General features: G+C 50.6%; 51 protein-coding genes (1 of these 51 only partly in view). 29 read left to right on the top strand and 22 right to left on the bottom strand.

The annotated features are described in order from the left end of the window. Positions 1 to 2,630: the 5' portion of a TonB-dependent receptor gene (locus ACTS3T_RS15060; protein WP_377966167.1), read on the bottom strand. The gene continues 1,138 nt to the left of window position 1, outside the view; only the first 2,630 of its 3,768 coding nucleotides appear in the window; the start codon lies at positions 2,628 to 2,630; its stop codon lies beyond the left edge, outside the window. Next, a complete protein-coding gene (locus ACTS3T_RS15055; RefSeq protein ID WP_377966169.1) occupies positions 2,630 to 4,114 on the bottom strand; it encodes a DUF11 domain-containing protein in 1,485 nt (494 codons plus the stop codon). The genes ACTS3T_RS15060 and ACTS3T_RS15055 overlap by 1 nt, the downstream gene beginning before the upstream one ends. A gap of 113 nt (positions 4,115 to 4,227) precedes the next feature. On the opposite strand from ACTS3T_RS15055, the gene ACTS3T_RS15050 reads away from it, so the two are divergent. After that, positions 4,228 to 4,380, top strand: a complete 153-nt coding sequence (locus ACTS3T_RS15050) for a hypothetical protein (RefSeq protein ID WP_377966171.1) — start codon at positions 4,228 to 4,230, stop codon at positions 4,378 to 4,380. Between the two features lie 48 nt (positions 4,381 to 4,428). On the opposite strand, the gene ACTS3T_RS15045 is transcribed toward ACTS3T_RS15050, so the two are convergent. Both ACTS3T_RS15045 and ACTS3T_RS15040 read right to left on the bottom strand, forming a co-directional pair. After that, positions 4,429 to 4,989, bottom strand: a complete 561-nt coding sequence (locus tag ACTS3T_RS15045; RefSeq protein ID WP_377966173.1) for a hypothetical protein — start codon at positions 4,987 to 4,989, stop codon at positions 4,429 to 4,431. 102 nt (positions 4,990 to 5,091) lie between these two features. Next, positions 5,092 to 7,605 (bottom strand): DUF7925 domain-containing protein, encoded by a 2,514-nt coding sequence (locus ACTS3T_RS15040; protein ID WP_377966175.1) that lies wholly within the window; start codon positions 7,603 to 7,605, stop codon positions 5,092 to 5,094. Positions 7,606 to 8,581: 976 nt separating this feature from the next. On the opposite strand from ACTS3T_RS15040, the gene ACTS3T_RS15035 reads away from it, so the two are divergent. From ACTS3T_RS15035 to ACTS3T_RS15020, 4 genes are all read left to right on the top strand, one after another. Then, the gene (locus tag ACTS3T_RS15035; RefSeq protein WP_377966177.1) at positions 8,582 to 9,013 is read left to right on the top strand and encodes a tetratricopeptide repeat protein; all 432 of its coding nucleotides are present in this window, start codon (positions 8,582 to 8,584) and stop codon (positions 9,011 to 9,013) included. A 6-nt stretch (positions 9,014 to 9,019) separates the two neighbouring features. Then, positions 9,020 to 9,841, top strand: coding sequence for a TlyA family RNA methyltransferase (locus ACTS3T_RS15030; RefSeq protein ID WP_377966179.1), 822 nt, complete (start codon positions 9,020 to 9,022; stop codon positions 9,839 to 9,841). A gap of 70 nt (positions 9,842 to 9,911) precedes the next feature. Continuing rightward, positions 9,912 to 10,334 (top strand): CU044_2847 family protein, encoded by a 423-nt coding sequence (locus ACTS3T_RS15025; protein ID WP_377966180.1) that lies wholly within the window; start codon positions 9,912 to 9,914, stop codon positions 10,332 to 10,334. A gap of 68 nt (positions 10,335 to 10,402) precedes the next feature. Beyond that, on the top strand, positions 10,403 to 11,308 hold the full coding sequence (locus ACTS3T_RS15020) for an alpha/beta fold hydrolase (RefSeq protein WP_377966182.1): 906 nt from the start codon (positions 10,403 to 10,405) through the stop codon (positions 11,306 to 11,308). A gap of 129 nt (positions 11,309 to 11,437) precedes the next feature. Here ACTS3T_RS15020 and ACTS3T_RS15015 read toward each other — a convergent pair whose 3' ends face one another. Both ACTS3T_RS15015 and ACTS3T_RS15010 read right to left on the bottom strand, forming a co-directional pair. Next, positions 11,438 to 11,878, bottom strand: coding sequence for a hypothetical protein (locus ACTS3T_RS15015; protein WP_377966184.1), 441 nt, complete (start codon positions 11,876 to 11,878; stop codon positions 11,438 to 11,440). After that, positions 11,875 to 12,279 (bottom strand): NIL domain-containing protein, encoded by a 405-nt coding sequence (locus tag ACTS3T_RS15010; protein ID WP_377966186.1) that lies wholly within the window; start codon positions 12,277 to 12,279, stop codon positions 11,875 to 11,877. The genes ACTS3T_RS15015 and ACTS3T_RS15010 overlap by 4 nt, the downstream gene beginning before the upstream one ends. A 59-nt stretch (positions 12,280 to 12,338) precedes the next feature. Between ACTS3T_RS15010 and ACTS3T_RS15005 the strand changes: the two genes are divergently transcribed. Next, positions 12,339 to 12,935 carry a thioredoxin family protein gene (locus ACTS3T_RS15005; protein WP_377966188.1) on the top strand — a complete coding sequence of 199 codons (597 nt, stop codon included), beginning with the start codon at positions 12,339 to 12,341 and terminating at the stop codon, positions 12,933 to 12,935. A gap of 28 nt (positions 12,936 to 12,963) precedes the next feature. Here the strand turns inward: ACTS3T_RS15005 and murG are convergent, their stop codons facing one another. Continuing rightward, complete coding sequence (murG, locus tag ACTS3T_RS15000; protein ID WP_377966190.1) at positions 12,964 to 14,052, bottom strand: undecaprenyldiphospho-muramoylpentapeptide beta-N-acetylglucosaminyltransferase; 1,089 nt, start codon at positions 14,050 to 14,052, stop codon at positions 12,964 to 12,966. A 176-nt stretch (positions 14,053 to 14,228) separates the two neighbouring features. Here murG and ACTS3T_RS14995 point away from each other — a divergent pair, with 176 nt between their 5' ends. Beyond that, positions 14,229 to 15,002 (top strand): Cif family virulence factor, encoded by a 774-nt coding sequence (locus ACTS3T_RS14995; protein WP_377966192.1) that lies wholly within the window; start codon positions 14,229 to 14,231, stop codon positions 15,000 to 15,002. On the opposite strand, the gene ACTS3T_RS14990 is transcribed toward ACTS3T_RS14995, so the two are convergent. Beyond that, the gene (locus ACTS3T_RS14990) at positions 14,977 to 15,402 is read right to left on the bottom strand and encodes a pentapeptide repeat-containing protein (protein WP_377966194.1); all 426 of its coding nucleotides are present in this window, start codon (positions 15,400 to 15,402) and stop codon (positions 14,977 to 14,979) included. The genes ACTS3T_RS14995 and ACTS3T_RS14990 overlap by 26 nt on opposite strands. A 193-nt stretch (positions 15,403 to 15,595) precedes the next feature. Beyond that, positions 15,596 to 16,042, bottom strand: coding sequence for a peptidoglycan-binding domain-containing protein (locus ACTS3T_RS14985; RefSeq protein WP_377966196.1), 447 nt, complete (start codon positions 16,040 to 16,042; stop codon positions 15,596 to 15,598). Positions 16,043 to 16,379: 337 nt separating this feature from the next. On the opposite strand from ACTS3T_RS14985, the gene ACTS3T_RS14980 reads away from it, so the two are divergent. Further along, positions 16,380 to 16,967, top strand: coding sequence for an RNA polymerase sigma factor (locus ACTS3T_RS14980; protein WP_377966198.1), 588 nt, complete (start codon positions 16,380 to 16,382; stop codon positions 16,965 to 16,967). Between the two features lie 41 nt (positions 16,968 to 17,008). On the opposite strand, the gene ACTS3T_RS14975 is transcribed toward ACTS3T_RS14980, so the two are convergent. The 3 genes from ACTS3T_RS14975 to ACTS3T_RS14965 all read right to left on the bottom strand — a co-directional run bounded on the left by ACTS3T_RS14975 (position 17,009) and on the right by ACTS3T_RS14965 (position 19,109). Further along, positions 17,009 to 17,626, bottom strand: a complete 618-nt coding sequence (locus tag ACTS3T_RS14975; RefSeq protein ID WP_377966200.1) for a J domain-containing protein — start codon at positions 17,624 to 17,626, stop codon at positions 17,009 to 17,011. Positions 17,627 to 17,716: 90 nt separating this feature from the next. Further along, positions 17,717 to 18,334: an ATP-dependent Clp protease proteolytic subunit gene (locus ACTS3T_RS14970; protein WP_377966202.1), complete on the bottom strand. Its 618-nt coding sequence runs from the start codon at positions 18,332 to 18,334 to the stop codon at positions 17,717 to 17,719. A gap of 94 nt (positions 18,335 to 18,428) precedes the next feature. Further along, complete coding sequence (locus ACTS3T_RS14965) at positions 18,429 to 19,109, bottom strand: ATP-dependent Clp protease proteolytic subunit (protein ID WP_377966204.1); 681 nt, start codon at positions 19,107 to 19,109, stop codon at positions 18,429 to 18,431. 343 nt (positions 19,110 to 19,452) lie between these two features. Here ACTS3T_RS14965 and ACTS3T_RS14960 point away from each other — a divergent pair, with 343 nt between their 5' ends. From ACTS3T_RS14960 to menD, 9 genes are all read left to right on the top strand, one after another. Further along, entirely contained in the window at positions 19,453 to 20,691 is a 1,239-nt protein-coding gene (locus tag ACTS3T_RS14960; protein ID WP_377966206.1) for a vWA domain-containing protein, read from the top strand. A gap of 250 nt (positions 20,692 to 20,941) precedes the next feature. Then, on the top strand, positions 20,942 to 23,485 hold the full coding sequence (locus tag ACTS3T_RS14955) for a glycogen/starch/alpha-glucan phosphorylase (RefSeq protein WP_377966208.1): 2,544 nt from the start codon (positions 20,942 to 20,944) through the stop codon (positions 23,483 to 23,485). A 324-nt stretch (positions 23,486 to 23,809) separates the two neighbouring features. Continuing rightward, positions 23,810 to 24,505, top strand: coding sequence for a Uma2 family endonuclease (locus ACTS3T_RS14950; protein ID WP_377966210.1), 696 nt, complete (start codon positions 23,810 to 23,812; stop codon positions 24,503 to 24,505). 184 nt (positions 24,506 to 24,689) lie between these two features. Beyond that, on the top strand, positions 24,690 to 25,811 hold the full coding sequence (locus ACTS3T_RS14945) for a D-alanine--D-alanine ligase family protein (protein WP_377966212.1): 1,122 nt from the start codon (positions 24,690 to 24,692) through the stop codon (positions 25,809 to 25,811). A 114-nt stretch (positions 25,812 to 25,925) separates the two neighbouring features. Then, positions 25,926 to 27,563, top strand: coding sequence for a dipeptide ABC transporter ATP-binding protein (locus ACTS3T_RS14940; protein WP_377966214.1), 1,638 nt, complete (start codon positions 25,926 to 25,928; stop codon positions 27,561 to 27,563). A gap of 119 nt (positions 27,564 to 27,682) precedes the next feature. Continuing rightward, on the top strand, positions 27,683 to 29,410 hold the full coding sequence (locus ACTS3T_RS14935; protein WP_377966216.1) for a diflavin flavoprotein: 1,728 nt from the start codon (positions 27,683 to 27,685) through the stop codon (positions 29,408 to 29,410). Positions 29,411 to 29,510: 100 nt separating this feature from the next. Further along, positions 29,511 to 31,262 carry a diflavin flavoprotein gene (locus ACTS3T_RS14930; RefSeq protein WP_377966218.1) on the top strand — a complete coding sequence of 584 codons (1,752 nt, stop codon included), beginning with the start codon at positions 29,511 to 29,513 and terminating at the stop codon, positions 31,260 to 31,262. 204 nt (positions 31,263 to 31,466) lie between these two features. Then, entirely contained in the window at positions 31,467 to 32,918 is a 1,452-nt protein-coding gene (locus tag ACTS3T_RS14925; RefSeq protein ID WP_377966909.1) for an isochorismate synthase, read from the top strand. Between the two features lie 7 nt (positions 32,919 to 32,925). Beyond that, positions 32,926 to 34,668 carry a 2-succinyl-5-enolpyruvyl-6-hydroxy-3-cyclohexene-1-carboxylic-acid synthase gene (gene menD / locus ACTS3T_RS14920; RefSeq protein WP_462935240.1) on the top strand — a complete coding sequence of 581 codons (1,743 nt, stop codon included), beginning with the start codon at positions 32,926 to 32,928 and terminating at the stop codon, positions 34,666 to 34,668. A gap of 36 nt (positions 34,669 to 34,704) precedes the next feature. On the opposite strand, the gene msrA is transcribed toward menD, so the two are convergent. Further along, entirely contained in the window at positions 34,705 to 35,184 is a 480-nt protein-coding gene (msrA, locus tag ACTS3T_RS14915; RefSeq protein WP_377966906.1) for a peptide-methionine (S)-S-oxide reductase MsrA, read from the bottom strand. Positions 35,185 to 35,638: 454 nt separating this feature from the next. Between msrA and ACTS3T_RS14910 the strand changes: the two genes are divergently transcribed. The 4 genes from ACTS3T_RS14910 (at position 35,639) to ACTS3T_RS14895 (ending at position 38,378) form a co-directional block, all read left to right on the top strand. Then, positions 35,639 to 36,175 carry a GAF domain-containing protein gene (locus tag ACTS3T_RS14910; RefSeq protein ID WP_462935239.1) on the top strand — a complete coding sequence of 179 codons (537 nt, stop codon included), beginning with the start codon at positions 35,639 to 35,641 and terminating at the stop codon, positions 36,173 to 36,175. Continuing rightward, on the top strand, positions 36,166 to 36,981 hold the full coding sequence (locus ACTS3T_RS14905; protein ID WP_377966901.1) for a 3'-5' exonuclease: 816 nt from the start codon (positions 36,166 to 36,168) through the stop codon (positions 36,979 to 36,981). The genes ACTS3T_RS14910 and ACTS3T_RS14905 overlap by 10 nt, the downstream gene beginning before the upstream one ends. 86 nt (positions 36,982 to 37,067) lie before the next feature. Beyond that, a complete protein-coding gene (locus ACTS3T_RS14900; protein WP_377966899.1) occupies positions 37,068 to 37,907 on the top strand; it encodes a TIGR02587 family membrane protein in 840 nt (279 codons plus the stop codon). Positions 37,908 to 37,919: 12 nt separating this feature from the next. Beyond that, the gene (locus ACTS3T_RS14895; RefSeq protein ID WP_377966897.1) at positions 37,920 to 38,378 is read left to right on the top strand and encodes a TIGR02588 family protein; all 459 of its coding nucleotides are present in this window, start codon (positions 37,920 to 37,922) and stop codon (positions 38,376 to 38,378) included. 80 nt (positions 38,379 to 38,458) lie between these two features. Here the strand turns inward: ACTS3T_RS14895 and leuD are convergent, their stop codons facing one another. After that, entirely contained in the window at positions 38,459 to 39,058 is a 600-nt protein-coding gene (gene leuD, locus ACTS3T_RS14890) for a 3-isopropylmalate dehydratase small subunit (RefSeq protein ID WP_377966895.1), read from the bottom strand. Positions 39,059 to 39,308: 250 nt separating this feature from the next. Here leuD and ACTS3T_RS14885 point away from each other — a divergent pair, with 250 nt between their 5' ends. Next, positions 39,309 to 39,869, top strand: coding sequence for a pyridoxamine 5'-phosphate oxidase family protein (locus ACTS3T_RS14885; RefSeq protein ID WP_377966893.1), 561 nt, complete (start codon positions 39,309 to 39,311; stop codon positions 39,867 to 39,869). Here ACTS3T_RS14885 and ACTS3T_RS14880 read toward each other — a convergent pair. The 4 genes from ACTS3T_RS14880 to ACTS3T_RS14865 form a co-directional block, all read right to left on the bottom strand. Beyond that, complete coding sequence (locus ACTS3T_RS14880; RefSeq protein ID WP_377966891.1) at positions 39,857 to 41,644, bottom strand: sugar phosphorylase; 1,788 nt, start codon at positions 41,642 to 41,644, stop codon at positions 39,857 to 39,859. The two genes, ACTS3T_RS14885 and ACTS3T_RS14880, sit on opposite strands and share 13 nt — an antisense overlap. A 456-nt stretch (positions 41,645 to 42,100) precedes the next feature. Next, positions 42,101 to 42,748: a Crp/Fnr family transcriptional regulator gene (locus ACTS3T_RS14875; RefSeq protein WP_377966889.1), complete on the bottom strand. Its 648-nt coding sequence runs from the start codon at positions 42,746 to 42,748 to the stop codon at positions 42,101 to 42,103. A 181-nt stretch (positions 42,749 to 42,929) separates the two neighbouring features. After that, positions 42,930 to 43,499: a hypothetical protein gene (locus ACTS3T_RS14870; RefSeq protein WP_462935238.1), complete on the bottom strand. Its 570-nt coding sequence runs from the start codon at positions 43,497 to 43,499 to the stop codon at positions 42,930 to 42,932. A 94-nt stretch (positions 43,500 to 43,593) separates the two neighbouring features. Further along, positions 43,594 to 46,089 carry a beta strand repeat-containing protein gene (locus ACTS3T_RS14865; protein WP_377966885.1) on the bottom strand — a complete coding sequence of 832 codons (2,496 nt, stop codon included), beginning with the start codon at positions 46,087 to 46,089 and terminating at the stop codon, positions 43,594 to 43,596. 756 nt (positions 46,090 to 46,845) lie between these two features. Between ACTS3T_RS14865 and ACTS3T_RS14860 the strand changes: the two genes are divergently transcribed. Next, positions 46,846 to 47,715 (top strand): SDH family Clp fold serine proteinase, encoded by an 870-nt coding sequence (locus tag ACTS3T_RS14860; RefSeq protein ID WP_377966883.1) that lies wholly within the window; start codon positions 46,846 to 46,848, stop codon positions 47,713 to 47,715. Between the two features lie 125 nt (positions 47,716 to 47,840). Here the strand turns inward: ACTS3T_RS14860 and ACTS3T_RS14855 are convergent, their stop codons facing one another. Continuing rightward, positions 47,841 to 48,074, bottom strand: a complete 234-nt coding sequence (locus ACTS3T_RS14855) for a nucleotidyltransferase domain-containing protein (RefSeq protein WP_377966881.1) — start codon at positions 48,072 to 48,074, stop codon at positions 47,841 to 47,843. A 217-nt stretch (positions 48,075 to 48,291) separates the two neighbouring features. Between ACTS3T_RS14855 and ACTS3T_RS14850 the strand changes: the two genes are divergently transcribed. Continuing rightward, positions 48,292 to 48,651, top strand: a complete 360-nt coding sequence (locus ACTS3T_RS14850) for a hypothetical protein (RefSeq protein WP_377966879.1) — start codon at positions 48,292 to 48,294, stop codon at positions 48,649 to 48,651. Further along, positions 48,648 to 49,061, top strand: a complete 414-nt coding sequence (locus ACTS3T_RS14845; RefSeq protein ID WP_377966877.1) for an HNH endonuclease — start codon at positions 48,648 to 48,650, stop codon at positions 49,059 to 49,061. Before ACTS3T_RS14850 ends, ACTS3T_RS14845 begins: the two co-directional genes overlap by 4 nt. A 323-nt stretch (positions 49,062 to 49,384) precedes the next feature. Here the strand turns inward: ACTS3T_RS14845 and ACTS3T_RS14840 are convergent, their stop codons facing one another. Next, entirely contained in the window at positions 49,385 to 49,669 is a 285-nt protein-coding gene (locus ACTS3T_RS14840; RefSeq protein ID WP_377966875.1) for a hypothetical protein, read from the bottom strand. A gap of 320 nt (positions 49,670 to 49,989) precedes the next feature. Here ACTS3T_RS14840 and ACTS3T_RS14835 point away from each other — a divergent pair, with 320 nt between their 5' ends. The 3 genes from ACTS3T_RS14835 (at position 49,990) to ACTS3T_RS14825 (ending at position 53,815) form a co-directional block, all read left to right on the top strand. Then, on the top strand, positions 49,990 to 51,099 hold the full coding sequence (locus ACTS3T_RS14835; protein WP_377966873.1) for a hypothetical protein: 1,110 nt from the start codon (positions 49,990 to 49,992) through the stop codon (positions 51,097 to 51,099). A 266-nt stretch (positions 51,100 to 51,365) separates the two neighbouring features. Next, positions 51,366 to 52,205 carry a metallophosphoesterase family protein gene (locus ACTS3T_RS14830; protein ID WP_377966871.1) on the top strand — a complete coding sequence of 280 codons (840 nt, stop codon included), beginning with the start codon at positions 51,366 to 51,368 and terminating at the stop codon, positions 52,203 to 52,205. Between the two features lie 179 nt (positions 52,206 to 52,384). Next, positions 52,385 to 53,815: a Na+/proline symporter gene (locus ACTS3T_RS14825; protein WP_377966869.1), complete on the top strand. Its 1,431-nt coding sequence runs from the start codon at positions 52,385 to 52,387 to the stop codon at positions 53,813 to 53,815. A gap of 50 nt (positions 53,816 to 53,865) precedes the next feature. On the opposite strand, the gene ACTS3T_RS14820 is transcribed toward ACTS3T_RS14825, so the two are convergent. Continuing rightward, complete coding sequence (locus tag ACTS3T_RS14820; RefSeq protein WP_377966915.1) at positions 53,866 to 54,789, bottom strand: lysophospholipid acyltransferase family protein; 924 nt, start codon at positions 54,787 to 54,789, stop codon at positions 53,866 to 53,868. Positions 54,790 to 54,944: 155 nt separating this feature from the next. Beyond that, the gene (gene hemC / locus ACTS3T_RS14815; RefSeq protein ID WP_377966867.1) at positions 54,945 to 55,913 is read right to left on the bottom strand and encodes a hydroxymethylbilane synthase; all 969 of its coding nucleotides are present in this window, start codon (positions 55,911 to 55,913) and stop codon (positions 54,945 to 54,947) included. A gap of 214 nt (positions 55,914 to 56,127) precedes the next feature. On the opposite strand from hemC, the gene ACTS3T_RS14810 reads away from it, so the two are divergent. Next, positions 56,128 to 57,417: a tetratricopeptide repeat protein gene (locus ACTS3T_RS14810; RefSeq protein WP_377966865.1), complete on the top strand. Its 1,290-nt coding sequence runs from the start codon at positions 56,128 to 56,130 to the stop codon at positions 57,415 to 57,417. The last annotated feature ends 30 nt before the right edge of the window (positions 57,418 to 57,447 follow it).

The following is a 57,447-nucleotide window of genomic DNA, read 5'->3' as shown; positions in this document are numbered from 1 at the left end:
TGCCAGTTCATACCAAATAGAGTGCGGTTAGGATAAAGGGGGTCACTCTCTGAAGAAAGGTTGAGTTCGTTTTGGGCATAAACAGTAGTGTTGTTGCCCAGATTAGTCGAAAGACGAGTGCGAATTTGATCTGAATTAGCAGTTAGGCGATCGATGGCAGCACGATCGATGCGATCGCGGTGAATCCAGTCTAGTTCTAAGTTGCTGTCACCCAGCCGTTGAGATAAACCAACCGAATAAGTTGTCAGAGAGTTGTCTACCCGGCTACCCGGTAAGGGAGAACTACCAGGTGTAAGCAAGTCTGCTAGCGTGAGTAGCGGTCGGGGAGCGGTACCTTCATTATTTTCTTGATCGAACTGTAGCCGCAGCGCAGTGTCATCTGCAATCCGGGCGTTGATTTGCGCTCCATAGCGAGTTTGCCCCGGTGTAAAGCTGGTTGTAGCCTGATTATTAAAGCCAGGGTCGGTATGGCGATAGTAAGCCCGACCTTGTAGCCAGTCAGAAACTGAGCCATCTAGTTCAACGCGATAAGCCGAACCACTGATTGGCCCCGACAAGTCAAAGTCGCTAGACGAGTAAGCATATTCGGCAATCAGTCTGGTGGTGTCGCCAAAGGAAATTTGGGCATCGGCACCCATGAGTTCAAACTCGCGGTTGCCCTGATTTTCTTGTAGATAGCTCGCACCAATCCAGCTAGATTGGTTGAGCGTGCGATCGAGGTTGTATTGTATTCTGCCGCCAATAATATTAGTGCTTTCGCCTTGGCTTTCATACTGATAGGTTGCAACGATGCGGCGTACCAAAACTTGACCAAAATCATCTACAGCCGTACGCAAGATGGCGTCGCGAAAGAGAACTGTACCGCGATCGTAGTCAATTTCGTAGTCACTACCGCGAAACACTTGCTGTCGTTCAACCACAGTGCCGGGGCGATCGAGTTCTTCAAATTCAATAAAAATGCTTTCGCTACCAGGAACAATCAGGCGGCGGGAGAGAAAGTAGTTGCCGCTGGTTCCGTCAGGGGCGATCGTGTCTCGCTGAAAGCCTTCAATATTGTTTCCGTAAAAGCCCGTCAGCGCCAAATCGCCCAGGTTGTAGTTGAACTTGAAGCCATGAAGTTGACGATTGGTAGCGGTGAAAAGCTGAGAGGCGTTGGAGAACTCTTCAGTGCTGTAGTCTCCCCACATGACGTAGTCACTGCCAGCACCTAATACGGGAGACGTTCGCTCTAATCGTAAGTAAAGGTTGTCAATAGAAGGGGCGATTACATCCCGTTGGGAATCGTCACCATAGACTGGATATTTGTTATCGCAGTTGCTGTCTTGCCGAAATAGCGAAACATTGCCCGCACAGTCTTCATTGAGGGGGCGATCGCTGTTATAAGCTCCAGTAAAGAGCCACTCCCCAATACTGCCTGTTGCGAATACAGCAGCGTCGAGATCAAGTTCATAACGATTGTCACCATCAGCAGGCAAAAAGTCGCGATAGCTGCTGTAGAAATTCGTGCCACGAGCCCCAAAACTCAGATCGACAACCCCACTCACCAAAGTAGGGCGTTGTTGCGTCACAAACTGCACCTGACCAAAAGCTATCAGGGTATTGCTGACGGCCTGTAGCTGAACCAAATGAGCTTCCAGAGAAGACTTTAACTCTGCGGTGAAATACCCATTCTGAGCTTGTACCTGAAATCCAGGCGTATCCGGTGAATAGTCAGCACTTACAAACTCTCCATCACTGGCGGTAAGGGTAACCACCGCATCCCAGGTAGAACGATTGCCGTTTTCGTCAAGGAGTTCACCCTGCACCGTAACGGTTGATCGGCCATCGGCAGCGACTTCTGCTTGCCGTGTCCCAACTGTCAACTCCGTAGGGGCACCCCGTACCTGTACCTCAACCGCAGTCAGGGGAGTGCTATCTCCTTGGGCCGTCACTGTAATTTGGTTGACACCCGATTTTAGTGACACTCCGTACCAAGTTTCAGTCACCAGTCCGGTTTCGGCGTTGGTTTCCGTACGACCAATTAACTCTGTATTCACCACCGAGTCATTGACCCGTAGCTGCACAGTTGCCCCACTGGGGTACTGCAAAATTACTGTGGCTGCGGGTACATCCAAAATGCTGCCAACAGTTGGTGTTAGAATTTGCACCTGACTGGCATTAAAGCGAGATGCAGGAGATACTTCAGACGCTTCATCTGCGGTGGATGGTGTGGTTTCTACCCTTTCAACCAAATTGAGTTCATCAGCACGGCCTTGGGAAACCGTCGCTTCGTTAGCAAAGCGGCCAGCGCTGGCATCAGCCTCAACTGCGATCGCAGCTTGTGATCCAAGGTTAGTGGCAGTGGCTGCCGTGGTTTCCTCTCGGATTTCTGAGAACTGATTAGTTTGAGAGTTACTAAACTGCACACCCGTTTCACCGCCAAGGGTGGTAGTAACGCTGTTACCCGGTAAGGTCACTTGTCCCGCATCGGCAGTGAGTTGCGCATTGTTTTGCTGGGCTTCTTGTTGAGGAGTAGCCTCCAGCGCCTCGGCAAAAGCGGGTTGGAGCGAAGTGAACATGCCAACGCCGCCTGTGACGGTTGCCATTAGGCCAGCACCCAGCCGAGCATGTTTGTTTTGCTGGCGTGACATTATTGAGCCTCCTGTTGAGCAGCGGGTGTAACCGCGAAATTCATGCGCACCATGCCACCCGGAGCCAAATTGACCAGGCGTGACTGGCTATTGCGCTCCCGAACATACAGGTTGGGAGCCAGTGTGTATCCAGGCAAACTGCTAAGGTCAAGCGTTCCAGAACGCCGACCTGGCAGCATATTGGCTACAGAGAACAGTCCGTTAGCATCGGTTACAATGCGGTTGCCATCATCCAAAAAAACCACCGCATTGGGCAGACCTGGTTCACCCGGTTGTTGTTCGCCGTCAAAGTTTTTGTCTACAAATACGCGGCCAATCAGCGTACCGCAGTCAGAAAGAATCCCCGCTTCAAGTCGCATCAAATGGCTAACGGGGCCATCTTGCAAAACAAAATCATTGTCAGTGCGTGCGGCATTGGCGATCGCTGAATTTCGACCTGTCCCCCGTCGAGCATCTGGCGTAATTTGCAAAGCGTAGACAAGGTTGAGAACGCCGTTTGTCGGAAGCTGAACTGGAGTAGAAAAGACTACGGTGTGTCCGTCTCTACTGGCAGTTGCTTCAATGGGCACTATTTGGCCATTGATTTCGCCGCGCACTGATTCTGGCAGAAAGCGAAAGCCGAAAGGAAGCTGGTCTGAAGCACTAACAGCATCAAGCGGCACCTCTGACAAGTTGCGCAGCGTCAAGCGATAAACAGCAGTATCTCCAGGTTGAGCTGCAGCGCGATCGGCGGTTTTGGTGATCTCTAGCTGATTGTTTTTGCACAGCATCACCCCCAAAGCCAGAGAGAAAAGATTCAGCCCCTGCGTTTCGGCGTTAAGCACTTCGACAACCGTGTCTGTCACCTGAATGCCACCCGTTGCAGAGAGAGGTTGACCATCCAAGGCAGTAGCTCGATAGCGGACAATGCTGTTGTTGACCCCACCAGTACTGTTAAGAATTTCCAGAAGCACACGCCGCTCTGGCAAGCCAGAATCACTGGGCGATCGCACCACCAGAATGTATTGGGCACCCACACTGGTTTGCTGCAATCCAGCATTAACAGGGCTGATTAAATTCGCATCGGGGTCGAAGAGAAAGTTGTATTGACCGGCATCCGCGTTTGTTAAAGAGAAGGGGTTGACGTTATCGACGTTAGGCGCTTTGCCACCAGCCACGCCGTTACCCGTTATGTCAGGAAACTCAGTAGGCGTGAGAGTCAGCAAGTTACCCAACTCAATGCCTGAGGCATCAGGCTCATAAAGAGCGATAGAGAATCCCGCATAGTTAGGTAATGGATTACCATCACATCCCAAAATCTGGCCTAGCGGATCTACCAGGGCAGTAGACGTTAGCGCCGTACCACCTGAAACGCCTGTGAATGTATAACCATTGGCTGGATCGCGATAGCTGTAAGCTGCTTGGTTTTGAATGGGTTCGGTAACTGGACTGAGCTGGGCTAGGCTGGTCGTAGACCCGTGGAGTAAGCTGCCAACTATGGCCATAGCAGCTAAGCTTCGCAGCCAAAGGCGTTTATGTCGCTTGGAGTAATGTTTTGGGCGTTTCATGTATGATTCGGATTCTCCGCAGATTCCCTTAGGCCAAACAAAGGAAAAGCATGTGGGCACAAAAATCCCCTGAGGCGACTGCCTCAGGGGTAAGTCAGCCAGAGATCAAAAATGATTGGGAATTAATTGACAAGCTTGAGATTAAAGCTTGGGCAGATGCGGCAGGTGCGATTTGGAGCGTTATGCATCATGCTCAGTGTTGATGAGCACCAGGTTGGGCAAATTAGTTACCCAACCTGATGACAACAGCCTTAGTCCACGGTGACTTCGTAAGTAACCTTGACCGTTTCAGCAGCAGTGAGGGAATCAGCAAAATCCCATTTGACATGGGTGTAGGCTTCAGCTGGGGCGGGCTGCAACTCTACCGTGCCATCGGCTAAGGTCACTTCAACCATGGGCTCTGCCACAAAAGTTTGACCATTATCAATGCTATAGGTCAGTTCAGCCCCATTGTTGCCAGCAGCGGAATCTAAAATGTAGGTCGTTTGCGTGGGAACAGGCTGGGTAATCACTAGATTGGTAGCTTCTAGATCGCCTGAATTAGCGCCATCTACGGTGTAACGGAGAACGTCACCGGGCTGAACTTTGACCTGACCTTCTAGCTGTTCCCAGCTGATTTTTTCTTGACCGTTTGCATCTAGCTCAAGCACTTGCTTTTCAGCACTTAAAGTTAGACGCACTTCAGGACGACGAATAGCTTCTACAATTGCATCCGTCACTTCTGCAATTTGGGCACGAACTGGTTCGCTGCTAACAAAGGGGATAACGCCTGCAACAGCAAGAGCACTTAGACCAACAATCCAACGTTTCATAGTCATGGTTTTCCGAATTGAGTCAACAAGTATTGGGAGAAAGGTGTGACAAACTAAGCGTGTTGTATGGGGTGACAAATCACCCCACTTCACGGTTTGGGTTTAGTTCAGGCGGCGCTGGAAGGTGAAGTTGCCTGACTGTTGAGGCCCAACGACTCCTGAAATAGTGTCTACATACTTCGTGATGTCAGATGTCTGCGTTGTGCCTGACTGATCGGCTGCTGCCGTAGAGCCGCTAGCTCCACTAAAGAAGCCAATGCCACCGCCTCTAGAATCGTTCGCAGTGTTGACAACGTTGCTAGTATCGATAACACCATTTGCGTCTTGGTCGAGTGCCCAGTTGTTACCGTTGGCCCCGGTGCCATCCTCAGTGATGATGACGTTATCAGCTGTAAGAACAACGTTGCCGCTACCCGACTGCTGTTCAGAGATATTGGTATAGGTAATGCGATACTCGATGATGTTGCCGGGTTGCGGTGTCCGAGGTACATCCGCAACAGCAGAATTCGGGTCAATGGCAGGCAATGGGCCAGCACCATCTGGATCAACGGCAGGCGTTGAGTCGAAGCTGCCCTGACCAGCACCGACAGCAGGGCCATCTCCCTGCAGAATGCGAGATAGCTTCACCAGTTGCAAGAAGCCAGTGTAAACGCGATCGATGGTGGTGTTGCTGGCAGAGCCACCGGCGTTGGTGAGTGTCGCTGTGATCGGTACTGGGAACCCACGCTCGATATCAGTAGAAAGCGGCGTGTTGGCGGGGAGATCAACCTCAACACCATAGTCAACCTCTTGTCCTGCCGGAACGTTAACGACGGTGATAGGAGCTGGAGCTGGGCCACCCCCCAGACCTGTAAATACTCCATTGGCCTGATCCCATTCATAGGTGGCTGTGCTGCCGTTGGGGCCAACGATAGTGACTTGGGTGCCATCCGGTAGGTCAGTGGCCGTTGCGGGCGGCGTTGGTACTAAGGTAATGTCGCCAGGATCAGTACCGTTGTTTTGAACCGAGTTGCTAAAGTTAACCGGGCTGGGGTTATAGGTACTGCCAGGAACAGAGCTAGCAGAGGGTACGAAGGCGGATTTGTTGGTGAAGTCGTCTTCGTCACTAGTTGGGCCAATAGCATCAGGCTCATCTAGCGGGCCGTTCAGAAGACTGGCTTGCACAGGATCGTTAAATTGTAGAACGATCGCTTCACCACCATCACCACTACCCGTATTGTTTTTGCCAGTATCTTCACCTGTGTTGGTGAGGTCGGTAGCGTCGTCAATATAACCATCACTCGGTGGGTCAAAATCGGTGGGTTCAACCCCGTCTTCGCCATCCTTTAAGTTGCTGGGCTGTTGGTCACCAGATTCATCCGCTACAACTTTGTTCGGATCAACCGGATCACCAGGGTTAGCAGCTTCGGAATAACCAAAGACTTGAGCCAAGTTAGCAACGTTGTCGCCACTTGTTACTCCGCTGGTAACCACGGTGAAACGGAAGGGTTGAACCGTCGTGCCGGGAGCAATGGAAGCAACTTGTCTGACGAAACCGATGCGAGTAATGTTGGCTGTTGCCCCAGTGCCAGACAAGGCTGCTGCTGGCGTGGTGTACCATCTGGCGCTGCTAGCCAAGGTGGAGGTTGCTTCAGCCGTGTAAACAACCTGCCAGCCAGCCGGTGCAGCAGGTGTTCCTGTCAGAGCGGTACCAGCCGGTACGGCATCAGAAACTAACACGTAATTGGCTGTACCGCCATCTACGCTGAGGGGTAAGGAGTAAAGGGGCCCCGGTGAAACTGGACTACCTATTGGTGCTGTGTCTTGAACTTCAAAAGACAGCTCATAGGTAACCTGGTCGTCAGTAATGATACTTGGATCGCCAGGAATCTGCTCAGAGATTGCTTTCTCTAATTTCACTAATGGGACGGTGAGGGAAGCGTTGCCTACCGTAATTTGTTGGGCATCACTGGCTTCGCGAACACCGTTGGCTGGCGCACCATCTACTTCGCCTGCAGTGCCGTTGGCTAAATCGACGGTATAAACGTCGCCACCATCGGTGTTGAAAAGTTGGTTTTGACCGTTACCAGGGGTATTACCGAGCTGTACGGTAATGATGTCGTTGGGGTTAGCGTTGGAGTCAACTGTGACAGGAACACGTACTTGAACAGTTCCACCGGGAGGTACTGCACCTGTATCGAGAGATCCACCGGAAATAGCGGTAAAGCCTCCGCCTTGATCTACCTCAACTGGGCCGCTAATAACGCCTGGGCCAGTGATATCAGCACTATTAGGGATGCGGAAGCTGGTGGTGTCGTTACCGACGTTGGTAATGACGTAGTTGTAGTAGAGGACATCACCTCTATCAACCGTGTTACCGTTGACATCGTCAACACCTGCGGCTTGAACAGTGATACCCGCAACTTCAGCAACTTCAACCGTTACGGTGTTGGAGGTAGTGGTTAGAGTTGACCCTGGATCGTTAGGGTCGTTGTAAGTAGCCGTGGCTGTGTTGCTAATGGAGGTTCCAGCGGCTGTACCATCTGCCAGTACCGCACCCACCATTTGTAGAGTACCGCCAATTGCAAGAGCAGTGGCAATCAGTGGGCGATACTTTTTCCAACGAGTTTTAGTCATTTTTGACTCTCTTTGTGTGTCTTGAAAACGATAAGTGGAAGAAAGAAGCGAGAAAGAATTAGGCTTCTTTGATGTAGTCAGCAAGCTTTGACTAGAGATTTAGACCAAGACAGATCGCCTTGAATGCCTGCTTTTGAGGGTAATGGAGTCATCTACAGGAAACTATCTGATGGAAAAACCGAAATAATTAGAAATTCTTTCTGAAGCTTATTTTTGAATTTTTGGTTCAAACAAAAGTCAGTTTTAATTTCTGAAAACTCTCGATTTCCACGAACTTAGTATGGTGATTAGCAATTAAAAAATATCTCGTACTTTATGCTGAATTTTTGTTGCTTTTAACCCAGTCAATTAAGCGATTTACACTTAAGTATTTATTGACGTACTTACGCAGCTTACTGATACAAATAAGTGAAGTCGCCGGAAATTGATGCTGTAGACTCAACGCTTTAAGGCCGAACGAAAACTGATATCCGTTAATTAGCAGAATAAATTTCAGCTTTTTGGCTCTGGCCAAAAGCTAAAGAATGCAGACTTTTCTTTAATAGAACTTATGCTTCAGCAGCAGCAGGGTCACTCAAACAGACTGCAGTTGAGGCTTTCAAAGGTTGAAAGCCCTGCTAGCGGCTATTTTTTAGTCCGTCGATAATACTGAAAAAGCTATGACGGGATTTGCTTACGTGTTATCCACAAGCTGTTCAGAATGAATACGGAGAAAGATCGGCGATCGCCTTATGAGATCCATTAGGTATACCGATAAAGGGTCTTACCCCTCAGCAAGATCAGATGAAGCTAATTTAGGTGGCGGGCTTGCTAGAGACCATCATTTTTTGCAATTTGCTTCTCTAATGCGGTCTTTAGACAGGGGTTGCTCACAGGCACGCTCAATGATGTGTGCCTCAAGCAGCCTCCATCAAACTCAAAGTTTTGCTAGCCCCGTATCATAATCGGAGAGGTAGCTAACTGAGTAATTGTCAGCATGACAGATATTTTGGTTTCCACAGAGTTTTGGGTTTGGCTAGGGCTGGTCACCGCTATTTTGGGTTTCGGCGCAACTGCTATGATCAACGCTTACGCTCGGCCTAAGCTTGATGCAGTCCTGGCTTTAACAGCGATCGCAAAGCCCTCTACACCGCTGAACTCTGATGCGATCGCTTGGTTTGATCAAGGTTGCAACGTCTATAACCATAGTCAATATCGAGAATCTAGCGAGCTATTTAGCCAGGTAATTCAACAAGAACCGACCTGTGCAGAAGCGTTTCACAATCGAGGATTAGCTCAGGCTAATTTGGGCAATTACAATCTGGCGGTGGCAGATTTGCTCAAAGCAAGTGAGCTTTATGATCGACAGGAGACTAAAGTCGGCATTGATCGGGTTAAACAAGATTTAGAAGTTTTAGCTCAACGGTAGTGATTGGTGGCAAAACAACGGTTAGATACACTTTTGGTTGACTTAGGGCTTTGTGATTCGCGACAGCAGGCTCAGCGCTGTATTCGAGCAGGTGAGGTTAAAGTCCATCAACAAATAATTGATAAACCCGGTACGTTGATTGATGCAGCAGACGAGATTGAACTCAAGCAGAAGTCTCCTTTTGTTTCTAGGGGAGGAGAAAAGTTAGCCAAAGCGTTAATAGAGTTTTCGCTGGCAGTCAGCGATCGCGTCTGCCTAGACGGCGGTATCTCAACGGGGGGCTTTACCGATTGTTTGCTACAGGCAGGCGCGAAACAAGTGTATGGCGTAGATGTAGGGTATGGCCAGGTTGCCTGGACGTTACGCCAAGACCCACGGGTAGTGCTGCGCGAACGTACCAATATTCGCTACCTAAAACCGGAAGATTTATATACAGATGGCAGTGATTATCCTGACTTAGGGGTCATGGATGTCTCTTTTATCTCTTTGACCAAAGTATTGCCTGCTTTTTGGCAGCTTTTAAAATCTCCGCGAGAGGCGGTACTGCTTGTGAAGCCACAGTTTGAGGTAGGGCGAGACAAAATTGGTAAAAAAGGTGTTGTCCGGGACTTTAAAGACCAGGCGGCGGCTATTTGGCAGGTTGTGGCAGCAGCAAGAGCTATAGGTTGGAGCGATTGTGGCTTGACTTGGTCGCCTTTGGTAGGGCCAGCAGGCAACATTGAATATTTACTCTGGTTGATGCAAACAGCAGAAGCCTCAAATAGCCCTTTGACCTTTGAACAGACTTTGGCGATCGCGCAGCAGGCTCGACAAGGAGGCGCGAGTTAGCCTTGTAAATGGGCATTTTAAGGATGCTGCTCAGCGGCAACTACTTATCTTTGTCCAGGTGTGTACTACGATGACAACTCAATTAGCTCCCATCCAGCTAGACGATGGTACCGTTATTTACGTTCAGGCGACCGATGCTATCGTGCCACCGCTCCCAGCACCGACGGCGGTTCCGGTAGAGCAAACGCGATCGCAAATGGGACGAGGTGACAAAGGCGTTTTGCAAGATACCATGCGAGCTGCGCGTGGATTAGTAAGCGAGATCGACCCGAAAACAACTGCTGTGCAAAGCTTTCAAGCGATTGAAGGTACTATCAAAGCTTATACATACCACACGCTGAATGCATTTAAGCAGGTAGCCGGAGCCAATGTAGACAAAGTCACTTTAGAGTTTGGCATTGAAGTGGGCGGCGAGGTCGGCGTTCCTTATGTCACTAAAGGCACGGCTGACTGCAACTTGAAAATTACGGTTGAGTGTACCTTACCGAAATAAGTACAGATTTCCGGCAATTTTGGGGCGGCATTGTAAACTTATATTAAAGTAGCTCTGCCAATCGCCCCATGACCTCAGCTTTCCTGAATTCTCCTCAAATTAAAACTTGGCAGTGGCAGGCGTTTCCTATCCGCTATCAGCAAGCGGGTACAGCAGGAGCGCCTGTTTTGTTAATTCATGGATTTGGCGCTTCTAGCGATCACTGGCGCAAAAACATTCCAACCTTAGCTGCAGCTTGCCGGGTTTATGCGATTGATTTAATTGGCTTTGGTGGATCTGCCAAACCTACCCCTAATCAACCTATTGCCTACACGTTTGAGACTTGGGGTGAGCAGATTCTGAGCTTTTGTCGAGAAGTCATTGGCGAATCAGCTTTTTTAGTGGGTAATTCAATTGGCTGTATTGTGGCGTTGCAAGCCGCCGCGATCGCGCCTGATCAGGTCTGCGGTGTTGCTATGCTTGATTGTTCTTTACGGCTTTTGCACGATCGCAAGCGCCTCACCTTACCCTGGCATCGCCGCTGGAGCGCTCCTGTTTTACAGAAATTGTTGGCTTATCGAAGCTTGGGGCACTTTTTCTTTGCTCGTCTGGCACAGCCTAAAGTCATTCGCCGTATTTTGAGTCAGGCTTACGGTCGTCCTGAAGCGGTTACCGATGAGCTGGTTAACTATCTCATTCGGCCTGCCACCGATCCAGGTGCGGCTGACGTGTTCTTAGCTTTTATTCGCTACTCTCAAGGCCCTTTAGCTGAAGACCTTTTACCTCAAGTTAAAAGCCCAGTTCTTTGCATTTGGGGGGAAGCTGATCCTTGGGAACCTGTTGAACTAGGCCGCCAATTAACGCAGTTTTCTGCGGTTGAAGACTTTATCACCCTGCCCGGCGTTGGCCATTGTCCGCAAGACGAAGCTCCTGAGTTAGTGAATCCGATTCTGCTTGACTGGCTAGCTAAACATCAGCCGCTTTCACAATCATGAAAAAACCCCGTGACACGGCCGACACGGGGCACAACAGTTAAACGCTTGTTGAATTCCTTAGTCATCAGCATCGCTTGCAACCGCAATTTTGCCACGCAGACTGTGACGGTTTTCAAAATGGCCTACCCCCTATCCCCAAATTCTGCTTTCTACCGCAAAGGGTAGCCAACTTGCTGCTAGCGCCAGCATTGGAATCAATAGCAGGGCGACAAAAGCAATTGCATCGTCAATCGAGCGCGTTAGCAAATCGACTCGCACCAGCAGCCCTGCCGCAATCATCATCAAAATATAGACAAAAACTTGCAGCCACACCAAAGCAGCTACAAACAGCGAAGCTAAGACCAGCACCATAATGAAATAGCCCATGTCAGACTGAAATCCTAGCAGCACAAATTCACGGGTCGGCTTCCAAAAAACGGTTAAAATGCCTGCCTTGGCTATCAAAAAAACAACGGTTAGCGCCCAGCTAAGCTGTGAAGCTTGCCAAACATGCAAAAACCAGCCAAACGTGGCATAAATCAAAAACAGCAGCAAAAATGAAAGCCAGAACCGCTGAGTTAGCTTAGTCATAGGTCAGTAGAAATTGCCTGAACCGGACAAGTTGGAATGCACTGTTCACAAACGATACAGCGCGATCGCATAAAGGTTAGCTTAAAAGTTTCTGGGTCAAGTGTTAGCGCTTGAGTAGGGCACACTCCCGTACAAAGACCGCAATCGACACAAATCGCTTCGTCAATCAAAATTTCGCGATTTGATAGAGAAACGCCAATCCCTTGTACCTGTAGCCACTCAATAGCTTCATTGAGCTGATCGATATCGCCGGATAGCTCAACTACCAGCTTACCGATCTGATTGGGAGCCACTTGGGCGCGGATAATGTTGGCGGCTACGTTAAAGTCTTTTGCCAATCGATAGGTGATTGGCATATGGACTGAGCGCTTGGGAAAGGTGAGTGTCACACGTTTTTTCACAACTGAAGGAGGAGAGTTGGTTAAACTAAATAGAGCAGACCTGTTTATATTTTTAGTTTATGGCGGCTGACTCTTCTGATTCCGCAAAACAATTGCAAGCGGCGGCTTCTTGGGGGCAACAATTGCGCAATCTGGTCATTGTGGTAACCGCCACTATGCTAACGGTTGCTGTTGTTCTGGGCTTTCAGACCCGCACACCTTCAGCTTCACTCAGCGAAATGGCAGAGGCTACTATTCCTCTAGAAACGGCGCTAACCAATCAAAAGCCTACCTTTATGGAGTTTTATGCCAACTGGTGTACAAGCTGTCAGGCAATGGCAGAAGATTTGCAGACGCTGAAGAATGAGTATGGCGATCGCGTTAACTTTGTCATGTTGAATGTAGACAACAGCAAATGGTTGCCAGAAATGCTGCATTACCGGGTTGATGGTATTCCTCACTTTGTCTACTTAGACAGCGCTGGCGAAAGCTTAGGTAGCGCTATTGGCGAACAGCCACGGCTGATTATTGCTGAAAACTTAGAAGCCCTTTTGAATCATCAAGTTTTACCCCATGCTCGTACCAGCGGGCGCATATCGGAATTAGACAAGCCTGCATTCAGCCCTACCGTTGGGCAAGAAGATCCCCGTAGTCATGGCGCTCAGGTCGTCAATTAGCTAGCTACCGTCATCACCAGCAGACCAGTTAATTGCTTTTGGTTGAGTGAATTTGAACAACTTCTCGCACCAGCTTGGCTAAGCGCTCAGCACTATCAGTAATAGCTAAATCCCCAGCCGCCTGCGCCATCTGCGCCAAGCGCTCTCGATCGTTGAGTAAAGTCAATACGCGATCGCGTAAATCTGTAACCGTCAGATCAGATTGACGACTGACCAGCGCAGCACCAGCCGCCGCAAATACAGCCGCGTTATAGGTTTGATGATCTTCAGCAGCAAACGGATAAGGAATCAAAATTGCGGGTGTGCGGGTAACGGCGAGTTCCGTTAGGGTACCTGCTCCAGCTCGACTAATGGCAAAATCGGCTCGCTGCAACAGCGCCGCCATATTGTCATAAAAAGGACGATGGATATAGTGCGGGTGGGAGAGTTGATCAACTTCTGGGTCGTTATCACCGGTCAAATGCACCAGCCAAGCCCCTGCGTCTAACCAGGCGGGCGCTGCCTGCCGCACTAGCTGGTTGACCGCGACCGCACCTTGACTACCCCCCATCACGACGACTAACGGAGCCTCTTGAGGAATAGCCAACTCCTGTAAGTCTGATGCGGCTTGTAAAAATTGCGATCGCACTGGCGTTCCCACGCAAATACTATCAGTGCGAGGCAAGAGGCTAGAAGCGGTATCAAAACCCAACGCCACAGTCGTACACCAGGGACTCAGCCAGCGGGTCACCTTACCCGGTAGCGCATTCGACTCATGCAAAATGGTGGGCAGACCTAAGCTACGAGCCGCAATAATGGCTGGAGCAGAAATGTAGCCACCCGTCGTAAAAACACCTTGAAATTTGCCCTGCTGGAGGATTTGTCGCACCTGGAACACGGCTCGCATGAGCTGAGTCATCAAGCGCACGCTGCCTAAGCCTAAGCGACCTTGAAATCCACCGACGCGAATGGTGTGTAGCAGATATTTTTGGGGAACTAGCTGAGTTTCCAAGCGATCGGGTACGCCTAGCCACTCGATCTGATAGTCGCTGAGCTGCTCAGCGGTCGCGATCGCCGGAAACAGATGGCCACCAGTGCCACTTGCTGCCACCAGTAGTCGAGTGGAAGATAAAGCCAAAACAGTACCCTCAATGCGGTGTTGCGGACGAGAATCGTCCCTATTCGAGTTCTGCTTCTGATCCTATCGAGCTACGGTCAATTTCAGCCGAGAAATTTACGGCAAACTCTGAATTTGAGTTACCTTGGTTCTACACCCTGTGCCATAGACCGCCAGCCAGTTGTGAGGAAGACTTTATGATTCGCCGCATGGGACAAACCCTCTCAGTTCTGTTATTGGGGTTTACCCTAGGAAGTGCGCCAGCCCTCAAGGCAGTCGCCGCCCCTCCTGAGACGGCTCCCCCTGAGTTGACGACCGTTTTAGAGCAAATTGAAACCGCTGCTAACGCGCAAGACTTAGACGAGCTGATAGAGTTTTATAGCCCAGAGTTTACTAACACAGATGGGTTTGACCGTGAACAACTTGCAGAAGCTTTAGAACAGCTTTGGCAGCAGTATCCGCAGCTGACTTATCGCTTAGAATTGCAGTCTTGGGAACAGTCTGGAGCCACGCTGACGGCTGAAACAATTACCTATATCGAAGGCACGGGTATTAATTACGGGCGGACGCTGACGTTAGCAGCAGTTGTGCGATCGCGGCAGCAGCTTACCAGAGGCCAGGTTGTTTCTCAAGAAATTCTGTCAGAGCGCAACCAGCTTAGCAGCGGTGACAACCCACCTGATGTCACCATTATGTTGCCAGAGCAAGCAGCCGTCGCCGCCCCCTTTAACTTTGATGCCATTGTGCAAGAGCCGCTAGGCGATCGCCTGTTGTTAGGAGCAGCTCTAGATGAAGGTACCACGGCGGAAGACTTCTTTTTAGCGCGGCCACTCAACCTAGAGCTACTTTCAGCCGGGGGGCTATTCAAAATTGGCACAACCCCTGAACAAGCAGACGATCGCTGGATTTCTGCGGTTTTAATTCGGGAAGACGGTACCACAGTCATTAGCCAGCGGCTGCGAGTGCGCTAGCAAAGCCTGCAAGCATATCAAAAGAAACGGTGCCACCATCAGGAGCGATCGCCCCCCACAGGTCAGCCTCGATTAAACGGCTGCCATTGAGATGGGCGCCAAATAAGTTTGCTGCTCGTAAATCGGCAGCATACAGGTTGGCATTGGTCAAGTCCGCATGGCACAAGCTACTGCGCCGCAAATTGCTGTATTCACAACTGGCATTTGTCAGGTTGGCTCCCCGTAGTTTTGTCCAGCGCAAATCAGCTCGCCCCAGGTTTGTACCTGAGAGATTGGCATAGCTAAAGTCAGCCGAAACCAAGTGTATACCCTGTAAATTCAGGCCGCTGAGGTCAACACCCCGAAAATTACGTTCCCCACTTTTGTATAAACTTTGCAACTGGTGGACATTCGTAATCATCGCTTTCATCCTCCGGTTCACTTATTCGTTAGTGAAATTTGGATGAAATTTGTGACGCTCAGTTTAAGGCATTTGCTAAGTAGCAGGCTGAGTACGGCTGAGCGTCTGCCTATGAAATTTTTCATATTTATTCTTTTTTTGTCGTCATTGCTGAGCTGCTTTGAGCTTAGCTAGGCAATGTTGCCCCTTGCAGTCAATCAAAAAGCAAATCGCCCCCTTCCTGGCAGGTTAAAGCTTTCAGCGCTGCTTGCATTTGAGGGCCACAAACGCCGTCAATAGCACCAGCGTAAACGCCTTGAGCCTGTAAGTACTGCTGGAGAGCCGCTTTTTCTGAGCGAGAGGTTGCTTGCATATCCTGTAGCAGTTGATCAAGCCATTGATTTTCTAGCCTTGCGTATAGCTGCTGCTGTTGCCAGCGAATGCGGCTTTCGTCAATTAAGTTGTGTTTGTGTGCTAGGAGGTGATCAGCTTCATCGAGCAAAAGGCTTAGGGCTGAATCTGTCTGAGCCTGCTGTAGGATGGCGGTTAGTTGATCGGCTTCGGTTTCGCTAAGGTCTGACTGAACCGCGATCTGACAATAGGTTTCAATTATTTCTCGGTAATGTGCCACGGCTTCTGCTAATGCTTCCGATACTTTCATCGAACTCTCTCCCTCAATGACCACAAGACTCCACAGCAAAGACAAGCGATCGCCAAACACAGACCAATCGCTGCCCGCAATATTGAGCCACTAACTGTTTAGTGGCATCGTGCCGTTAATCGTGACAGGCTTTTTATAAAGATTTTGTGAGGTTATATGGGGTTTAATCCAGTCTCCATCCTAATCAAGCTAAATCTGCTCAAAGCCGCTCCGGAGCAGTTAGGCTAAACCTTTGTATTTGGGGACGTTTGGCATCTCAGCGCTGGCAATTGCCGCAGCGGCCTGTCACAAATCTGCCAGAATTACCACTATTAGGTGGTGCAGCTCCTACACGACGATGAAAGAAACTTTACTCAGTCCATTAGACATCGCCGTTAAAGAAATTCTAGAGCCTGAGAACCCCTATGCCTATTCCACGCTGACTGCGATTGAGCGCTATCTAAGACAGTTTCATTTAGAGAAGTTTACAGAACCAGCCGAAATTTTGGCGCTGGCTTACCTACGCGGCAGAGAAGCGCTGCGCAACGGCAAGCAGATCAACAATCCCCACGCCTGGTTAAAGGGAACTGCTGTCAATATTATTCGAGAGCAGCAACGTAGCTCACAGCGCTTTCGCGTGATGGATGCCGACTGTCTTGATTTAATAGCCAGCGCTGCCGCAGAGAGGGCAGCTTTTGAACTTTCTGACTTGTCCGGGCAGCTTAGCGCTTTGTGGCGAGCTTTAGCCACGCTCGCTGAGGATGATCCAGCTGCAGCCGAACTTTTACACCTGAGGTTTATTGAACAGCTAAGCTGGGCTGCTATTCGCAGCTATCTTGATGCCCAAAACGGCGATCGCCCTAGCGATACAGCCTTGAGACAACGCATCTGTCGAGCGAAAAAGCGTTTGCGCCGTTTGTACCATACCTGCGAAGCCCAAGCCTAGCGAATCTAACTACGCCGCTATCAACATCATTTGCAGGCAGCTTAAGGTTCGGGCTGACTATTAATCGCCCAAGACTTAATAGCCGCTTGCTCTAGCCGTTCAAAATCTTGCTTGATTGCCTGCCAGAGGGCGCGATTGTGAGGATCAGTGCGCAGCGCCTTTTTGAGGTAAATCCGGGCTTTACTAAATTCCTTCTGCGCAATTAACAGGCGTGCCCAGCGCTGATAAGTAATCGCCTGCCACTGCTTGACTTCTGGATCACGCGGCATTCGCTGGGCTAAGCCTTCGACTAAGGCGATCGCTCTCGGCAGCTTTTGCTGTTTGAAAAGACGCTGAAGCTGTTCAAAAGAGGTTTGCTTCAAGGCTTGCTCTTGAGAAGTCAGGCTAGGGTGTAGCTTGACGCGAATGGACGGTTCCGGCTGAGTAGCTGAGTTTTCAACCGCCGTTTCAGAACTGTCGGGGAGCGCCTCTGGTTGAACCACACGAGCGATCGCTCGATAAGCCTCCGTCACCTGAATAAATTTTTCTTTCGCCTGCAAACTATTCGCGTTTGCATCCGGGTGATATCGACGCGCTAAACGACGATACGCCGCCTTCACCTCTCCAAAAGCGGCTCCTTCTCTGAGTCCTAGCACCCGGTAATTGTCTGCAAGCGTCATTTGCAAGAAAATGGCAGAATTACTCAGAATTCTGCCACTCCGCTAACAACTCGTAAACATTTTTCAGCAGCATTTTGCCTAAAGCGTCGGCTAAGCGCCTTTTTCTTCACCTTTTTCTTCAATCACGCGATCGATTAGTCCATACTCCAGCGCTTCAGCCGCTGACAAGAAATAGTCCCGATCGGTGTCTTTTTCAATTTGCTCAATAGGCTTGCCAGTTCGATCAGAGAGCATCTCGTTTAGCTCGCGCTTCACGCGCAAAATCTCTCTAGCTTCGATGGCGATATCAGTTGCCTGCAACCTCTGCTGCCCCGTCCCCCCCATCGGCTGGTGGATCATAATGCGAGCATGGGGCAACGCCAAGCGCTTACCCTTAGTGCCTGCCGCTAGTAAAAACGCCCCCATCGAAGCAGCTAGCCCCACACAAATGGTAATGACATCAGACTTGATGTATTGCATGGTGTCGTAAATCGCCATGCCAGCCGTAACCGAGCCACCAGGGGAGTTAATGTACAAGTAAATCGGTTTGGAAGGGTCATCTGAATCTAAGTACAGCATCGCTGCCACAATGGAGTTGGCAAGCGAATCAGTGACCTCTTGCCCAAGAAAAATGATCCGTTCTTGGTTAAGGCGGGTATAAATATCTATCCACTGGGTGTACTGGCTACCCGGCAGACGATAAGGAACTTTGGGGGTGCCGATGGGCATAGCTATCCTCTCTAGTGATCTGAGTTAGCAGGGGACAATCAATTGGCTGAGTAGCCCTACTGAGCAACGAGACAAAGTGCGCTATCATCCAGCCTTAGCTGATAGCAGCGGGGGTCTTAGGCAGTTCTGATGGACTTTCTAAAATGCGATCGATGATGCCATATTCTTTGGCCTCTTGGGCATTCATGTAAAACATCCGATCAGAGTCTTTCATGACTTTGTCCATGGGCTGATTGGCATTCTTCGCCAAGATTTCTGTCATGGTGCGCTTATTGTTAAGCACCTCTTTGGCTCGAATTTCAATATCAGTTGCCTGACCTTGAGCGCCGCTACGGGGCTGGTGTAACACAATTCGAGCATGGGGTAGGCTAGCTCGATACCCTCTTGAACCTGCTGAAAGAATCACTGCAGCGGTACCCATAGCTTGACCGATGCAAATGGTATGCACGGGTGGCTTGATATAACTCATCGTGTCACAGATGGCAAAGGCTTCGGTGTCATAGCCAATCATATTGCCGTCATACCAAGAAGTGCCCGTTGAGTTGATGTAGAAGTAGATGGGTTTATCAGGATCATCAAACTGCAAATAGAGCAGTTGGGCAATAATCAACTCGGTAACGTCAATGCCAACCTGCTGCTTGACATTATCCGAGGAGTATAAAGGCAGACCCAGATAAACAATACGTTCCTTCAGTAAGAGAGAAGGCAGATCTGGAGGGGGTGTGCGATAAGAAGCATCACCATAGTACGGAGACTGAACAGCTCGAATATCCATAAAGCTGCAAAAGCGGCAGTGTTTTCTAGAACCACTCTGAAAATCCTCATGTTTGATTGCTTAGTTTTGATTCTGATCGCCATTTGATCACAATCTCAAATAGGCTCAAACCTAGAGACAGAATGGTTTTTAACAGTGTAGCGTGTGGGTGAACCTAGCGGTTGTGGCGGATAACCCTACTTTAGAGATGCAAAGACGCCGCAGGGCAGGAGTTGCAAGCAAAGAGTCGGGTAAGAATAGGCAAGGTTACCGAAAAATAAACATTTTTGAGTGAAGCAGGAATTATTGAGTTTCAAACGATAGCGTTGAGTTAACCATCTTTTTAGAGATAAGGAGCCTGAGTATGAGGGTTGGTTTGCAGTGTCATCTGAGCGATGCCAATTTAAATCTGGCTCAGCCCAGTAATCAGCGGCAACTTGCCATCTCAATTTCTGCGATCGCTGAACAAGTCGGTCGCAACGCGCCCCTTAATCTTTGCCTGATTTTGGATCATAGCGGCTCGATGGGGGGCAAACCGCTGCAAACGGTTAAGCAAGCGGCTAATCGTATAGTGGATGGCCTCATGCCCCACGATCGCATTACGATTGTGGTTTTTGACCACAAGGCCAAAGTCTTGGTTGCTAACCAGCTAGTTGAAGAGCCAATTGTGATCAAAAATAAAATTGATCAGCTCAAAGCCAGCGGTGGAACCTGTATTGACGGTGGCTTAAAGCTCGGAATTGAAGAAGCCGCGGTTGGTAGACAAAACGCGATTTCTCAGGTCTTTTTGCTGACGGATGGCGAGAATGAACACGGTGATAACGAGCGCTGTCTCAAACTGGCTCAGTTGGCGGCAGATTACAACTTAACCCTGAGTACCCTAGGCTTTGGCGACCACTGGAACCAGGATATTCTTGAACAAATCGCCGATGCCGGAAACGGCAGCTTGTCTTACATCCAAGAGCCAGAAGACGCGATGGATGTGTTTAACCGCCTCTTTAGCCGGGTGCAGGCGGTTGGCCTCACCAATGCTTATCTAAAGCTTGAACTCATGCCCGAAGCACGGCTCGCTGAACTCAAGCCGATTGCCCAGGTTGCCCCCGAAACGATTGAACTGCCGATTACTACAGAGACTTCCCCCCTTAGCATTCGTCTCGGGGACTTGATGGTAGATGATCCCAGGGTGATTCTGGCGAACCTCTATATCAGCCAGTTGCCCTTAGGTAGCCATCCAATTGCGGCAGTACAGGTGCAGTACGACGATCCGGCTCGGGGGCAAACGGGGTTAACTTCTGAGCGCATCCTGGTTGAGGCCAATGTGCAATCCACTTATCAACCCATTCCCAATGATCGCGTGCAGCAACATGTACTGGCTCTGGCTAAATACCGTCAAACTCAAATTGCTGAAACCAAACTGAAACAAGGCGATCGCCAAGGTGCGGCCACCCTTTTACAGACAGCAGCCCAGACGGCTTTACAAATGGGGGACGAAAACGCCGCCACGGTTTTACAAGAAAATGCCACGCGACTACAGACCGGAGAAGATTTGTCTGAGCGCGATCGCAAACGTACCCGTATTGTGTCTAAAACGACGCTGCAATAGTTGCAGCCAGCCAGAAAGTTGCGTTAACTGAGTTTCCCACTCATAAAACGAAGAACTTTCGCAAATGTGCCCAACAGATCTGTACAGAACGTGTATTTTCTCGTACTATCGTTCTTTCTTTTTAATTAAGGCGAAATGTGTCAACCAATACCCAGAGTATGGGAATACAGGCTTTAAATAGTTTACGCATTCGTTTTAGCACTGCCTATTGACCTTGAGGTCAAAGGCTTGACTGCAACAGGAATCTAATATGCAAACCGCCCCAAAACTTCAAATTGAGACTGCTCGCGTTGAAGACGACAGAACAGGACTCAGTATCGAAACCCTCAAGCGGGCATTTCTTGACAACCTTTTCTATATTCAGGGTAAATTTCCCCGGCTAGCGACCCAGCACGACTATTACATGGCACTGGCTTATACGGTGCGCGATCGTTTGCTACAGCGCTGGATCAGTACAGCCGCCACCTACACCGAGCAAAGCTCTCGTACGGTTGCCTATCTGTCTGCTGAATTTTTGATGGGGCCACAGCTAGGTAACAATCTAATTAACTTAGGCATATATGACAGAGTGCAGCAGGCGATTGAAGAACTGGGCCTGAACCTAGACACCCTGCTCGATCAAGAAGAAGAACCAGGTCTGGGTAATGGCGGGTTAGGACGGCTAGCCGCCTGCTACTTAGACTCAATGGCAACCTTAGAAATTCCTTCACTGGGCTACGGCATTCGCTACGAATTCGGCATTTTCAAGCAAGGGCTACAGAATGGCTGGCAGGTCGAGTTTACGGATAAGTGGCTGCGACTGGGTAACCCTTGGGAAATTCCCCGGCCTGATTGGGCAGTTCAAGTCAAGCTAGGGGGGTATACAGAAGCCTATCTAGACGCCAACGGCCACTACCGGGTTCGCTGGATTCCGCGCCAGGTCGTCAAAGGTGTTCCTTACGATACGCCGATTTTGGGTTATCAAATCAACACCTGCAATACCTTACGGCTATGGTCAGCACAAGCCCCTGAGTCATTCGATTTTGAAGCTTTTAATTCCGGTGACTATTTAGGAGCCGTCCAAGAAAAAATTTCGTCAGAAAATTTATCTAAGGTTCTCTACCCTAACGACAATGTCTCCCAGGGTAAGCAACTGCGTCTGGCTCAGCAAATTTTCTTTGTGTCTTGCTCACTGCAAGATATGATTCGTATTTTGCTACGCCAAAAGTTACCGCTGAGCGAATTTAGCCAGAAGTTTACGGTGCAGTTGAACGATACTCACCCAGCGATCGCGGTGGCCGAGCTAATGCGATTACTCGTAGATGAGCATGGCATTGCCTGGGATCAAGCCTGGGACATTACTCGAAACAGCTTCGCCTACACCAATCACACTCTCATGCCAGAGGCGCTAGAACGCTGGCCAGTGGAGATGTTTGGGCAAATGCTGCCCCGTCACCTGGAGATTGTCTACGAAATCAACCATCATTTCCTAGATGAGGTTCGTGCTAAGTTTCCAGACGATGGCGATCGCATTCGCCGCATGTCGCTTATTGATGAATCGGGCGAACGCTTTGTGCGCATGGCTAATCTGGCTTGTGTAGGCAGCTATGCGATTAACGGGGTGGCCGCTCTCCATACCGAACTGCTGCAAAAAGACGTTCTGCACGATTTTTACCAGCTCTACCCAGAAAAATTTAACAACAAAACCAACGGCGTCACCCCACGGCGTTTTATGGTGCTGAGCAATCCGCGTCTAACTCATTTGCTAAATGACACAATTGGCGACAGTTGGGTACAACATCTTGACCATTTGCAGAAGTTAGAAACCTCCGTTGAAGACGCCAGCTTTCGACAGCGCTGGTGGGAAATCAAGCAGGCCAACAAGCACGATCTAGCCACGTATATTCAGGCTCACAACGGCATTACGGTTGATCCTGAGTCGTTGTTTGACATTCAGGTGAAGCGGATTCATGAATATAAGCGGCAGCATCTGATGGTGCTGCACATCATCACGCTTTATAACCGCCTTAAGGCCAATCCCAATCTAGACATCACGCCTCGTACCTTCCTTTTTGGCGGTAAGGCGGCTCCTGGCTACATGATGGCTAAGCTGATTATTAAGCTCATCACTTCGGTCGCCGATGTGGTGAATAATGATCCGGCTGTGGGCGATCGCCTGAAGGTTGTTTTCCTCAAAAACTTTAACGTCAAGCTTGCCCAGCACATTTACCCAGCCGCCGACTTGTCTGAGCAAGTTTCAATGGCAGGCAAAGAGGCTTCGGGTACAGGCAACATGAAGTTTGCCATGAATGGCGCACTGACCATTGGTACCCTAGATGGTGCCAATATCGAAATTCGCGAAGAAGTCGGCCCTGAAAATTTCTTCTTGTTTGGTTTAACAGCAGCCGAGGTCAAAGCGCTCAAAGCCAGCAGCTACAATCCTTGGAACTACTATCAATCCAATCCTGAGCTGAAAGAGGTAATCGATCGGCTCAAAGCGGGAGACTTTTCTGGCGGCAACCCCGATTTGTTTAGGCCGCTAATTGACTCGCTTTTAAGCTGGGACAATTATTTGCTGTTTGCCGACTATCAGTCTTACATTGAAGCGCAAGAAAAAGTGAGTCAGGCTTATCGCGATCGCGATCGCTGGGTGCGCATGTCAATTCTGAATACTGCCCGGATGGGCAAGTTTTCGTCTGACCGTTCGATCGCAGAATATGCGGCAGATATTTGGCAGACGCCTTCAGTCAAGATTGAGCTAACCGACAATGCCCGCCTTAGCCGCAATATTACCCAAGATGTACAGTTGCAATAGGCTTGAATGAATTCACAGGCAGTTACCGCTGAGGGCTGGGGCTGACCCATAAAGTCACCAAACCTCTATGCGGTTTTTGGAAGACTCCATTTTGTCAGGGTGCGGTTTGCCGCGCCCTTTTTAGTTTTCAGCCTGAAGCAGCGACACTCTTTTCAGCTAGCAAAGCTTATTTTGTTTTTGGGCTGGCATGATAGCTCAAGAAAAAAGACTGAGGACGACAGCAAGCAGCTTTCTGGCAGCGGCTTTCAACCATTGAGGTGCTTCAAGCCCAGGGGCTACCGCTATAAAATAGCCAGTAAGACCTTTCTGTGCCAAAGCAGCTTTATGGTTAGCCAGCCCTCTGCTCAAACGCCGCCGCTAGAAGCGGGCGATCGCCTGACCCGCCCAGAGTTTCATCGGCGCTATGCCAATATGTCCTCCCTCAAAAAAGCTGAACTGATCGAAGGAGTCGTCTACATGCCAGCGGCGCTGCGCTTCAAAAGTCATGGTCAACCTCACGGCAGAATCATGGGATGGTTATCTCTTTACGAAGCGACGACTCCCCACGTAGCGTTGGGTGACAATGCCACCGTGCAGCTAGACCTCGACAACGAACTACAGCCCGACGCCGTGCTGCTCATTCAGCCGGAAGCAGGGGGGCAAGCCACCATTAGCGCAGACGATTATATTGTGGGGCCACCGGAACTAGTGGTAGAGGTGGCTGCTAGCAGCGTCTCGATTGATTTGTACGACAAAAAGCGAGCCTATCGCCGCAATGGGGTGCGCGAGTATTTAGTTTGGCAGGTCTTTGATCAAACTGTAAGCTGGTTCGCTTTAGAGTCAGGTGACTATCAGCTGTTAGCGGCTGACGCCCAGGGCATTATTCGCAGTCGTCAGTTTCCGGGGTTATGGTTAGCCGTTGACGATTTACTGGCAGGTCGGATGTTGCAGGTGTTCTCAGTTTTGCAGAGGGGATTGGCGACGGCTGAACACCATCCGTTTGTAGAGTCGCTCAAGACAGCAGCCAACGCCAAAAAATAACAAACTCAGCTAACTTTTCCGGATGCGCGTTTGCTTTTGAGAAGAGTGGAATGGTAGATGCACCCTGATTGATAACCCCTGAGAGACCTGGAGGGATCTCGGGGGTTTTCTTTTGCGCCAGAAGACAGTCTGACATGATAGGCTAGCCGCAATTAATGGCAACGGCAACAAGGAAGCAGTAGCGATGGCAAAAATGCGGGTTGGCCTTTTGTTTGGCGGATGTTCTGGAGAGCATGAAGTATCAATTCGCTCGGCTCAGGCGATCGCGAAGGCTCTCTCTACCGGAGCTAATGCCGACAAATACGAAGTCTTACCCGTTCACATTAGCAAAGAAGGTCACTGGCTCATGGGAGAGGTGGCTCAGCAGGTCTTAGCGTCGGGTACTCCGCTCCAGCTAGCGACATCAGACCCTGCAGCCAGCCTCCACAGCCCAGCATCGGCAGCAGCAACCCTTGAAGCGGCACAACAATCACCACTCAATCGTTTACCTATTCTCAAGCAGGCAGCAGCTATAGACATTTGGTTTCCGATCTTGCACGGCCCAAACGGCGAAGATGGCACAATTCAAGGACTGCTGCAGCTAATGCAGGTGCCGTTTGTCGGTTCTGGAGTGCTTGGTTCAGCGATGGGCATGGACAAGCTGGCGATGAAAATGGCCTTTGCCCAAGCGGGTCTACCCCAAGTGAAGTACGTAGCTGTGACGCGGGCTGAAGTTTGGTCAAATCCCTGCGTGTTTCCCAAGCTCTGCGATCGCATTGAAGCTGAGCTAGGCTATCCTTGCTTTGTCAAACCCGCCAATTTAGGCTCCTCGGTGGGTATTTCTAAAGTGCGATCGCGCGATGAGCTAGAAAAAGCTTTAGACAGCGCTGCTAGCTACGATCGCCGTCTGATTGTCGAAGCTGGCGTCACTGCCCGCGAAGTTGAGTGTGCGGTTTTAGGCAATGACCAGGCCAAAGCCTCAGTGGTGGGTGAGATTAGCTTTCACAGTGACTTTTACGACTACGAGACCAAATACAGCGCCGGACAAGCGGAGCTAACGATTCCTGCCGATTTGCCTGAGCAGCTAACCCGCCAAATTCAAGCGATGGCGTTGCAAGCTTTTCAAGCCGTTGACGCTGCCGGAATTTCGCGCGTCGATTTCTTCTACCTTGAGCAAACAGGCGAAATTTTGATCAATGAAATCAACACTATGCCGGGGTTTACCGCCACTAGCATGTATCCGATGCTATGGCAAGCCAGCGGCGTTGACTTTCCCGAATTAGTAGATCGGCTGGTTCAGCTAGGGTTGGAACGTACCGCCCCGTAGCGTTGGCATCATTAGGTAAGTTAGCTCGGCTTTGTCCTCGCTAAGCTGCCTTCACAGATATTACTGACACCTTCCCAAATTTTTCTTTGCCAGATCTGAGAATCACGCTGCCCCATGACGCTGTTCCAAATCGATCACTTCCACGTTGCCTATCCTGGCCAGTCTGACTGGGCGGTTGAAGATGTGTCTTTTTCGCTAGAGCCGGGGGAGCGGTTGGGGCTAGTGGGTGAGTCGGGCTGCGGCAAATCAACCCTGGGACGAGCCGCTTTGCGGTTGATGCCATCAGGGACACGGCTTGAAGGCAGCGCTAATTTTGAAGACGAGTCAATTTTAGAATTTTCACCCCAACGTCTACGCCACTTTCGCGGGGAAGCAGTTTCGCTGGTATTTCAAGACCCAATGACCCGGCTCGACCCGCTGATGACCATTGGCGATCACTGCGTTGAAACCGTGTTGGCTCATCAGCCTCAGCTTTCTAAACAGGCGGCAAAAGACAAAGCGATCGCTACGCTAGCAGCGGTCAATATTCCTAGCGATCGCTGGAACCAGTATCCCCATGAATTTAGCGGCGGCATGCGGCAACGGGTGGCTATTGCTCTGGCTTTGCTGCTAGATCCAAAGCTGATTGTGGCTGATGAACCTACCACCAGTCTAGATGTCACAGTTTCAGCCCAAATCTTGCAAGAGCTAACGCGCCTCTGCCAAGAGCGCAATATGGCGCTGATTTTGATCTCACACGACCTAGCACTGGTAGCAGAATACTGCGATCGCGTTGCGGTGATGTATCGCGGCAAACTGGTAGAGTTAGGCCCCGTGCAGTCTGTAATGTATCAGCCTCAACACGCCTATACGCGATCGCTGCTGTTAGCAGCCCAGCAGTTGCACGTTGAAGGCGGCCAGCAGATCAGCTTGGCAAAGACCACCGCAACCACGCAACCCCTGCTAAAAATAGCGCATCTCAAAAAACACTACGTCTTAGAACAAAATTTTATTTCGCGGCTGTTCTCGCAACAGTCCGGCTTGACGATTAAAGCGGTTGACGACGTCAGTTTGTCCCTGTATCCGGGCGAAATTTTGGGACTGGTGGGGGAATCGGGCTGTGGCAAAAGCACCCTCTCGCGCACCATTTTGCAGCTAATCCGCCCCACGTCGGGCACCGTCGAATTTTGCGGTACGGACTTGGCTACGCTTTCTGGCTCAGCTTTGTTGCGCCAGCGGCGAGAAATTCAGATGATTTTTCAAGATCCCCATGCCTGCTTGAATCCAATGATGACGGTAGGTCGAGGCATTGCCGACCCGCTGCTGATCCATCGCTTGGCGACGCCCGCAGCCGCGACAAAACAGGTACACGCCATGCTGGAGCGGGTCGGGCTAACACCGACTGCAGACTATTTTCAGCGCTTTCCCGGCGATCTCTCTGGCGGGCAGCAGCAGCGAGTGGCGATCGCCCGTGCTTTAATTTTGCAGCCGAAGCTGCTGATCTGTGACGAACCAGTCAGTATGCTGGATGCTAGCGTTCAAGCGCAGGTGCTAGAGCTGATGCTGACGCTGAAAAAAGAATTTGATTTAACCTATCTCTTCATCACCCACGATCTTTGGGTTGCCAGATATTTATGTGATCGCATTGCGGTGATGCAAAAGGGCAAAATTGTCGAAATTGGCCCCACAGAAGCCCTCTTTACTCAGCCGCAACATCCCTATACACAAACCCTGCTGCAAGCCGCGCCGCTGCTGGCCAAACAAGCTTCCTAACGATCTCATAAGTAATTGTTACTAGCAAGAAACTGAGATCTGCGGCAGAATAGAGACATAAAAAACATGTATGTTGTTTAAGTAAGGCGAGTCACGAGCCGAGTCAACAGGAGGTTTTTATGGTTGCGATCGCACCTAAGGCAGAAAAGCGTTTAACCACCCAGATAGCTGAAATTGCCGCAGATACGACAACGCTGCGATCGCTCGACTGGGATCGCGATCGCTTTGACATTGAATTTGGCCTGCAAAACGGCACCACCTACAATTCCTTCTTGATTCGCGGCGAGAAGGTGGCGTTAGTAGACACGTCTCACGCCAAGTTTCGCCAGCTTTACCTGGATTTGCTCAAGCAGCAAATTGATCCCGCCGAGATTGACTATTTGATTATTAGCCACACGGAGCCTGATCACAGCGGTTTAGTCAAAGACATTTTGACCTTAGCGCCCAATATCACGGTCGTCGGCGCTAAAGTGGCGATCGCCTTTTTAGAAGACCTGGTACATGCGCCATTTGAGAAAAAAGTAGTCAAAAATGGCGACACCCTCAATTTGGGCAACGGTCACGTTTTAGAGTTTGTCAACGCCCCCAACCTGCACTGGCCCGACACTATCTTTAGCTACGACCACAAAACCCAAGTACTCTTTACCTGCGATGCCTTTGGCATGCACTATTGCAGCGACGCCCCCTACGACGAAGATCTCGAAAAAATTTCGCCCGACTTTCGCTTCTACTACGAGTGCTTGATGGCACCTAACGCCCGCTCCGTCCTTTCAGCCATGAAGCGAATGGACACCCTAGGCGACATTGCCACTATTGCCACTGGGCATGGGCCACTGCTGCGTTACAACGTCGAAGAACTTACTGGCCGCTATCGGCGCTGGAGCCAAGAAAAAGCCAAGTCAGAAACCACGGTCGGCGTGTTTTATGTATCTGACTATGGTTACAGCGATCGCTTTTCGCAAGCCTTAGCCCGCGGCGTCACCAAAACAGGCGTCAACGTCGAAATGGTCGATATGCGATCGGCAGATCCCCACGATGTTCAAGAACTGGTCAGCCGCTCTCAGGCTTTACTGGTGGGCATGCCTCCCTCTTCGGGGGCAGAGAGTAAAACGGCTCAAAAGGCTCTCAGTATGATTTTGGCGGCGGTTAATAGTAAGCAGGCAATTGGTCTGTTTGAATCCTATGGCGGCAATGATGAGCCCATTGACCCGCTAGCCACTAAGTTTCAAGATCTAGAGCTAAAAACGGCTTTTGATCCGATTCGGATTAAAGATACGCCCTCTGAAGCGACGTATCAGCTACTAGACGAAACGGGCACTGACCTGGGTCAAGAGCTAAACCAGGCGAAAAAAATCAAAAAACTCAAATCGCTGGATGCCGACCTACAAAAAGCATTGGGTCGCATTAGCAGCGGACTCTACATCATCACCGCCCAAAAAAGCGATGTCAAAGGGGCAATGGTGGCCTCTTGGGTATCGCAAGCTAGCTTTAAGCCGTTAGGGTTTACGGTTGCAGTGGCCAAAGACCGGGCAATTGAATCGCTGATGCAGGTGGGCGATCGCTTTGTCTTAAACATTTTAGAAGAAAACAATTACAGCGACTTGATGAAGCATTTCCTCAAGCGCTTTCCCCCCGGAGCCGACCGTTTTCAGGGGGTGCGTACTCGTCCGGCTGAAAATGGTTCTCCGATTCTGGCGGATGCGCTGGCTTATTTGGAATGCGAAGTTTCCAGCCGCATGGAAATGAGCGATCATTGGTTGGTGTATTGCGTGGTTCAAGACGGTAAAGTTTCAGACCTCGACGGCATGACGGCAGTTCACCACCGTAAGGTTGGTAACTACTACTAGCGTGCTGCCAAGCTTTTTTTGAGGGCTTGAAGCCCTCAAAAAGTATCTTTATAACCTCACTGCATCTGTCAATTGAAAAAGTTGATAGATTACTCGGCTTATGACCACTACCACTTCTGACTCCCCGGCTCCGGCGTCGCTGCAAAAGCCTCGTGACGTTCAGCTATTGGCGATCGCCCCTGACACTTTAGCCCTGCGATCGCGTAGCTGGAACCGTTTGCGCTTTGAAATTGAGTATGCGCTAGAGCGGGGCACCACCGCCAATAGCTACCTGATTCGAGGCGACAAACGGGCGCTCATCGACCCGCCGGGTGGCTCTTTTACAGAGCGGTTTCTCGATACGCTGCAACAGCAAGCTGATTTTAGCCAGCTTGACTATGTCATTTTGGGTCATGTCAACATCAATCGCCTAGAAACCCTGCAAGCTTTGTTGGAGCAAGCTCCCCAAGTGACGCTGGTATGCTCTAATCCAGCCGCGATCACCCTTCGGGAAGCCTTTGATCGACCGCTAAACATCCAGGTGATGAAAGGGGCACCCGATGAGCAGTTAGATTTGGGTCAGGGGCATCAGCTGCGGTTTATTCCTGTGCCCACCCCCCGCTGGCCAGACGGCTTGTGGACTTATGACACGTATAGCCAGGTACTTTACACCGATAAGTTTTTTGGCGCTCACATCTGTGACGAACGAGTCTATGACCTGGGCTGGGAAGCCCTGCTCGAAGATCGACGCTATTACTTTGACTGCCTGATGGCTCCTAGTGTGCGCCAGGTGGCTACCGCTCTCGAAAAGCTGGAAGATTTGCCCAAAGTTCATTTAATTGCGCCGGGGCATGGGCCTTTGGTGCTCTACGGTTTGCACGAACTGGTTCAGCTTTATCAGCAACGTAGCCAGCAACAGCAAACGCAAACGCTATCGGTAACCCTGATTTATGCTTCGGCCTACGGCAACACCGCCACTATTGCTCAGGCGATCGCGCGCGGCATTACTAAAGCTGGGGTTTCAGTAGAATCTATTAATGCTGAGGTGGCCGAAACGGAAGATATTCGAGCCGCCATTGAGCGAGGAGCTGGCTTTTTAATTGGGTCGCCAACGCTGGGCGGCCATGCCCCCACCCAAATTCAAACCGCCCTGGGTACGATTCTTTCTACAGCCCCGAAAACGCAGCTAACAGGCGTTTTTGGTTCTTTTGGTTGGAGCGGCGAAGCCATTGACCTGCTCGAAAACAAGCTCAAAGATGCGGGCTACAGCTTTGGCTTTGAGCCAATTCGGGTTAAGTTTAAGCCGACAGACGTAACCCTAAAATTTTGCGAAGAAGCCGGAACAGACTTTGCGCAAGCGCTTAAAAAAGCTAAGCGGCCAAAAACCACGCGTACACCTGCCTCAGCCGTTGAGCAGGCCGTAGGGCGATTGGTTGGTTCGCTGTCCATTGTCACGGCTCGCCAAGGTGAGGTGGCCAGTGCCATGCTGGCTTCTTGGGTGGCGCAGGCCACCTTTACCCCCCCCGGCTTTACGGTGGCGGTCGCTAAAGAACGAGCGATTGAAGCGCTGATGTATCCCGGCAGTGCCTTTGTGCTGAATATTTTGGCAGAAGGGCAGCACCTGGGGCCGATGAAGCATTTTCTTAAGCCTTTTGCGCCAGGTGAAGATCGCTTTGCCGGGGTTGAAACTGAAACGGCTGAAAACGGTTGCCCGTTTCTCAAAGAGGCGATCGCCTATTTAGAGTGCGAAGTCAGCAGCCGCATGGAGTGCGGCGACCACTGGGTGGTTTATGCCACAGTGACTCGCGGTGAAGTTCTGCAACCCAACGCTAAAACGGCTATTCACCATCGCAAGTCGGGCAGCCATTACTAAGGAGCATTGCTGAGGCTTTATTGCGGTCACTGGTGAAGGCTAAACTAAATATGCTACCTGTAGGGATACTGGTTAATTTGAGGATGGTGACAGGGCGCTAGGCTAGCGCCTTTATGTTTTAGGCATTCGACCTAAGGCGTTGCCTTATGCCGCCCTCACACCAGACTCAAATGCTGGACTTATAAATCCTTGATACCCCCATCCATGCCAGTTGTCCCCTATCGGTCTGACCTTTTTCAACACTGCGAAGAGATACAAGATTTTTTAGTGGATTGTCAGGAGCGGGCAATTCGCGATCGCCGCATCAAAATCGCCAGCTTTTCGTTAGCGGTCGAGCCGCTAGACCCGATCGCCCTGTTGCCTTGGCTGGCTAAGGTATTGGCCATCCACTTTTACTACGAGTACCCAACTCAGCAACGGGCTGTTGTCGCCTGGGGCAGTGCGGTAGAGCATCAAGGTGCAGGGGCTCATCGCTTTCAGCAGGTGCGGCAATTTATCAAGTCTCAGCTACGGGACATCGTGCGCCACCGCTCGTCTCAGTGGCAGCCCCTTGAACCTCGTTTTTTTTGTCGCTTTACTTTTTTTGAACAGTCAGCCGGAGCTTTTCCAGCCGCTAGCGTCTTTTTACCTCGTTTTCAGCTCACCCAGCAGCAAGCGCGGTTTAGCTTGGGTTTTAATCTACCCATCACGCCCCAAGGGAACTTAGACGCCATCCTGCTAGAAATTCAGAGCTGTCTGCGCCGCTTAGAAACCTGTCGAACCTTGCTGAGCGCTACCCCCCAGCCGCTAGTGCCCACAGCCGCGGCCTGTAGCGCGATTGAACAGTCGCTTCAGCCCCTCGGCTCTAAGCATTATTTAACGGCCTTTCGCAATAGCGTCACTCAGGTGCTAACGCAAATTCAACAGCAGCGAATGCGTAAAGTGGTTCTGGCGCAGACTTTGGATGTGCAGACGCCAGCTAAATTTTGGCTACCCGCTTCTTTAGCCAATTTACGCCAGTGCTACCCAGACTGCTATATTTTTTCAACCAGCAACGGGCAAGGCCAAACGTTTTTGGGAGCCAGCCCCGAACGGCTCATCAGTATTACCCGGCAGCAATTGTTCACAGATGCCCTAGCAGGATCTGCCCCGCGCGGCCAAACAGCGCGGCAGGATACAGCGATCGCCCAGCGTCTGCGCCACAGTCGCAAAGAACGCTACGAACACCAGGTCGTGGTAGATTTTATTGCCCAGCGTTTACGGCAGTTGGGTCTACAACCTCACCATAGCAGCGTACCCAGCCTGCTGAAGCTTTCAAATATTCAACACCTGCATACGCCGATTCAAGCTCAACTCAGCGCAGAACACCACCCGCTTAAAATTTTAGAAGTGTTGCATCCAACCCCCGCTGTTGCTGGATTTCCCAGTGAGGTAGCTTGCCGCTTGATTCAGCAGCATGAAAGTTTTGAGCGATCGCTCTATGCAGCTCCGTTAGGCTGGGTTGATGCTAATGGGGATAGCGAGTTTATTGTCGGTATTCGTTCTGCTTTAATCAACCAAAACCAGGCACGGCTCTATGCCGGAGCAGGCATTGTAGCAGGGTCTAATCCAGATAAAGAAGTAGCTGAAATTCAGCTCAAACTACAGGCGTTGCTGAAGGCGCTGGCCGTGGAATAGAAACAGCATGGGATTGGACTTTCGAAATACCAACACGCTTTGGGCATCAGTCTTAGTCGCAACCTGGATGCGCTTGGGGCTAGAAACGGCTATTATTTGCCCCGGCTCTCGCTCAACGCCGCTGACGGTGGCGATCGCCCAGCAGCCCCAAATTGACACTGTGCCCATTTTAGATGAACGCTCTGCCGCCTTTTTTGCCCTGGGAGTCGCTAAGCGATCGCAGCGGCCTGTGGTTTTAGTCTGCACCTCAGGGACGGCAGGAGCCAATTTTTACCCAGCTGTGATTGAAGCCTATGAAAGCCGGGTGCCGCTGCTCATTCTCACCGCCGATCGCCCCCCTGAGCTAAGAGACTGCGCCTCTGGACAAACCATTGATCAGCAAAAGCTCTTTGGTAACTTTCCCAACTGGTATGCCGAGCTAGCCCTTCCCTCTTCTACACAGGCGGGTCTGCGCTACGCTCGCCAAATGGCGGTTCAGGCTTGGCAGCGATCGCGATCGCCTACCAGTGGCCCGGTTCACCTTAACTGTCCGTTTCGCGATCCGCTAGCTCCAATCGCTGAACCTGAGGCTCAAGCGCTACAACCGCACTTTGACGAGGGTGCTTTCTTTGCTCATTTAGATCCCGTAGATCCCGCTTTTTTTACACTGGGGGGGGGATCTTTGTCGGCAACCGAGCAGGCGCTACCGTTAGCCCAGTGGCAAGCCTGCGATCGCGGCTTGATTATCGCTGGCCCTGCCCAACCTGCCCAGCCCCAGGTTTATTGCCAAGCGGTAGCTCAGATTTCTCAGACCTTGGGATGGGCTGTGCTAGCAGAAGGGCTATCACCGTTGCGTAACTATGCCAGTCTGAATCCTGCTTTGGTGAGTGCTTATGACTTGATGCTACGACAGCCCCAGTGGGCTGAGCAGTTTGCGCCTGAACAAATCTTGCAGTTAGGGCCACTACCAACTAGCAAAGGGCTGCGCCAGTGGCTACACCATCACGAACCGCTATGCTGGCAAGTTGATCTAAGCGATCGCAACTTAGATCCGCTGCATCAACGCACTCGCGCTTTACCCTTTTCAGTGGAGCAGTTGGCTCAGACTTTAGCCAATCAACCGCCTGCCCTGAAAAATCACTGGCAGGCTTGGCAACAGGGTGATCGCCAGATCTGGCAACGCTTAGCTGCACACTTAAAAACCATAGACACCTTGTTTGAAGGCAAAATCGCCTGGATGCTGTCTCAGCATCTGCCTGAGCAGACGCCGTTGATCATTGCCAATAGTATGCCTGTGCGCGATATTGAACTTTTTTGGCAACCGGGCGATCGCCAAATTCAGCCCTTTTTTAACCGAGGAGCCAATGGCATTGACGGCACCCTATCAACAGCGCTAGGCATTGCCCATCAGGCTAGCCCCAGTGTCTTACTCACTGGTGATTTAGCCCTCTTGCACGATACCAATGGCTTTCTCAGTCGGCCCCAGTTTCAGGGTCATTTGACAATTGTTTTGGTCAACAACAACGGAGGCGGCATTTTTGAAATGTTGCCTATTTCCCAGTTCGACCCGCCGTTTGAAACCTTCTTTGCCATGCCGCAACAGGTTGATTTTAGCCAGCTTTGTGCTGCCTATGGCGTTAGCTACGAACACATAACCACCTGGCAGCAGTTTCAGCAGACCATTCGCTATCTGCCTAGCGAGGGCATACGGCTATTAGAAATCAGAAGCGATCGCAAACGAGACACCCAATGGCGACGGCAGTTGTTGTAGCTCAAGGCAGCCTGCAAGCCCCTCAGATCAACCCTTTTATTCTGCTTTCTGCCTAGATTTTTGCTTGGCAAAGTATTGCTGATGTTCTGCGGTAGCGAGCCAATAATCAGAGGCCGGAGCAATTTGCGTCACAATAGGCTGGTTGTATTGGCCAGAAGCTTGCAACTGATGTTTAGATTGACGGGCGATCGCAGCTTGTTCAGACGTGTGGTAAAAAATCACCGAGCGGTACTGTTCACCCCGATCTGCCCCCTGACGATTTAGACTGGTGGGGTCGTGAATTTGCCAGAAAACCGCCAGCAATTCGCGATAGCTAATTTGCTGTGGATCGTAATCTACTTGAACCACTTCAGCATGTCCGGTGATGCGCGATAGCACATCTAAATAACCAGGATTGGCAAAGTGTCCCCCCATATATCCCACCGAGGTAGACTGAACGCCTCGAAGCTGCCCAAAAGCCGCTTCTACTCCCCAAAAACAACCCGCTCCAAATGTGGCTTTTTGTATTTGCTGCATGTTGCTGGTTTAACGGATTTATGCCGCTTTTGGCAGTCTAAACAATCGACGAATTGACATCCTCTCAGCCTATGAGAAACCCAGGTCTGACCTCAGTTTGATACCAGCGGGCAATAGCGATAGCCGCTAGCATAGACCCCCTCAACTGGCTGAAAGCTGCTAACAGAGAGTTTTTCATTTTGTCTTTAGCTACAATACTCTCTGGCAAAAGTTTAATACTTTCTAAAAGGTTGACACGAATGTAGCTAATTCCCTTAAATTTAAGGGTGAGTTTTTGATTTCTTTAAAGTCTATCGCTGTAGCCCCTGACATTAGCCGCTAATATTAAGTCACTTAACTGGCGAAAAGCCACTGGCAGAGAACTTTTCATTCTGCCTTCAGCAATAGCTACAAACAACGCTCGTTTTCTGTTTGCTTTTGTCAATCGCTTTCTTTCGCAAAGTTTCCTAAGCCTGTGCTAGAACCTCCCCTTACAAACGCCGCTTTCCAAGATGCAGGGCTGCAAAGAGTCGTCAGTCGTTTGTCTAAAACACTCGAGCGTGATCAGTTAGTTCAGGCGACGGTCGATCAGCTCAAAACTCTGTTTAACGCCGATCGCGTTGTTCTTTATTACTTCTATTGCCGCTGGCAAGGTCAAGTGACCTTTGAAGCGCTGAGCCATCCTCAACTGTCTATTTACGGTTCTACAGGAGCAGAACAGTGCTTTAACGATGAGTATGCCGACAAGTATTTAAAGGGGCGCATCCAGGCGATCGCCGACGTTGAACAAGCCAACATTCATCCTTGCCACCTCGACTTTTTGCGCAGTATTCAGGTCAAGGCCAATTTGGTCGCGCCGATTTTGACCCAGCAAGGTCTATGGGGCTTGCTGATTGCCCATCACTGCCAGTCTCCTCGTACCTGGAGCGCTCAGGACGTTGAGGCGATGCGAACCGCAGCCCATCAACTTGCGACGGCTCCAGCCATTGGCGATAGCTCAATATGGCCTTAGAGCATCAATCCACCAAAGCCCAATCGGCGCTGCTTTCCACAGACCTGCTCGCTTATTACCGCCACATTAGTCAGGCCGATCTCAGCATCGTTGATCTAGAAACCACAGGGTCGTTGGCTTACAAGGCTAGAGTGATCGAAGTTTCAGTGCTGCAAGCCAGCCTAGCTAACGGCATTCAATTTCAGCAAACCGATTTAATCAATCCGGGCGTACACATCCCTGCCCAGGTGACGCGGATTACGGGACTGACCCAGGCGATGATTGCTCCGGCGATCGCCCCTGAAGCCGTTTGGCCTCAGTATCAGCCGTTGCTAACCACAGGCGTTTTAACCGCCCACAACCTTGCCTTTGACTACCGCTTTTTGCAGTCAGAGTATCAGCGCTTAGGCCAGACCTTTGAGCGATCGCCGAGCCAGCAGTTTTGTACCGTCTTGCTTTCACGGCTCATGCTAGCCGATTTACCCTCCCGCAGCCTGCCCAAGCTAGTCGAGCATTTTGGTTTTGATGTTTCTGAGTCTCATCGGGCTGCTGCCGATGCGTTAGCCTGTTGGTACCTAGCAGAATATCTACTGCGGCAAATTCAGCAAGAACCAGATGAAGTAATTTTGCAGCGGTTTGGTCAGCAGTGGATGCGGCTAAAAGATGCAGCCAAACTGCTCAAGTGCCGTAAAGATGAAGCGTATGCTCTACTGGAAAAAGCTCAGATAGCGCCTCGTCTATCTCGCAGCCAAAAGCCGCTTTATCGGCGTGGCGAGGTTGAAAAGGTTTTCTGGCAGCAACAGACGCAGCAGCTTTCACTGTTGTAGCGGCTATAGCGACCTGCCAGCAGGTTTACGCTGCCGCAACAGTCGGTTTTACGAGGGGAAAGACTATCAATATCTGGCGCGAAGAATTGCAGGCTGTGTTACGGGGAGCTTCGGGGAGCTTTTTATTTGGTATTCCGCTGCTATACACCATTGAAGTGTGGTCGATTGGTTCGGCAGCCCAGCCCCCCTTGCTGCTGACTGTTTTGGGTACAACTTTTGTGGTTGTTTTGCTACTGACTGAAATTGAAGGCTTCCGGCGAACGCTGACGCTACATCCGCTAGAAGCCATCTTAGAAAGTATTGAAGCCTTGGGGATTGGGTTGGTCTGTGCGGCGATCGCGCTTGTTTTGCTGCGCCGAGTTACGTTAGAAACACCGCTTTCTGAAGCGCTGGGCAAGCTGATTTTTGAAGGCGTACCTTTTTCAATTGGGGTAGCCCTTGCCCGATCGACGTTGAGCCGCAGCCTCGATAATCGCGCCCGTCGTACCGTCAATCGTCCGCGTCTCTTGGCGGCACCGTCTTTGTTTAGCGTGCGAGATACGCTGGTTGACCTAGATGCCACGCTGATCGGAACAATTTTGATTGCTTTTAGCATTGCCCCGACTGAAGAAATCCCGATTCTGGCTGCCGACATTCCCCCCCTTTGGTTGTTGCTACTGATGGCCGCTTCTCTGGTATTTTCGTATGGCATCGTTTTTGCTTCAGGATTTAGCGATCGCAGCGAACGGCGTCAGCGAGGGCTGTTAATTAGCCCCATAACGGAAACGTTAGTCGCCTATTTGGTCGCCCTTTTAGCATCGGTGATCATGCTGATCTTCTTTCAACAGCTCACCCTGCAAGATCCCTGGCAAGAATGGTTAGGCGATACGATTGTTTTGGCCTTGCCTGCTGCCATCGGCGGCGCTGCCGGACGCATTTTGATCTAACACTTGAGTTTAATGACCCAGAATAACTCAGCTACCGCCGCAGAAACGGTTGCCCCAGACCTAGACGCCGATCAGTCCACCTTGCTATCAGAGCCGCCCCGCACCTTAGCAGAGTGGATAACCTTAGCCGTTACCAGCTTGATTTTGGCAATTCTAGTGGGTCTAGTAGTTTACGACTGGCGCGTCAATCAAAATCGTCCGCCGGCCTTTCAGGTAGAAATCACCGAAACCGCTCGGATTACAGATGGACGCTACTATGTACCCTTTGCTATCACCAATACAGGCGGTCGCGTCGCCCGTACCGTCCAGGTTACCGCCGCCCTACATCTAGAGGGAATAGACGACGAAGCCGGAGAGCAACAAATAGACTTTCTCTCTGGCAATGAGCGTAAGCGAGGCAGTTTTGTCTTCAATCATGATCCGCAAGCAGGCGAGTTGCTGATCCGAGTAGCTAGCTACCGCCTGCCGTAAAATCAACCAGGATTCAATTATCTGATGGCTTCCGCCGCTGGTTCAATCGCCCTAACTAAACATGACCGGGGCCAAAACCGTCATCCAGCTTGCTGCCAGTTCAGGTAAGGAAGGTGCGTCGCAGTGGCGCGAATGGCGTCGGCATTAGCAACTAACTGGCCGCAAGCATCCCAGGTACCACTCAGAAACATCTGGCGAGGCCCTTCATTCATAGCAATAGCGGCCTCCCAGTCACCACAGTAAACCTTCATTTCACCTAGATCGAGTTTGACAGATAGCTGCGGATCAGCTTGCACGCTGGCTTGTAATTGCTTGACGATATCAGCCTCTGCCGTGACGCAGGGAACCCCCATGGCCACGCAGTTGCCAAAGAAAATTTCGGCAAAACTTTCGCCAATCAGCCCTTTGATGCCCCAACGAGCGATCGCCTGTGGCGCATGTTCTCGCGAAGAACCGCAGCCAAAGTTACGATTGACAACTAAAATTTCGGCTCCCTGGTACTGCGGTTGATCAAACGGATGCTGACCCTCTGTTTGGGCGCGATCGTCAGCAAAAACCTGCTCACCCAAACCATCAAAGGTGACACAGCGAAGAAACCGAGCCGGAATAATGCGATCGGTATCGATATCATCGCCCACTAGGGGAATCCCTCTGCCTGTGATAGCGTGAACTTCATTCATGGTGACTGTCTTTGTAACTCAACCTTTACCCAAGTCAACTCATCTTAGCGCTTTTGGGCAGGCGCTAAGGGAGCGCGATCGCTTTTTTGTCCGGCAGGAATAAAGGCGATCGCGGCAAACTTTTACACACAGGTTTGCCGCAAAACTTAGCTGTTTTATCAAACATCTGCTACACTCGCCCGTGCGATTCATTCGCCTAGCTCATCGCCATTCACCTGGTTACGCTTAAAAATCACTGGTTCCTTTTCTCATGGCTAAACTCTTCTCCACAATCACCCCAGAGCTACAGCAATTCATTGAGAGCCAACATCTCTTCTTTGTAGGCACCGCCCCTCTCAGTGCCGAGGGGCACGTCAACCTCTCGCCCAAAGGCTTAGAAACCTTTCGAGTGCTTACGCCTTTACAGGTAGGGTATCTAGACCTTACGGGCAGCGGCAACGAAACCTCCGCTCATCTACAGCAAAACGGTCGAATTACGTTTTTGTTTTCGGCCTTTACTGGCTCACCTCGGATTTTGCGCCTGTACGGCAAAGGCCGAGTCATTCTACCCACTGAACCTGACTGGAAGGCGCTAGCGTCTCACTTTCCAGACTTACCAGGATGTCGCCAACTGATTGTGGCAGACATTCACCGCGTCCAAACTTCTTGTGGTTTTGGGGTACCGCTCTATCGTTATGAAGGGCAGCGCCCAACCTTGGTAGATTGGGCCAGCAACAAGAGTGACTCTGCCCTCCGAGACTACCAGATCACTAAAGGCAGCCAAAGTATTGACGGCTTACCGACCCCCTTAGCCCAAGCTCAAGACAGATAAACTGACCACCCATCTAGATCGTCCTTAGGCTCCAGTTTGTTCGTAATCCAAACTGACTGGTAGGGCTGCAAAATATGAGTGGCTTCAAAATCTTCAAAGCGCTCACCACTAATTAAGTCACACCAGCTATCAGTGCTAACCAGGTTTAAGTGACCCAACTGCAGTTCTTGGGGTTTGTTGCTGAGATTGTGCACTGAGAAGATGCTTTGGTCGCGGGTAACGCTTTGTCGCCAAAACGCAAACAGAGCCGGATTGAGCGGATGCAGAGTGTACTGTGTTGCATTAGGGTGAAAAGCCCCTTGCTGCCGCCGAATTTTGATCAGGCGGCAGAGTTCTTTAAGTACCCTGGCGTGGGTTGAAGTTGGATCTTGTAGCTGAGCGTCTAACGCCTGGTAGTCCCAACGGCGACGGTTAATTGAGCGATTGCGGCCTGTCCGCTTAACATGGTCGTGATCGTTAGGCGTTGCCAGCAAGCTATGAATATAAAAAGCCGGAATGCCTTCTAGCGACATCATCAGCGTTTGAGAGCAAAGAAACCGCTCCACTTGCCATTCGTCTTCTCCGGCAACCGTACCTTTGAGCGCATCAAAGAGTGAAATGTTGACCTCGTAGGGGCTTTCAGTGCCATCAGGCCGCTGACGCATGCTGATTTTGCCCCCAAACTTCTGCATTGTTTCCAGCAGCGTGTGGTATTCATCTTCGGCCAACAGCCCTTCGGCTGGGCGCAAACCAATGCCATCATGAGAGGCTGTAAAGTTAAAGTAAGCGCAGCCTAACGGGGCTGGCGGCATACTCATCATCCAGGTTTTGAGGTGTTCAGACTTGCCTTGCAGTAAGGCATTCAGCAACAAGGGCGGCAAGCTGAAGTTGTAGATCATGTGGGCTTCGTTGCGGTTGCCAAAATAGCTGAGATTTTCGCGGTTGGGGACGTTAGTTTCAGTAATGATGGCAATTCCAGGATCGATCATCTGGAGCATCTCGCGCATTAGCCGCACAATTGCGTGGGTTTCGCGCAAATGAATGCAAGGGGTGCCGACTTTTTTCCATAAAAAGCCGACGGCGTCTAAGCGGATGTATCTAGCGCCTGCTTGAATGTAAAACAGCAGAATCGAAAGATACTCGATGAGAACGTTAGGATTGGCAAAGTTGACGTCAATTTGGTCTTCGCTGAAGGTGGCCCAAACATACTTTTCGCCATTGATGGTATCAACTTTAACGAGCAGGGGGGTGCTGCGAGGTCGCACCACTGCTGAGAGATCTTCGCTAGGGTCTACTTCAATAAAGTAATCGCAGCCCGGTTTTTTGCCCTCTTTGAATTCTTGAAACCACCTGCACTCGCTAGAAACATGGTTAACGACAAAGTCAACCATGAGGTTGAACTGACTGGAAATACGTTTAATATCCTGCCATTCGCCCAGTTCAGGATTAACTTGGAGGTAATCTATTACAGCAAAACCGTCATCGGAGCTGTAGGGAAAAAACGGCAAAATATGAACGCCAGTGATGGTGTCTTTGAGATATTTTTCTAAAAAGCGATCGAGGGTGAAGAGCGGTTTTTCGCCTGCCTGGGTGATGCTGTCTCCATAAGTGATGAGCATAACATTGTCTTGGCTCCACTTGCGAAAGTCTTCGTCAATAGAGTCGCCAAAGTGTTCTTCTAGTAGCGAAAAGAGACGCGGAGCAAGCGATTCAGCCGTATCCGCACCATACACAATTGTCAGTAAGGGCTTGATATGGGATAAAAATTTTTCGTATTTGTTGATAGAGGTCAGCATGGTTGCATCTTCTCCTTACTGGGCGAGGTTGAGCAGAGGTTAAGTGAGCGATCGCTAATGCCTATCCCTACTTAGGACAATGCCCACCGGGCAAAGCAGCAAGCTGCTTTAACTGATGGGCTAACTCAAAAGTATTGGACGATGGACGGGTAGCAAGGTGCAGTCGTTGGCTTGACGCTAAAGCCGCCTTTGAGAGATGGGTTCCTTGAAGGCACCTCGTCAGGCAGACAATAGACTCAACCGTTGCCCGCGTTCAGGCTTGGGTAAAACTTTGTTAAGGGCAGTATAATTCCCCAGTTTTTGCCAAAGCGTATCAGTTTACTCATTTACAGCCTTTTTGGGCTGCAAGCAGATTGGTTCTGACTACCCTAGCGCAGGAAGTACCCCTTTTAGACGGCATTAAACCAGTCTTCATGGCTGTTTAAATTCTGTAGCGATCGCCTTAGGCTTTGTTACTTAACTAACCAGGCGAGAAAAAGACGTGAAGCCAGCAGTGGGCGGCGACAAAATTAAAAACCGCTGATGTGTCGTCAGCCAGCCTTCAGCCTTGAAGTCTTTCAGCAAACGAGTAACTGTCACCCGCGTAGTACCAATTGCCGTTGCTATTTGGTGATGGGTGAGCCGAATATTGATGCGAATGCCACGCTCATCAACCTGGCCAAATTCGTCAGCTATCAGCATTAGCAAATGTCGCAGGCGATCGCCTACTAGGCGCTTACCAGAGAGGGCTAGCCATGCTTCAGACTGTTGCAACCGTCGAGTCATTTGGCGAAATAAACCCGCCATCAACACTGGCGATGACTCTACTTCAGCCATTGAAAGGGGCAAAATATCAACATCCGTCAGGGCATCGGCCCAGTAAGGATCTACCGTAGTTAGAGGTAAGCCCAGGGGAGAAGAAGCGCCTGCTAACCCCAGCAGTGTCTCGCTGCCGTCTGGCTGAATGGTGAAAAGCTGCACCACCCCACGGCAAACCAAAATAATTTCGTGGGCGCGGAGGGGAATGGACTGACCTGCTGTGTAAGCAGTGAGCGATCGCTCCTGATACAGCTGCTCTAGTACCTCAACAAAGTCTGGACGAGGCTGCGTTTGAGTTATCGGCATTGGTCAGTTCCACATACTTAGCTGCATGATTGACGAGCAAGCTTAAAAGTAGGGGATGAAAAGGTTAAGATTTAATAAAAACGACGTTAATGTATCGTTGACTACTTCATCGCTGCCATCCGGTAAGCGGTCAGTCAGGAGCCTCTCAACTGACTGACCGCAACTCTGCCAGCGTCAGCGTTTAACGAACTTCAACCTGATAGTTAGCCACCAAGCTAGTACTCGGATTGGCTTGAGCGAACTGCCAGCGGATATGGGTATAGGCTTCTGCCGGGGCAGGTTGGGTCACGACCGAACCATCTGCTAGGGTAACCGAAATAGTCGGTGCCGCCACAAACTGATTTCCCCCATCAATGCTGAAAGTGATTACTGTATTGTCATCAGCCGTCGCTGTCTCCAGAATATAGACTGTGTTGTCGGGAACGGGCTGCACAATGGCCAAGTCGGATACGGGGCGATCGCTCAAATTTTGAATATCTAGCCAGTAGCGCAAAGTATCGCCGGGTTGCACTTGAATTTGATCGCCCTCTAAGCTTTGCCAGCGGCTAACTGTCTCCCCTTGGGCATCTAGCTCAATTACTTTTTGCTCAACAGCTAGTTGCATCACAATCGGATTTTCCTCCGACTGTAGGTTTTGGGCGATCGCTTGACTGAATTGCTGCACGCGGGCCCAAACGGGCAACTCCAGGACGACAGGCGTGGCTAACATGGCTGCACAAGCACTTAGCCCAATTAGAAGTCGCTTCAACATCGATCTCTCCAGAATAGACAATTCTAAAAATTTAGCGGTGGTAAGGTTGATCCAGCTCAAGCCAGAGGCGCGATCGCACCTCTGGCATCCGTCTCTAGTTCAAGCGACGCTGGAAGGTAAACGTACGCGATTCACCAGGTACCAGCGGCTCCAGCACCGTATCGACATAGCGGGTTACATCTAAGTCAACCGTCAAACCCGCAATATCTGTAGAAACAGTCGCCCCCAAGCTACCGCTGAAATAAGCAATAATCGAGCCAAGCCCACCGGAACTGTCAGTGGCCGAGCCAACTACATTGCTCGTATCAATAACGCCATCGCCGTTGTTGTCTTTGCCCCAATTGCTATTGGCTGAAGTGCCATCGTCAGTAATGATGATGCCCGTCAAATTCAAAGTCGAGTTGCCGCTGCCCTGCTCAGGTGCCGAAATATTGGTGTAGGTAATGCGGTACTCAATGATATTTCCAGGAGCTGGATTTTTAGCGGCTGTACTAAAAACGCTATCAGCTGGACTAACGGCTGGGCCGCTTCCTGGCAAAATACGAGACTCCTTCACCAGTCGCAAGACACCGTTATAAACCCGATCAATCGTGTCGTTGTAAGTTTCTCCAGCATCAAAGGCATCATTATTGTTTGTGTCTGCATAGGCTCGCAGAGTAACGGGGTAGCCTGCACCAGTATCGGTTGAAAGCGCAGTGCCAGCAGGTAGATTGACGATAACGCTGTAGTTAATTGGTAGCCCAGCCCCCAAGGTAAAGCCAACGCCCGGTAGCGGTGTTAGTGCGCCCAGTATATTACCTAAAAGTCCACCCAGTAAGGGATCAAGGCTGGTCAGTAAAGCTGAATCCAAATCAGCCGCTAGCTCACCCAACGTATTGAGCGCATCGAAGTCACTACCATTCCAGCGGTAAGCTGCTAATCCACCGTTTAGATCAGCAATCAAAACCTCAGTGCCCACTGGCAAATTGGCCGCAGGGATAGGTTCTACCCGCACATCCGTCAGCAGTGAAGTGTTGGGATTGCGCAGAGTATTGGTAAAGGCGACGGGCAGGGGGTTGGTGGTAGCGCCAGGAGGCGTGTTGGAGGGAACAAAGGCAACCTGGTTAGTAAAGTCATCGTTGTTATCAGTAGGGCCAACGGCACTAGCTGAAAGGTTAGGCCCATTCAAAATTTGGCTTTGGCCGACTAGCGTTAAAACGTTGACTTCACCGCCTGTTCCCGTTCCGGTGTTGTCGTTGTTAGTGTCTTCGCCTTGTATTGCCGGATTTGCAATGCCTGTCGTCGGTGTGTTAGAACCCACTGAACCGTCATCATTGAAGTTGCTGGGGTTCTGGTCACCAGATTCATCGTAAACCAGGCTGTTGGTCGGATCGCCTTCTGTTTCACCAAAAACTTGGGCAATGTTGTTGATGCTGGCGCTTGAGGTCAGAACGCCATCGGTTTCGACGGTGTAGGAAAAGCCTGTAGTGCTGGTGCCCGTTGCTAAGGTGCCATCGTAGATAAAACCAATGCGAGTGACCAAGGCCAGATTGACAGGAACAATAGTCGTCCAGGTAGCATCGTCAGCGCTAACCGTGGTAGGAACCGTGGTATAAACGGTTGTCCATCCGGCGGGCGGGGTGGCGACGCTAGCCAAGCTGGTCTGTTCAGGAATTGCTGCTGAAATCAACACTCGATCAACAGGCAAAATTTGGCCGAGCAAGCTGATGGGGGTACCGACCAAGTTGGCAGGATTCAAACCGCTACTGCCTGCCGGAGCAGAGGTTTCGACGTCGAGGCTGAGTTCGTAGGTAATTTCGTCGTCGTTGATAGCGTTAGCCGTTCCGTTGTCGTCGTAGTTGGAGCGCACGTTTAGCAAGGTGGCAAAGGCTTGAGGTTTAGCCGCGACCGTAGCGGTTTGCACTGCACTGGCTTCTCGTTCGCCGTTGAGGGGTGAGCCATCGGTTTCGCCAGGAGCGCCATTGGCAGCATCTACGGTACGAACTTCGTCAACTCCGGCGCTATCGGGTGCATCGGGTTGGTTTTGAGTAGCTGCCGTATTGTCGTTGGGAGCCGTATTCCCAAACTGGACAGAAATAGAATCGCCTGTAGCTGCGGTAGGCGCTACTTGAACTGTGACGTTAACATCAATAGCCTCACCAACGCCGATAACATTGGTGACTAAACCAGTTGAGGGAATAGTAGTTTCAAAAGTGCCGTCGCCGTTTAAATCGGCAGTAATAGTTGTGAGGGTAGCCGATCCAGAAACCACGGCCTGACCAGGCAAGAAAAAGCGGGTTGCATCATTACCGAGGTTTGTTACTTGAAATCTATAAATAAGGGAGTCACCCGGAGCCACTGTTCCCCCGCTGGTATCAGTAACACCCTGGCTGCTAACGGTAATACCTGCCACTTCAGCCACTTCAACTGAGACGGTGTTGGAAGTGGCATTGTTGAGGACGTTAACCCCTAAGTTGTTGACGTAGTTAAACTCAGCCGTTGCTTGGTTGGTAATTTGGGTACCAGCAGAGGTGACTTGAGCGAGTACGGGTAGGGCTGTTTGTAGCAGTCCTGCTGCAATTAAAAACTTGGCTAAGAAAACTCGTTTCAAACTATGGGATGTTACACGATTATTGCTTTTCACAAGAAGACTCCAGAGATAAGTAGGCTCGATGGTAGTAGGAGAATGCCCGCTTAAAAAATGAAGCTTCTAGGTGCTTATTCTTGAGTTTTTGGTTTTTGTTTTAGGTGTTATCTATAGTTTTGAAAATTACCAAACAAATGTTTTTTGAGTTTTTTAGTTTACTCAGGAACGCTGCCACATAAAGATTACAGAGGATATTTTTAATCCGGATGATTATAGAAAAAACTGCAATTTTCAGTATGCTTAGGTGAAAAGAATTAGATGCTTTGATTCAGGTACAAAAGAGTCGTTGAATAAGGCAACAGCCGTTAAGGGTGCTGGCGTAAAATCGCTAATGATACCAGCGTAGAACTACTGTCAGTATCAAGGTAAAACTACCGCCCTGGCTCAAGCCAAATCTACGAACTGAGTCGGAAGTTAGGGGTGACAAACCCCGTGCGTTACAAAGCTTAATGAGTAAACGTAGACGGTAAGGGCAAATATTTGGCTGAAAATCAGGCTATTCGGGGCGATCGCTGCTACCTGCCAAAATGACCCCTGTCCGCAAAAACCAAAAGGCTCACCGTCAACATGAGCCTTTTAGCCAATGGCCTCAGCCAACGAACGGGTTGCTCTATTAGTTGCTCTATTAAAAGACATAAAGTTAGCGGCTGTAGTTGCGAGTTATCTGAGCTTTGCTGTACTGATGAGGTTAGCGATCGCCCAATATCTTCACCTACAATCATGAGCTTCGGTATCTTCGACCTCTTCTGGATTTTTCTAATTATTTCTTCCGTACAACCGTTGATTCAGCGACGCATTACGGAAGCAAAGCGCCTTAGTGCTATTCAGTCGTTTGAGCGATCGCGCGGTAGCCGAGCAATTTTGCTTATCCATCGCCAAGAATCGATTAGCCTGCTGGGAATTCCCGTTTCTCGCTTCATTACGATTGAAGATTCCGAACAAGTGCTGCGGGCAATTCGGTTAACGCCGCCGGAGGTGCCCATCGACCTGATTTTGCACACGCCAGGAGGACTGGTGCTGGCGACGGAACAAATCGCGCGGGCACTGCTGCGGCATCGGGCTAAAGTGACAGTGTTTGTGCCGCACTATGCCATGAGCGGTGGCACCATGCTGGCGCTGGCCGCAGATGAGATCATCATGGATGAAAATGCCGTACTTGGCCCGGTTGATCCACAGTTGGGCAATTTGCCTGCTGCTAGCTTGATCTGGGTGACGCAGGAAAAACCGATCAGTGATTTAGAAGATGAAACGCTGATTATGGCAGATGTGGCGCGAAAGGCGGTTCGCCAGGTGCAGCGATTTGTAAGAACGCTTTTGCAAGACGACATGCCCCGACAAAAAATTCCGCCAGAGAAGATCGAAAAAATTGTGGAAGCGCTGACAACGGGTGTGGTCACCCATGACTACCCCATTCCGGCGGAAGAGGCGTTAGAACTGGGGTTGCCTGTTGTGACAGGGCTACCGATGCAAATTTATGAGCTGATGGAGCTATATCCCCAACCGCAGATGGGGCGGCCTTCGGTGCAGTATGTGCCAATGCCTTATCGACGTCGCCCGGAACTGCCGGAGGGGGTGAAAGATAGACGGTAGATTACTTTGGCGATCGAAAGAATATTTTGGCGGCAAATCCAGTTTTCGCCAAGCCCGATCGCTCGTTTACCAACTAAATCGACCTTGCGGTTGAGCAAGATCTGACGCGCTTGCTGCATTCGGGTCTAATCTAAGCGTCCGCATTGGGTTTCGGAGCCAAAAGATACCAGAAAGTCGATATCGCTGGTTTCGCTAAAATCGCTACGCAGGATGGAGCCAAAAACAGCAAGTTCAATGATCAGCCAGCGATCGCAAAAATTTGCCAGATCGGGCAGATCAGCTTGAAGATAAGCTGACCGCTGTTGACCCTGCCGCTGGTTTGTAAAAGAGATTGGCTTTCCGGTAAGTGAGTCATACAAGACTGCTCATGTTTACGAAAAGTATTGTCAGGGTTATTTTCAACTTTACAGAGAAGGTGATCGCCCTTGAAACTTAACCAGCCCCTCCTACTGCTGCCCAGGCTTTGGCTGTGGCATCGCTGTTGGAGGGGTTGCTCTAGATAATTAAGCTATCTGGGCTGATAGAGTCTGGGGAGACAAGTGATAATGAAACTGGGCACTGTACTCAGTAACTGGCATGGCGCAGATTACCCTTCAACTCCCAGATGATTTAGCCGAGCGATTGGCTCCCTTCCGCGATCGCCTCCCCGAATTGTTAGAGCGAGGTCTACAGGGCTTACGCACTGAACCCACTCAGGCAGGGTTTAGCGCTGAAGAGATTATTGGGCTGCTGGCCAGTCAACCCACCCCCGAACAGATTTTAGCTATCCAACCCACACCAGATTTACAAAGCCGAGTCAGCATCTTACTGGCTCAAAGCAAAGCAGACAATTTGACGGCTAAAGAAGAGGCAGAATTAGAGCGCTATCTCACTATCGAACACCTAGTTCGCCTTGCTAAAGCTCACGCCTATGGCAAACTGCAGAAAACCGCATGAGCTACGTTTCGGTTGCCCTGAGGCAGCGCGTTATGCAGCGGGCTAACAATCAGTGTGAATATTGCCTGTTTCCCCAAAAGGCAAGTCTGTTTTCATTTGAGATGGAGCATATCATTGCCGAAAAGCATGGCGGTAAAACATCAGCAGACAACTTGGCGTTAGCTTGTCCCTACTGCAATCGGGCTAAAGGGACTGATTTAGGTTCCATCGATCCCCTGAGTGGAAAGCTGACACCTTTTTTCAATCCGAGAACTCAAGCGTGGCAAGAGGATTTTCAGATTGGCAACAACGCTGAGATCGTACCTTTAACACCTGAAGGCAGAGTGACAACTAAGATTTTGCAGTTCAATGAGCCTGAGCGGATGCTAGAGCGACAAAAACTCTTGATGTTTGAACAATACCCTGGCTAAATCTGAATAATTATTGACCTTAGCTTCTTTCGGGGTTTCCAAGCTCTGTCTGCGCAGCCGCTGTTGGAGGCGTTGCCTGCTTCAATTCAGGACTGTTATGAGCTAATAGGCGATGTGACGGGCGGCGGAGCTGCTGTATTTGTGCCCAGCCGGAGGCAAAGATCCTAACTTTTAGCTAGTTTTCAGATAGTAAAATTCAGTTTTATCGCTATTGCATTAGTGCTGGTGACTCTGGCGATCGCCTACTGGCAGCAAGGCAGACAAGCGGGGCTTTGCCTGCCTTATCGAATCAACTCAGGAATCTCGCTGCTGGCCTCCATCTACTAGCTCAAAGAGCGATAGCGCAGCAGGTAGCTTAGTACCTCGCCTTGGGCTGGGGTGATTAAAATGCCGGATGGTGGAATGGTGATCAGTTCGCTCCACTGGCCTTGGTCGGCATAGTTTAGCCTGTGCAGCGTGTGCAGGGTCGATCGCACGCCATCATTAGACCCCATGACCAAATGGCGCAAGCGCTCTCGTTCTGGCTGAGGTGGGGGAAATTGCAGACACAAAGGGTCAGCCTCTCCGGTTGCTGGCAACCGGGGATGGGGGTTGATATAGAACAACATTTTGGGATTCCTCCAAGAATCGGGTAGGAAATCCCAAAAATCTGGCCGCCCCAGACATAGCAGTACGGGACGGCCTGAGTAATAATTACTCTAGCCTCCGAGACAGCCTTACTCTGTCGAAGGGGTCAGGTGTCGGGTGTTGTTCGCTGCAACTTCCGGCACCGCTCGACCAAATTTTTGGGAAGCGACAAGCTGCACACTCACAGCTATAGCTCAAAAATCTACCCTATCTGGCCTCTCGAAGCAAGTTGAATTTGTGACAATCGCCTCTAGCAGCTCAATTCTTAACCACACTTAGTAGTTATCTTTTGGGGTCACCTATGCACCATCGCACTTCGAAAAAGCAGTTTGCTGCATCCACTGCTGCTTTAGGAAATTCTCAATTCAAATACTCGCAGACACCAACAGCAGCATCAGTTGAGTCATCGGCTAGCCAGTTTGAGTCGCGCCCCTTTCAGATTGCAGAGCCAAATTACTTTGAGCTACCCGCTTACCCATTTGCCAACCGTCCCCTTGCCCCGGTCAGCCAAACCCAAACGACCAAGGTACAAGCGCAACTAGCACAGGCAAGAAAAACAAACTTTGATCCGATGCAGGTTAGTCTGTTTCCGCGCGACAAGTCTTTGAGCCAATCTAAAGTCGCCCAAAACGAAACAGAATCTGCTGTCAGGAAAATCCATGGGGAGAAACGAGGCAACCGTGTGGCCTCAAATCATATTGTTCAGCCTAAATATTTCAAAACTGGTTTTTTCCCAGGAGACATGATTCAGGCGAAACCCTACGAGATTGTAGGAAGCAATCCTAATAGGGGAAAGGTGGAAGTAACTACAGGTGCTGATAAAGTGACCGCCACAGGCAGTATTACTAATAAGCAGACAGGAGCAAAAACACCTGTAGATGGAAGCGTTTTGTTGCACGAATACAAAATGCCTTTAAATCGGGCGCTAGCTCCGGTGCCGAAAGTGGGAATGGAAATACCCGATGCGCTACGAGTCCACAATCTAGCTGCTAATCCTAGAGGGTTAAAACTAGGGCAATTGCTGACTTATCACCACGGATTAGAAGCAGTCAGTAGAAATATTCCCTATGTGATTGCGATGAATGTTACGGCAGCTCGAGGGCCATTCTATGAACCACTTGGATTTACTGACTACAACGCTTCGCAACCTTATCAACAACTGAAAGATGAAGCGGATGCTATTGTCGCGTTTATTCAAAAAGGAGGGCCATTTGCTTACGAAGGTCACCAACAGGAACTGATTGAGCGCCTAGTGCTTGTAAGAAATTTAATGGCAGAAAGTTCAATGATTATTAGCTCTAGCGATCTCGTTGCCAACTCAAAAGAAAAATGGGAGCAGGTCTGGACAGTAGATAAGATTGAAGAAGATTCGCGGAAGGCAAGAAGTATGCAGTATGCCTACCAATATTAGTCTCAAGCCACATTGAACCAAGACCAAGCAGCAGCGAGATAGCCGTTTAGACCCCGTAGGCTGGGCGGTCGCTCAAAGGGATGCACTCTAAAATCGAATTTTCTCAGTTGGTGAAAGCTCAGGACGAACAAGAGGCGATCGCTCATTTGCCCGTCAAATTTTAGAAAGTCTGCGATTCTCATTAAAAACTCATTTTTGCCTCAGAGGTTTTCTGGTTAAATTTTGGATACTCAAAGAAACCTGGAACGACCGTAACGAGGCATTGAATGAGTTCAGCCCCTTATCGAATTCAGCTACCAGATGATTGCCAGCAAATTGCCCTGTGTGGTGGCCCCTATAGCAACTTCGCCGCTGTCGAAGCCTTTTTAGCAGCCACCGCCAACGTGCCTAATCGGTTTTGCCTGGGCGATATGGGCGGTTTTGGGCCAGATCCTAACCGCACCCTTAACCTCTTAAGGGCGGCTGAGATCACCTGTATACAGGGCAACTACGACCACGCCGTTGGCTGGGGTGAGCGCGACTGTGGTTGTGGCTATAGCGATCCACGCGATCGCCAATTTGCCCAAATCAGCTACGACTATACCTACACCCACACCGCCCCTAACCATCGTCAGTGGCTACAGCAGCTACCTGGGCAAATTTTGCTGAGCTGGCGCGATCGCCAAATTTTGCTGTGCCACGGTAGCCCTGATCAGGTGAATGAATTTGTTTGGGAAACCACCACCGCTGACTCGCAGATTCAGGCTTATTGCGATCGCTATCAGGTAGACGGCATCTGCGCCACCCATTCCGGGCTACCGTGGATTCGCACCATCAATCATGGGGCAGACACTCGCTTCTGGTTCAATGTTGGCGTGCTAGGGCGACCTGCCCACGAAGGGTTGCCCCACGTCTATTATGGTCTGTTGAGCTGGGAAGCGAAAACCGCGCAACTCATGCCCCGTCTAGTGCCTTTAACCTATGATGTAGCCGCTGTCACCCAAGCCATGCAGCAAGCAGGGCTACCGCCAGAGTTTGTTCAGTCTTTAGAGCAAGGCATTTGGACAACCTGCGCTGAGGTACTTCCCGCCGCCGAAAAAGCAGTTAAACCACGGGTTCATCGCTAGCGGCTGAGCCATCTGGGGCAAACGGCAGCTAAGCCAGCTAAATGTTTGAGCCAAACGCTGCGGCTAAGGCGCTATGCCAACGTTTTAGCTTTTCAGGCTTATCTACTCAGACGGCTAGGCTTGCCGCCAGCCAACCCCAAAACGTCCTTACCTAAAAGTTTTTTCACCCCCACGACAAGATGTTCACCATTACTCTCACCTGGGCGCTACTGGCCGGATACGGTTTTTTTATCTATCGAGTCGTCCAAGCCACCACGCCCGACAAAGTCTCAGCATCAGAATTTTTTCAGGGGCGATCGCGCCAGGGCGAAGCCCCAGGGTTGTGGCTGCTGGTCGCCAGTGCCGCTATCTCCTGGATTTTTGCTAAATCAATTGATAATGCAGCCAGTTTGGGCAGTGCCTTTGGCATTACGGGCGGCATTGGCTACGCCATTTACTATTTGAGTTTTGTCACCGCAGCGATCGCCCTTTACTTTATTCGGGTGCGAGGCGGCTATCAGTCAATTCCAGAGTTTTTGGTGAGCAAGTATGGCAAAGTCTGTGCGCGGTTGTTTTTACTGGCGATCGCGATTCGTCTGCTCAATGAAGTGTGGTCAAATACCAAGGTTTTTTCGCTGTACTTTGGCTCAGAAGGAAGCGCCGGATACTGGATTGCAGCCCTTTTAGTTACCGCCTTTACCGTTTACTACAGCTTAATTGGTGGTTTGCGCAGCAGTTTGCTCACCGATGGGGCACAGATGATTTTGGCCGCTGTGCTGCTGGTGGTGATTTTGGTTGTGTTGGGGCCAGGGCTGGTGAGCCAGGGTTTACCAGCGGTTGAACCCGAAACCCAGCTAGCGGGGCTAACCTTTTGCGGTTTGGCTTTTGTCCAGATCTTTAGCTATCCCTTTCATGACCCGGTCATGACCGATCGCGCTTTTATCACCTCTCCCAAAGTGATGCTGAAAGGGTTCATTCTGGCAGGGGTGATTAGCGGCGGCTTTATTTTGCTTTTTAGTGCAGTTGGGCTATATGCCCGCGTTTATGGGGTTGAAGGAACGCCAACCCTGGCTGTACCCGCTTTGTTTGGGTTGCCGATGTTGCTGGTCTTTAATGCCATTATGCTTACCAGTGCCGGATCTACCCTCGATTCCACCTTTTCTAGCGTGGCGAAGCTAGGGGCACGCGATTGGTCAAACCGCAAAGACAAACCCACTGAAATGCAGGCTTATATTGGCCGCTGGTGGATTGTAGCGATCGCAATTTTGGGTAATTTGCCTTTGCTAAGTATTTATCTAGGCGATCGGGTGGGGCCAGCCATTATTCTGGCAACCACAATCAGCGGCACCATGGTCATGGGGCTAGCGCCCATTTTTTTGCTGTCGTTTCTGCCGCAAGCAGGACGGCTCAGCTTTCACCTGGCTTTTTGGCCGGGTCTTATCTTTGGCATCCTGCGCGTTTTGGAAAATGCCTTTAGCAGCGCCATCTTCCCTAGCTGGGTAGCGATCGGTAGTGGTAAGTATGCTATAGACCTAGGCGTCAACGTCTACGGCGTGCTGCTGTGTACGCTGGGTTACCTGCTTGGTGCCCTTTTAAGCCATTCCCTTTCTCAGGCTGCAGCTTCGCGATAGGGCTTCGCTGGCCAGGGTCACCGCTAAATCCCCACCCCTCTTGGGTGGCGCTACCAAAAAAGATGATTAAGCAGGTAGCGAAACAGCTTTGGCCCTGGGGGTTCTTGGTAATCGGTGGGCAAAAGCTGGCGCATCGCCTCTTCCAAGCTTTCGAGGGCGGCGTCAATTTCTAGACGTTTAAGCCGATCGCGCTGCTGAAACGCCAAGGGCGAGCCAAAGCGAATAGTGAGCTTTTTACCCAGGTAAAGATCCTGAGTGCCCACAATGGCCACAGGCACAATCGGCACGCCATTGCGCAACGCATAGAGAACGGTACCGCGCTTGAGCGGATAAAGCTTCCCTTCTTGGCTGCCCAGCCGACCTTCCGGAAAGAGCAAAATGCCGTCGCCATCTGTCAGTACCGTTTCGACCGTGCGATCAATTTGTCGCAGCGATCGCACGTCGCCGCCAGAGGGTACCTGCTGTTCGATGGTTTTTGCCATTTCTGCTAGGTCGTCGCGACCCGCCGCTGCTGCTGCCATTACGGCAATTTCTTCTTTCCACCAGCGATCAAGCGGAATCACCCCACCCGCCCAGCTCAAAACCCAGCGCTTCCACCATTTGTTATAGAGAGTGCGGGCATCTCCCAAAATGTAAAAGTAGGGTTCTGGCGGAAGCTTGGCTAACAGCAAAAACGGATCGAGATGACCTAAATGGTTCGCCGCCAAAATGGCGGGTTGGGCAGGCACCGCCTCAAGATTTTCTACTTCAACGCGAAACAGCGTCAAGATAAATAGACGCATCACCCAGCGCCGCAGTTGGCCGGAAGCACGGCGATCGCAGCCTGCCCCTGCCGCCCGTTGCTCAAATTGCTCAAACGCTTCACGCACTGACCAGCGAATTAACTCACTTTGCCCCGCCTCAATGCCTTCTGCGACCCGCTGCAATACATCAGGTGTCAGAGAAACATCGGTCGGGCGATCGCGATCAGGCATACCAGTCACCCCTGCTGAAAGAGGAGCAAAAAATTTTTAGCAGTTTTTAACGGCACAACCTAGCGTACGCCTCTTTCAAGCTGAGGGCGCTACAGGCAGACGACAAAAATGAGGCCACCGCCGGATGATAGGCTAGGTGCCCATCGCCAAGCTGACTAAGCGCGATTCATCGCCGTAATTTCGTCTAAAATCGCTTGCGCCCCTTCACCGCGTAGCTGTTGAGCTAATTGTGTGCCAAGGGCTTCGGCAGTGGTGGCGGGGCCTTGCACAGTTCCCCGTACCATTTGCTGCCCGTCTAAGCTGGCTACAATACCCGATAGGGTTAGGGTATCGGCCTCTAGCACGGTGTTAACCCCAATCGGCACCTGGCACCCCCCTTCCAGTTCGCGCAGAAAGGCGCGTTCTGCGTAGCAGCGCTGGGCAGTAGGCACATGCTCTAGCACTTTTAACAGTGCCAAAATTTCTTCATCCCCTTCGCGGCATTCAATGCCTAAAGCGCCTTGGCCTACCGCGTGGAGTGAGACATCGCTCGGTAAAATCTGATGAACGCGATCGCCCATTCCCAACCTTTCTAGACCCGCCACGGCTAGGATAATGCCGTCGTATTGACCTTCATCTAGCTTGCGGAGACGGGTATTGAGGTTGCCGCGAATATCTTTAAAGCTGAGGTGAGGATAATGATGCCGTAGCTGGGCCAAGCGGCGAAGTGATGAGGTGCCAATAATTGCGCCAGGGGGCAACGTGTCGATTTGCTTATCTTTGTGTTGCTGATGCACCACCAGCGCGTCAGCCGGGTCTTCGCGCTCGGTGACGCAGCCCAGCATCAGCCCTGCGGGCAAGCGGGTGGGTAAATCTTTGAGCGAGTGAACGGCAAAGTCAATTTCGCCGTCAATCATGCAATTTTCTAGCTCTTGGGTAAATAGCCCTTTGTCGCCAATTTTAGATAGCGACACGTCTAAGACCTTATCGCCCTGCGTATCCATCGTTTTGACTTCAAAGCTCAGCTCAGGAAAATGCTTTTGTAGCTCATCTCGCACCCAATGGGTTTGCACCAAGGCAAGCTGGCTTTTGCGAGAGCCGATGCGAATTGTACGGGTAGGGGTAGCGACGGCAGACGTGGACATAGGACTATAGGTTTAAAGTCAGGCGAATTAAACAGTCTCTCAGCAGGCAAGATCTTAAGATTACCGCACTTGGGGACAGACCGTGAGCTTCTACGACATCTCGGCAATCGGCGATCGCCAATCGCTAAGGCGGGAACCAGGGAACCGGGTTAAAAGCGCTCAGGTCGTTGCTAGGTGCTAGATAATAGTGAGCGATCGCCACTTAAGGACGGGTATGAGTAGACACACTAAACACAGGCTGCGGCGAAAAGTCGGCGAGGTATTCCTTGGGGTTGCCCTAGGGGGGTGGTTGGCGATCGCTCCTGTGTTAGCCCAACAACTGGCTCCAGAGGTGATTGAGCTATTTTTAGCCGACCCCACTCAGGATGAAGTGCGCGATCCATTGCTGCCTCAACCGCCTATCCGTCGTCCCCTCAGCCCGCTCGAAAAACTGGCGCTAGAACAGCAGCTTGATCGGCTTAACCAGCAAGCTCAACAGCTTTTAGCCAGCGGCCAAACCGATGCTGCCTTTGCTTTATGGATGCGAGAAGTCCGGCTGCGGCGTACCCTCAGTTTGACCCAAGAGCTAACCGCCTTAAACCGGGTGGCTCAATATATTTGGGAGCAGGGGCGTACCTACGAAAACCAGTTGGTGCGGGCTCGTTTACAGCAGCTACAGGCAGAAGCGCTAGCGGCTGAGCCGATTAACCTTTCTTTGCTAGGTGTAGTAGGTAGCGTTTATTTAACCTTGCGAGATCAACCTGGCGCGGTTGAGGTTTATCGGCAAATTGCGGCCATTCAAGCAGAGCGAGGCAATACAGCGGCTCAAATCGTTGCGCTAGAGCAGGTGGGTTTGCTACAGCTTGACTGGTTTGAACACCTAGCGGCGGCTGAAACTTACGAAACGCTACTGGCGATCGCCCAGCAGCAAAACAACAGCCGCGCTGAAGAAACTTATTTAGAAGCGATTGTTTATAGCTATAGCGAAGCACAAGCAGCAGCAGCAGCCATTCCTTATCAGCAGCAGCTAATTGAGGTCTACCAGGCTCAGGGCAACTGGGTCAAAATTCCGCAGGTGCAGTTAGGCATTGCCCGTCATTACCGGGCATTAGATCAGCCCAATCAGGCTTTGACCTTTTATCGGCTGGCCTATGCCGGGGCGCAAGCCTCCCAGCAGTATGACTATGGCAGCCAGGTGTTGCGAGAACTCGGCGAAATCTATCAAACCCTAGGTCAGCTCGAAACAGCGCTCGACATTTACCGCATTTTGCTACAGGTAGAACGACAAACCTACAACGCCTACGGCATCATGTCAGCTTTCGATCAAATCGGCCAAATTTACCGGAGGCAAGGCAACACCACCGCCGCGAGAGCAGCTTTTCAAGAAGCTTTGATTTTGGCGAACCAACTGTCTCATCAGGAGCGTTATTTTCAAGCTCAATTGCGATCGCTGGCCACACCCTATCCCCCAGACGCGGTAGAAAGCGAGGGTTGGCGTTCAGGTTCAACACTAGATGAATCTTGAGGCTCACCACAAACTTCGGTTTGGGGCTGT

Source organism: Almyronema sp., assembly GCF_052168255.1.
Classification (GTDB): Bacteria; Cyanobacteriota; Cyanobacteriia; order Phormidesmidales; family Phormidesmidaceae; genus Sphaerothrix; species Sphaerothrix epifaneia.
This window is presented reverse-complemented; position numbering and strand designations above follow the sequence as displayed.

Bases quoted from the DNA above. Each gene is read 5' to 3' on its own strand.
- ACTS3T_RS14985 (WP_377966196.1), bottom strand. From the start codon at position 16,042: ATGAAAGTATCGGAAGCATTAGCAGAAGCCGTGGCACATTACCGAGAA.
- ACTS3T_RS14925 (WP_377966909.1), top strand. From the start codon at position 31,467: ATGCCAGTTGTCCCCTATCGGTCTGACCTTTTTCAACACTGCGAAGAG.
- ACTS3T_RS14845 (WP_377966877.1), top strand. From the start codon at position 48,648: ATGAGCTACGTTTCGGTTGCCCTGAGGCAGCGCGTTATGCAGCGGGCT.
- ACTS3T_RS14940 (WP_377966214.1), top strand. From the start codon at position 25,926: ATGACGCTGTTCCAAATCGATCACTTCCACGTTGCCTATCCTGGCCAG.
- ACTS3T_RS15050 (WP_377966171.1), top strand. From the start codon at position 4,228: ATGTGGGCACAAAAATCCCCTGAGGCGACTGCCTCAGGGGTAAGTCAG.
- ACTS3T_RS14840 (WP_377966875.1), bottom strand. From the start codon at position 49,669: ATGTTGTTCTATATCAACCCCCATCCCCGGTTGCCAGCAACCGGAGAG.
- menD (WP_462935240.1), top strand. From the start codon at position 32,926: ATGGGATTGGACTTTCGAAATACCAACACGCTTTGGGCATCAGTCTTA.
- ACTS3T_RS14895 (WP_377966897.1), top strand. From the start codon at position 37,920: ATGACCCAGAATAACTCAGCTACCGCCGCAGAAACGGTTGCCCCAGAC.
- ACTS3T_RS14950 (WP_377966210.1), top strand. From the start codon at position 23,810: ATGGTTAGCCAGCCCTCTGCTCAAACGCCGCCGCTAGAAGCGGGCGAT.
- ACTS3T_RS14965 (WP_377966204.1), bottom strand. From the start codon at position 19,109: ATGGATATTCGAGCTGTTCAGTCTCCGTACTATGGTGATGCTTCTTAT.
- ACTS3T_RS14835 (WP_377966873.1), top strand. From the start codon at position 49,990: ATGCACCATCGCACTTCGAAAAAGCAGTTTGCTGCATCCACTGCTGCT.
- ACTS3T_RS14825 (WP_377966869.1), top strand. From the start codon at position 52,385: ATGTTCACCATTACTCTCACCTGGGCGCTACTGGCCGGATACGGTTTT.
- msrA (WP_377966906.1), bottom strand. From the start codon at position 35,184: ATGCAGCAAATACAAAAAGCCACATTTGGAGCGGGTTGTTTTTGGGGA.
- ACTS3T_RS14905 (WP_377966901.1), top strand. From the start codon at position 36,166: ATGGCCTTAGAGCATCAATCCACCAAAGCCCAATCGGCGCTGCTTTCC.
- hemC (WP_377966867.1), bottom strand. From the start codon at position 55,913: ATGTCCACGTCTGCCGTCGCTACCCCTACCCGTACAATTCGCATCGGC.
- ACTS3T_RS14860 (WP_377966883.1), top strand. From the start codon at position 46,846: ATGAGCTTCGGTATCTTCGACCTCTTCTGGATTTTTCTAATTATTTCT.
- ACTS3T_RS15015 (WP_377966184.1), bottom strand. From the start codon at position 11,878: ATGACTAAGCTAACTCAGCGGTTCTGGCTTTCATTTTTGCTGCTGTTT.
- ACTS3T_RS14820 (WP_377966915.1), bottom strand. From the start codon at position 54,789: ATGCCTGATCGCGATCGCCCGACCGATGTTTCTCTGACACCTGATGTA.
- ACTS3T_RS14945 (WP_377966212.1), top strand. From the start codon at position 24,690: ATGGCAAAAATGCGGGTTGGCCTTTTGTTTGGCGGATGTTCTGGAGAG.
- ACTS3T_RS15040 (WP_377966175.1), bottom strand. From the start codon at position 7,605: ATGACTAAAACTCGTTGGAAAAAGTATCGCCCACTGATTGCCACTGCT.
- ACTS3T_RS15045 (WP_377966173.1), bottom strand. From the start codon at position 4,989: ATGAAACGTTGGATTGTTGGTCTAAGTGCTCTTGCTGTTGCAGGCGTT.
- ACTS3T_RS14990 (WP_377966194.1), bottom strand. From the start codon at position 15,402: ATGATTACGAATGTCCACCAGTTGCAAAGTTTATACAAAAGTGGGGAA.
- ACTS3T_RS14870 (WP_462935238.1), bottom strand. From the start codon at position 43,499: ATGTTGAAGCGACTTCTAATTGGGCTAAGTGCTTGTGCAGCCATGTTA.
- ACTS3T_RS14810 (WP_377966865.1), top strand. From the start codon at position 56,128: ATGAGTAGACACACTAAACACAGGCTGCGGCGAAAAGTCGGCGAGGTA.
- ACTS3T_RS15035 (WP_377966177.1), top strand. From the start codon at position 8,582: ATGACAGATATTTTGGTTTCCACAGAGTTTTGGGTTTGGCTAGGGCTG.
- ACTS3T_RS15025 (WP_377966180.1), top strand. From the start codon at position 9,912: ATGACAACTCAATTAGCTCCCATCCAGCTAGACGATGGTACCGTTATT.
- ACTS3T_RS14875 (WP_377966889.1), bottom strand. From the start codon at position 42,748: ATGCCGATAACTCAAACGCAGCCTCGTCCAGACTTTGTTGAGGTACTA.
- ACTS3T_RS14970 (WP_377966202.1), bottom strand. From the start codon at position 18,334: ATGCCCATCGGCACCCCCAAAGTTCCTTATCGTCTGCCGGGTAGCCAG.
- ACTS3T_RS14975 (WP_377966200.1), bottom strand. From the start codon at position 17,626: ATGACGCTTGCAGACAATTACCGGGTGCTAGGACTCAGAGAAGGAGCC.
- ACTS3T_RS14995 (WP_377966192.1), top strand. From the start codon at position 14,229: ATGATTCGCCGCATGGGACAAACCCTCTCAGTTCTGTTATTGGGGTTT.
- ACTS3T_RS14850 (WP_377966879.1), top strand. From the start codon at position 48,292: ATGGCGCAGATTACCCTTCAACTCCCAGATGATTTAGCCGAGCGATTG.
- ACTS3T_RS14955 (WP_377966208.1), top strand. From the start codon at position 20,942: ATGCAAACCGCCCCAAAACTTCAAATTGAGACTGCTCGCGTTGAAGAC.
- leuD (WP_377966895.1), bottom strand. From the start codon at position 39,058: ATGAATGAAGTTCACGCTATCACAGGCAGAGGGATTCCCCTAGTGGGC.
- ACTS3T_RS15055 (WP_377966169.1), bottom strand. From the start codon at position 4,114: ATGGCCATAGTTGGCAGCTTACTCCACGGGTCTACGACCAGCCTAGCC.
- ACTS3T_RS14960 (WP_377966206.1), top strand. From the start codon at position 19,453: ATGAGGGTTGGTTTGCAGTGTCATCTGAGCGATGCCAATTTAAATCTG.
- ACTS3T_RS14935 (WP_377966216.1), top strand. From the start codon at position 27,683: ATGGTTGCGATCGCACCTAAGGCAGAAAAGCGTTTAACCACCCAGATA.
- ACTS3T_RS15020 (WP_377966182.1), top strand. From the start codon at position 10,403: ATGACCTCAGCTTTCCTGAATTCTCCTCAAATTAAAACTTGGCAGTGG.
- ACTS3T_RS14885 (WP_377966893.1), top strand. From the start codon at position 39,309: ATGGCTAAACTCTTCTCCACAATCACCCCAGAGCTACAGCAATTCATT.
- ACTS3T_RS14980 (WP_377966198.1), top strand. From the start codon at position 16,380: ATGAAAGAAACTTTACTCAGTCCATTAGACATCGCCGTTAAAGAAATT.
- ACTS3T_RS14930 (WP_377966218.1), top strand. From the start codon at position 29,511: ATGACCACTACCACTTCTGACTCCCCGGCTCCGGCGTCGCTGCAAAAG.
- ACTS3T_RS14880 (WP_377966891.1), bottom strand. From the start codon at position 41,644: ATGCTGACCTCTATCAACAAATACGAAAAATTTTTATCCCATATCAAG.
- ACTS3T_RS14830 (WP_377966871.1), top strand. From the start codon at position 51,366: ATGAGTTCAGCCCCTTATCGAATTCAGCTACCAGATGATTGCCAGCAA.
- ACTS3T_RS15005 (WP_377966188.1), top strand. From the start codon at position 12,339: ATGGCGGCTGACTCTTCTGATTCCGCAAAACAATTGCAAGCGGCGGCT.